At 60.3% G+C, this 54377-nt stretch carries 60 protein-coding genes, 1 pseudogene and 1 riboswitch (1 of these 62 running past the window's edge); of the genes and pseudogenes, 18 read left to right on the forward strand and 43 right to left on the reverse strand.

The genetic code is table 11. From position 1 onward, the window contains the following. Nucleotides 1-40 precede the first annotated feature (40 nt). From MMS95_RS09250 to mntP, 5 genes and pseudogenes are all read left to right on the forward strand, one after another. A pseudogene (locus MMS95_RS09250) lies at nt 41-415 on the forward strand (PTS sugar transporter subunit IIB); the annotation flags it as partial. A gap of 56 nt (nt 416-471) precedes the next feature. After that, nucleotides 472-1272, forward strand: a complete 801-nt coding sequence (locus MMS95_RS09255) for a PTS mannose/fructose/sorbose transporter subunit IIC (protein WP_015378156.1) — start codon at nt 472-474, stop codon at nt 1270-1272. A gap of 15 nt (nt 1273-1287) precedes the next feature. Beyond that, nucleotides 1288-2130 (forward strand): PTS mannose transporter subunit IID, encoded by an 843-nt coding sequence (locus tag MMS95_RS09260; protein ID WP_015378157.1) that lies wholly within the window; start codon nt 1288-1290, stop codon nt 2128-2130. Nucleotides 2131-2184: 54 nt separating this feature from the next. Further along, nucleotides 2185-2643, forward strand: a complete 459-nt coding sequence (locus tag MMS95_RS09265; RefSeq protein WP_004927610.1) for a DUF986 family protein — start codon at nt 2185-2187, stop codon at nt 2641-2643. Between the two features lie 218 nt (nt 2644-2861). Further along, a riboswitch (yybP-ykoY riboswitch) is annotated at nt 2862-3049 on the forward strand. Nucleotides 3050-3056: 7 nt separating this feature from the next. Next, nucleotides 3057-3626, forward strand: a complete 570-nt coding sequence (mntP, locus tag MMS95_RS09270) for a manganese efflux pump MntP (RefSeq protein ID WP_004927615.1) — start codon at nt 3057-3059, stop codon at nt 3624-3626. A 63-nt stretch (nt 3627-3689) separates the two neighbouring features. On the opposite strand, the gene rlmA is transcribed toward mntP, so the two are convergent. Beyond that, the gene (gene rlmA, locus MMS95_RS09275) at nt 3690-4508 is read right to left on the reverse strand and encodes a 23S rRNA (guanine(745)-N(1))-methyltransferase (RefSeq protein WP_242141595.1); all 819 of its coding nucleotides are present in this window, start codon (nt 4506-4508) and stop codon (nt 3690-3692) included. A gap of 161 nt (nt 4509-4669) precedes the next feature. Between rlmA and pgeF the strand changes: the two genes are divergently transcribed. Then, on the forward strand, nt 4670-5386 hold the full coding sequence (pgeF, locus tag MMS95_RS09280) for a peptidoglycan editing factor PgeF (protein ID WP_004927619.1): 717 nt from the start codon (nt 4670-4672) through the stop codon (nt 5384-5386). A 52-nt stretch (nt 5387-5438) separates the two neighbouring features. Here the strand turns inward: pgeF and cspE are convergent, their stop codons facing one another. Next, nucleotides 5439-5648, reverse strand: coding sequence for a transcription antiterminator/RNA stability regulator CspE (gene cspE, locus MMS95_RS09285; RefSeq protein WP_002221949.1), 210 nt, complete (start codon nt 5646-5648; stop codon nt 5439-5441). A gap of 41 nt (nt 5649-5689) precedes the next feature. Then, nucleotides 5690-5806 (reverse strand): DUF2627 domain-containing protein, encoded by a 117-nt coding sequence (locus MMS95_RS09290; protein WP_002211058.1) that lies wholly within the window; start codon nt 5804-5806, stop codon nt 5690-5692. Between the two features lie 306 nt (nt 5807-6112). Between MMS95_RS09290 and MMS95_RS09295 the strand changes: the two genes are divergently transcribed. Beyond that, nucleotides 6113-6403, forward strand: coding sequence for a hypothetical protein (locus MMS95_RS09295; RefSeq protein WP_130054767.1), 291 nt, complete (start codon nt 6113-6115; stop codon nt 6401-6403). An 84-nt stretch (nt 6404-6487) separates the two neighbouring features. Here the strand turns inward: MMS95_RS09295 and MMS95_RS09300 are convergent, their stop codons facing one another. Further along, nucleotides 6488-7522 carry an MBL fold metallo-hydrolase gene (locus tag MMS95_RS09300; RefSeq protein WP_242141596.1) on the reverse strand — a complete coding sequence of 345 codons (1035 nt, stop codon included), beginning with the start codon at nt 7520-7522 and terminating at the stop codon, nt 6488-6490. Nucleotides 7523-7741: 219 nt separating this feature from the next. On the opposite strand from MMS95_RS09300, the gene MMS95_RS09305 reads away from it, so the two are divergent. After that, nucleotides 7742-8032, forward strand: a complete 291-nt coding sequence (locus MMS95_RS09305; RefSeq protein WP_015378162.1) for a hypothetical protein — start codon at nt 7742-7744, stop codon at nt 8030-8032. Nucleotides 8033-8072: 40 nt separating this feature from the next. Here MMS95_RS09305 and MMS95_RS09310 read toward each other — a convergent pair whose 3' ends face one another. From MMS95_RS09310 to MMS95_RS09320, 3 genes are all read right to left on the reverse strand, one after another. Next, nucleotides 8073-9434, reverse strand: a complete 1362-nt coding sequence (locus MMS95_RS09310; RefSeq protein ID WP_015378163.1) for an amino acid permease — start codon at nt 9432-9434, stop codon at nt 8073-8075. Between the two features lie 175 nt (nt 9435-9609). After that, a complete protein-coding gene (locus tag MMS95_RS09315; protein ID WP_004927680.1) occupies nt 9610-9846 on the reverse strand; it encodes a DUF4060 family protein in 237 nt (78 codons plus the stop codon). Nucleotides 9847-9920: 74 nt separating this feature from the next. Beyond that, on the reverse strand, nt 9921-10223 hold the full coding sequence (locus MMS95_RS09320) for a phage protein NinX family protein (RefSeq protein ID WP_004927682.1): 303 nt from the start codon (nt 10221-10223) through the stop codon (nt 9921-9923). 170 nt (nt 10224-10393) lie between these two features. Here MMS95_RS09320 and fos point away from each other — a divergent pair, with 170 nt between their 5' ends. Beyond that, complete coding sequence (fos, locus tag MMS95_RS09325; protein WP_015378164.1) at nt 10394-10801, forward strand: fosfomycin resistance glutathione transferase; 408 nt, start codon at nt 10394-10396, stop codon at nt 10799-10801. A 39-nt stretch (nt 10802-10840) separates the two neighbouring features. Here the strand turns inward: fos and MMS95_RS09330 are convergent, their stop codons facing one another. Both MMS95_RS09330 and mgrB read right to left on the reverse strand, forming a co-directional pair. Then, nucleotides 10841-11116 (reverse strand): YebO family protein, encoded by a 276-nt coding sequence (locus MMS95_RS09330; protein ID WP_033640075.1) that lies wholly within the window; start codon nt 11114-11116, stop codon nt 10841-10843. A gap of 81 nt (nt 11117-11197) precedes the next feature. Next, a complete protein-coding gene (gene mgrB, locus MMS95_RS09335) occupies nt 11198-11314 on the reverse strand; it encodes a PhoP/PhoQ regulator MgrB (protein ID WP_019452853.1) in 117 nt (38 codons plus the stop codon). A 203-nt stretch (nt 11315-11517) separates the two neighbouring features. Between mgrB and MMS95_RS09340 the strand changes: the two genes are divergently transcribed. Continuing rightward, entirely contained in the window at nt 11518-11751 is a 234-nt protein-coding gene (locus tag MMS95_RS09340) for a YobH family protein (protein ID WP_242141597.1), read from the forward strand. A gap of 40 nt (nt 11752-11791) precedes the next feature. Here the strand turns inward: MMS95_RS09340 and MMS95_RS09345 are convergent, their stop codons facing one another. Beyond that, entirely contained in the window at nt 11792-12031 is a 240-nt protein-coding gene (locus MMS95_RS09345) for a DUF2766 family protein (protein ID WP_004927692.1), read from the reverse strand. Between the two features lie 184 nt (nt 12032-12215). Here MMS95_RS09345 and MMS95_RS09350 point away from each other — a divergent pair, with 184 nt between their 5' ends. Together MMS95_RS09350 and MMS95_RS09355 are read left to right on the forward strand one after the other, a co-directional pair. Further along, nucleotides 12216-12428: a YccJ family protein gene (locus tag MMS95_RS09350; RefSeq protein WP_004927694.1), complete on the forward strand. Its 213-nt coding sequence runs from the start codon at nt 12216-12218 to the stop codon at nt 12426-12428. 446 nt (nt 12429-12874) lie between these two features. Continuing rightward, the gene (locus MMS95_RS09355; RefSeq protein ID WP_004927697.1) at nt 12875-13261 is read left to right on the forward strand and encodes a helix-turn-helix domain-containing protein; all 387 of its coding nucleotides are present in this window, start codon (nt 12875-12877) and stop codon (nt 13259-13261) included. Between the two features lie 21 nt (nt 13262-13282). On the opposite strand, the gene MMS95_RS09360 is transcribed toward MMS95_RS09355, so the two are convergent. From MMS95_RS09360 to lysM, 5 genes are all read right to left on the reverse strand, one after another. Then, nucleotides 13283-13636: a DUF1304 domain-containing protein gene (locus MMS95_RS09360; protein ID WP_015378167.1), complete on the reverse strand. Its 354-nt coding sequence runs from the start codon at nt 13634-13636 to the stop codon at nt 13283-13285. 427 nt (nt 13637-14063) lie between these two features. Further along, entirely contained in the window at nt 14064-15005 is a 942-nt protein-coding gene (locus MMS95_RS09365) for a pirin family protein (protein WP_015378168.1), read from the reverse strand. 105 nt (nt 15006-15110) lie between these two features. Continuing rightward, nucleotides 15111-15275, reverse strand: a complete 165-nt coding sequence (locus MMS95_RS09370; protein ID WP_004934557.1) for a hypothetical protein — start codon at nt 15273-15275, stop codon at nt 15111-15113. A 23-nt stretch (nt 15276-15298) separates the two neighbouring features. Next, complete coding sequence (locus MMS95_RS09375) at nt 15299-15454, reverse strand: hypothetical protein (RefSeq protein WP_004934560.1); 156 nt, start codon at nt 15452-15454, stop codon at nt 15299-15301. Between the two features lie 266 nt (nt 15455-15720). After that, entirely contained in the window at nt 15721-16167 is a 447-nt protein-coding gene (gene lysM / locus MMS95_RS09380) for a peptidoglycan-binding protein LysM (RefSeq protein ID WP_015378169.1), read from the reverse strand. A gap of 228 nt (nt 16168-16395) precedes the next feature. On the opposite strand from lysM, the gene MMS95_RS09385 reads away from it, so the two are divergent. Together MMS95_RS09385 and MMS95_RS09390 are read left to right on the forward strand one after the other, a co-directional pair. Continuing rightward, nucleotides 16396-16587 (forward strand): YebW family protein, encoded by a 192-nt coding sequence (locus MMS95_RS09385; RefSeq protein WP_004934567.1) that lies wholly within the window; start codon nt 16396-16398, stop codon nt 16585-16587. Between the two features lie 123 nt (nt 16588-16710). Beyond that, nucleotides 16711-16935: a biofilm development regulator YmgB/AriR family protein gene (locus MMS95_RS09390; RefSeq protein ID WP_004934572.1), complete on the forward strand. Its 225-nt coding sequence runs from the start codon at nt 16711-16713 to the stop codon at nt 16933-16935. An 81-nt stretch (nt 16936-17016) separates the two neighbouring features. Here MMS95_RS09390 and MMS95_RS09395 read toward each other — a convergent pair whose 3' ends face one another. The 6 genes from MMS95_RS09395 to MMS95_RS09420 all read right to left on the reverse strand — a co-directional run bounded on the left by MMS95_RS09395 (nt 17017) and on the right by MMS95_RS09420 (nt 24828). Next, nucleotides 17017-18099 (reverse strand): porin, encoded by a 1083-nt coding sequence (locus tag MMS95_RS09395; protein ID WP_021503904.1) that lies wholly within the window; start codon nt 18097-18099, stop codon nt 17017-17019. A gap of 568 nt (nt 18100-18667) precedes the next feature. Beyond that, nucleotides 18668-19651 carry a succinylglutamate desuccinylase gene (gene astE / locus MMS95_RS09400; protein WP_075684709.1) on the reverse strand — a complete coding sequence of 328 codons (984 nt, stop codon included), beginning with the start codon at nt 19649-19651 and terminating at the stop codon, nt 18668-18670. Nucleotides 19652-19661: 10 nt separating this feature from the next. Beyond that, nucleotides 19662-21002, reverse strand: coding sequence for an N-succinylarginine dihydrolase (gene astB, locus MMS95_RS09405; protein WP_015378173.1), 1341 nt, complete (start codon nt 21000-21002; stop codon nt 19662-19664). A 52-nt stretch (nt 21003-21054) separates the two neighbouring features. Then, entirely contained in the window at nt 21055-22527 is a 1473-nt protein-coding gene (astD, locus tag MMS95_RS09410) for a succinylglutamate-semialdehyde dehydrogenase (protein ID WP_242141607.1), read from the reverse strand. Continuing rightward, nucleotides 22527-23561, reverse strand: a complete 1035-nt coding sequence (gene astA, locus MMS95_RS09415; RefSeq protein WP_004934585.1) for an arginine N-succinyltransferase — start codon at nt 23559-23561, stop codon at nt 22527-22529. Before astA ends, astD begins: the two co-directional genes overlap by 1 nt. Nucleotides 23562-23613: 52 nt before the next feature. Further along, entirely contained in the window at nt 23614-24828 is a 1215-nt protein-coding gene (locus MMS95_RS09420; RefSeq protein ID WP_015378175.1) for an aspartate aminotransferase family protein, read from the reverse strand. A 666-nt stretch (nt 24829-25494) separates the two neighbouring features. Here MMS95_RS09420 and MMS95_RS09425 point away from each other — a divergent pair. Further along, entirely contained in the window at nt 25495-26469 is a 975-nt protein-coding gene (locus MMS95_RS09425) for an alpha/beta hydrolase (protein ID WP_021503907.1), read from the forward strand. 2 nt (nt 26470-26471) lie between these two features. On the opposite strand, the gene MMS95_RS09430 is transcribed toward MMS95_RS09425, so the two are convergent. The 6 genes from MMS95_RS09430 to MMS95_RS09455 form a co-directional block, all read right to left on the reverse strand. After that, complete coding sequence (locus MMS95_RS09430) at nt 26472-27440, reverse strand: oligopeptide/dipeptide ABC transporter ATP-binding protein (protein ID WP_015378177.1); 969 nt, start codon at nt 27438-27440, stop codon at nt 26472-26474. Further along, nucleotides 27430-28416 (reverse strand): ABC transporter ATP-binding protein, encoded by a 987-nt coding sequence (locus MMS95_RS09435; RefSeq protein ID WP_033632808.1) that lies wholly within the window; start codon nt 28414-28416, stop codon nt 27430-27432. The genes MMS95_RS09430 and MMS95_RS09435 overlap by 11 nt, the downstream gene beginning before the upstream one ends. After that, a complete protein-coding gene (gene opp4C / locus MMS95_RS09440) occupies nt 28413-29363 on the reverse strand; it encodes an oligopeptide ABC transporter permease (protein ID WP_004934600.1) in 951 nt (316 codons plus the stop codon). The genes MMS95_RS09435 and opp4C overlap by 4 nt, the downstream gene beginning before the upstream one ends. 4 nt (nt 29364-29367) lie before the next feature. Further along, on the reverse strand, nt 29368-30324 hold the full coding sequence (locus MMS95_RS09445) for an ABC transporter permease (RefSeq protein WP_004934604.1): 957 nt from the start codon (nt 30322-30324) through the stop codon (nt 29368-29370). A gap of 48 nt (nt 30325-30372) precedes the next feature. Next, nucleotides 30373-32061 carry an ABC transporter substrate-binding protein gene (locus tag MMS95_RS09450; RefSeq protein WP_242141598.1) on the reverse strand — a complete coding sequence of 563 codons (1689 nt, stop codon included), beginning with the start codon at nt 32059-32061 and terminating at the stop codon, nt 30373-30375. 154 nt (nt 32062-32215) lie between these two features. Further along, nucleotides 32216-33634, reverse strand: coding sequence for a PLP-dependent aminotransferase family protein (locus MMS95_RS09455; RefSeq protein ID WP_242141599.1), 1419 nt, complete (start codon nt 33632-33634; stop codon nt 32216-32218). 144 nt (nt 33635-33778) lie between these two features. On the opposite strand from MMS95_RS09455, the gene MMS95_RS09460 reads away from it, so the two are divergent. Genes MMS95_RS09460 through MMS95_RS09470 form a run of 3 tightly spaced genes read left to right on the forward strand, consistent with a single transcriptional unit; the run spans nt 33779 to nt 36356 of the window. Continuing rightward, nucleotides 33779-35179 (forward strand): cytochrome ubiquinol oxidase subunit I, encoded by a 1401-nt coding sequence (locus MMS95_RS09460; RefSeq protein ID WP_004934615.1) that lies wholly within the window; start codon nt 33779-33781, stop codon nt 35177-35179. A 2-nt stretch (nt 35180-35181) separates the two neighbouring features. Beyond that, entirely contained in the window at nt 35182-36189 is a 1008-nt protein-coding gene (gene cydB, locus MMS95_RS09465; protein ID WP_004934617.1) for a cytochrome d ubiquinol oxidase subunit II, read from the forward strand. A 14-nt stretch (nt 36190-36203) separates the two neighbouring features. Then, nucleotides 36204-36356, forward strand: coding sequence for a DUF2474 domain-containing protein (locus tag MMS95_RS09470; RefSeq protein ID WP_015378180.1), 153 nt, complete (start codon nt 36204-36206; stop codon nt 36354-36356). Between the two features lie 9 nt (nt 36357-36365). Here the strand turns inward: MMS95_RS09470 and MMS95_RS09475 are convergent, their stop codons facing one another. From MMS95_RS09475 to MMS95_RS09550, 16 genes are all read right to left on the reverse strand, one after another. Next, the gene (locus tag MMS95_RS09475; RefSeq protein WP_033632804.1) at nt 36366-36632 is read right to left on the reverse strand and encodes a hypothetical protein; all 267 of its coding nucleotides are present in this window, start codon (nt 36630-36632) and stop codon (nt 36366-36368) included. Further along, nucleotides 36629-36853 carry a hypothetical protein gene (locus tag MMS95_RS09480; protein WP_004934623.1) on the reverse strand — a complete coding sequence of 75 codons (225 nt, stop codon included), beginning with the start codon at nt 36851-36853 and terminating at the stop codon, nt 36629-36631. The genes MMS95_RS09475 and MMS95_RS09480 overlap by 4 nt, the downstream gene beginning before the upstream one ends. 106 nt (nt 36854-36959) lie before the next feature. Continuing rightward, nucleotides 36960-38045, reverse strand: a complete 1086-nt coding sequence (locus MMS95_RS09485) for an acyl-CoA desaturase (protein ID WP_166445191.1) — start codon at nt 38043-38045, stop codon at nt 36960-36962. Next, on the reverse strand, nt 38042-39124 hold the full coding sequence (locus tag MMS95_RS09490) for an acyl-CoA desaturase (protein WP_242141600.1): 1083 nt from the start codon (nt 39122-39124) through the stop codon (nt 38042-38044). Before MMS95_RS09490 ends, MMS95_RS09485 begins: the two co-directional genes overlap by 4 nt. Then, a complete protein-coding gene (locus MMS95_RS09495; RefSeq protein ID WP_166445192.1) occupies nt 39117-40250 on the reverse strand; it encodes a sterol desaturase family protein in 1134 nt (377 codons plus the stop codon). Before MMS95_RS09495 ends, MMS95_RS09490 begins: the two co-directional genes overlap by 8 nt. Further along, nucleotides 40247-40864, reverse strand: coding sequence for a phosphatase PAP2 family protein (locus tag MMS95_RS09500; protein WP_048323926.1), 618 nt, complete (start codon nt 40862-40864; stop codon nt 40247-40249). The genes MMS95_RS09495 and MMS95_RS09500 overlap by 4 nt, the downstream gene beginning before the upstream one ends. Further along, nucleotides 40861-42147: a F390 synthetase-related protein gene (locus MMS95_RS09505; RefSeq protein WP_166445193.1), complete on the reverse strand. Its 1287-nt coding sequence runs from the start codon at nt 42145-42147 to the stop codon at nt 40861-40863. Before MMS95_RS09505 ends, MMS95_RS09500 begins: the two co-directional genes overlap by 4 nt. Then, the gene (locus tag MMS95_RS09510; protein ID WP_048323931.1) at nt 42144-42950 is read right to left on the reverse strand and encodes an MBL fold metallo-hydrolase; all 807 of its coding nucleotides are present in this window, start codon (nt 42948-42950) and stop codon (nt 42144-42146) included. The genes MMS95_RS09505 and MMS95_RS09510 overlap by 4 nt, the downstream gene beginning before the upstream one ends. Next, on the reverse strand, nt 42943-43959 hold the full coding sequence (locus MMS95_RS09515; protein WP_049277985.1) for an NAD(P)-dependent oxidoreductase: 1017 nt from the start codon (nt 43957-43959) through the stop codon (nt 42943-42945). The genes MMS95_RS09510 and MMS95_RS09515 overlap by 8 nt, the downstream gene beginning before the upstream one ends. Next, nucleotides 43956-44963 (reverse strand): 3-oxoacyl-[acyl-carrier-protein] synthase III C-terminal domain-containing protein, encoded by a 1008-nt coding sequence (locus tag MMS95_RS09520; protein WP_033632796.1) that lies wholly within the window; start codon nt 44961-44963, stop codon nt 43956-43958. Before MMS95_RS09520 ends, MMS95_RS09515 begins: the two co-directional genes overlap by 4 nt. Before the next feature lie 273 nt (nt 44964-45236). Further along, nucleotides 45237-45914: a respiratory nitrate reductase subunit gamma gene (narI, locus tag MMS95_RS09525; RefSeq protein WP_015378190.1), complete on the reverse strand. Its 678-nt coding sequence runs from the start codon at nt 45912-45914 to the stop codon at nt 45237-45239. Nucleotides 45915-45916: 2 nt separating this feature from the next. Next, nucleotides 45917-46639: a nitrate reductase molybdenum cofactor assembly chaperone gene (narJ, locus tag MMS95_RS09530; RefSeq protein WP_015378191.1), complete on the reverse strand. Its 723-nt coding sequence runs from the start codon at nt 46637-46639 to the stop codon at nt 45917-45919. Further along, nucleotides 46636-48180, reverse strand: coding sequence for a nitrate reductase subunit beta (gene narH / locus MMS95_RS09535; protein WP_242141601.1), 1545 nt, complete (start codon nt 48178-48180; stop codon nt 46636-46638). Before narH ends, narJ begins: the two co-directional genes overlap by 4 nt. Further along, nucleotides 48177-51938, reverse strand: coding sequence for a nitrate reductase subunit alpha (locus MMS95_RS09540; protein WP_160125570.1), 3762 nt, complete (start codon nt 51936-51938; stop codon nt 48177-48179). Before MMS95_RS09540 ends, narH begins: the two co-directional genes overlap by 4 nt. A 455-nt stretch (nt 51939-52393) precedes the next feature. Next, complete coding sequence (locus MMS95_RS09545) at nt 52394-54262, reverse strand: carbohydrate-binding protein CenC (protein WP_228392523.1); 1869 nt, start codon at nt 54260-54262, stop codon at nt 52394-52396. Nucleotides 54263-54264: 2 nt separating this feature from the next. After that, a protein-coding gene (locus MMS95_RS09550) for a glycosyltransferase family 2 protein (RefSeq protein ID WP_015378195.1) crosses the window boundary here: on the reverse strand, nt 54265-54377 show its 3' end. The gene runs 631 nt beyond the window's last position; 113 of the gene's 744 nt are visible here — the last part of the coding sequence; its start codon lies off the right edge, out of view; its stop codon occupies nt 54265-54267.

Genomic DNA, 54377 nt, shown 5'->3' on the forward strand with positions numbered 1-54377 from the left:
GATACAAGTCTCGTGGGCTCGGAGATGTGTATAAGAGACAGCTGCCGACCATGTGCGCAAAACCCTGCTGACCCAGGTCGCCCCGCCGGGCGTCACCGCCCACGTGGTGGACGTGGCGAAGGCTATCCGCGTCTGGAACAACCCGAAATACGCCAACGACCGCGTGATGCTGCTGTTTACCAATCCGACCGACGTCTGGCGTCTGGTGGAGGGCGGCGTGGATATTCAATCCGTCAATATCGGCGGCATGGCGTTCCGCCAGGGGAAAACCCAGGTGAACAACGCCGTTTCCGTCGATGAAAAAGATATCGAAGCGTTTAAGAAACTGAACGATCGCGGTATCGAGCTGGAGGTGCGTAAGGTCTCGTCCGACAGCCGGCTAAAAATGATGGACCTGATTAACAAACTCAATTAGTGGCGCCTGCCGCTGATTATTTTACTCAGAGCTTTTTTGGTCATAGGAGAAGTGCAATGGAGATCACCACTCTTCAGATTGTGCTGATATTTATCGTTGCCTGTATCGCCGGGATGGGTTCCGTCCTCGACGAGTTCCAGTTCCACCGTCCGCTGGTCGCCTGTACCCTGATCGGCTTCATCCTCGGCGATATGAAAACCGGCATCATTATCGGCGGTACGCTGGAAATGATCGCCCTCGGCTGGATGAACATCGGTGCGGCGGTCGCGCCGGATGCCGCCCTGGCGTCCATCATCTCGACCATCCTGGTCATCGCCGGCGGGCAAAGCGTCGGCGCCGGTATCGCCCTGGCCATTCCGCTGGCGGCGGCCGGCCAGGTGTTAACCATCATCGTGCGAACCCTCACCGTGGCCTTCCAGCACGCAGCGGACAGCGCGGCGGAGCGCGGCAGCCTGCGCGCCATCAGCTGGATCCATGTCGGCGCCCTGCTGCTGCAGGCGATGCGTATCGCCATCCCGGCGGTCATCGTCGCCATCTCGGTAGGCACCGCCGGGGTGCACGCCCTGCTCAACTCGATCCCGGAAGTGGTCACCAGCGGCCTGAACATCGCCGGCGGCATGATCGTGGTGGTCGGTTACGCGATGGTGATTAACATGATGCGCGCCGGCTACCTGATGCCGTTCTTCTATCTCGGTTTCGTTACCGCCGCCTTCACCAACTTCAACCTGGTGGCGCTCGGCGTCATCGGCGTGGTGATGGCCGTGCTGTATATCCAGCTCAGCCCGAAATACAACAAGTCTCAGGTTGTCCAGGCCGGCCCGGCTAACGCGAACGATCTCGATAACGAACTCGACTAGGAATAGGTGAGAGAAATGGTTGATACAACTGCTCAAAAGAAACTCACGCCGGCCGATATTCGCGGCGTATTCCTGCGTTCGAACCTGTTCCAGGGTTCATGGAACTTCGAACGCATGCAGGCGCTGGGTTTTTGCTTCTCGATGGTGCCGGTGATCCGTCGCCTGTATCCGGAAAACAATGACGATCGCAAACAGGCGATCAAGCGCCACCTTGAGTTCTTCAACACCCACCCTTATGTGGCGGCGCCGGTACTCGGCGTGACCATGGCGATGGAAGAGCAACGCGCCAACGGCGCACCGATCGACGACGCCGCAATCAACGGCATCAAGGTTGGTTTGATGGGGCCGCTGGCGGGCGTCGGTGACCCGATCTTCTGGGGCACCGTGCGGCCGGTATTCGCCGCGCTTGGGGCGGGCATCGCCATGAGCGGCAGCCTGCTCGGACCGATCCTGTTCTTCGTGCTGTTCAACCTGGTGCGCCTGCTGACCCGCTATTACGGCGTGGCCTACGGTTACCGTAAAGGGGTGGACATCGTCAACGACATGGGCGGCGGCTTCCTGCAGAAACTGACGGAAGGGGCGTCCATTCTCGGCCTGTTTGTCATGGGCGCGTTGGTCAACAAGTGGACGCACGTGAATATCCCGCTGGTGGTGTCCAAGATCACCGACCAGACCGGACATACCAACGTCACCACGGTGCAGACCATCCTCGACCAGCTGATGCCGGGCCTGGTGCCGCTGCTGTTGACCTTCGCCTGTATGTGGCTGCTGCGTAAAAAAGTCAATGCGCTGTGGATCATCATCGGCTTCTTCGTCATCGGTATCTTTGGCTATTGGATTGGCCTGCTGGGCCTGTAATCGTTCGAAACGGCCGGGGGGCAACCCCCGGCTTTTTTATGTGTGGAGCAAGAGATGTCACTGACCGACGCCGTACTGATGCTGTTTATCGCCCTGCTGTTGCTGTATTCGCTGTACGACGAATTCGGCATGGATCTGCTGAAAGGCAAAACGCGGCTCAAAGTGCCGCTCAAACGCCGCAACCGCCTCGACAGCCTGATTTTCGTCGGCCTGATCGCCATTCTGATTTACCGTAACGTCACCGCCAACGGCGCGCTATTAACCACTTATCTGCTTATTTCTTTGGCGCTGCTCGCCATCTATATTGCTTATATCCGCTCGCCCAAAATGGTGTTTAAAGCGCACGGTTTTTTCTTCGCCAATGTTTTTGTCGAATATAACCGCATTAAAGCCATGAATTTATCGGAGGACGGCATTCTGGCCATCGACCTGGAGCAGCGCCGGCTGTTGGTTCAGGTGACGCACCTGGATGACCTGGAGAAGATATACAATTTTTTCGTTGATAATCAATAAATAAGGGAAAATTAATTTTATTCTCGCTCAAACCTTGCGCTGCCTGTGGATAATTAATCGGCAGCGCCATTTCATTTCTGACTATTATTTCTGCAACATTGTTACCCGCGTCTACATTATATTCCCACATGAAATCAGATTAATGAAAACGAGTCTCAATTAAGAACAAAAATCGCGCCAGAATAAAGTTGTCGGTACCGGAAATAATATGGTATGGTTGCGCCGTCATTGGGGAGTAGCCGGTTTCTGGAGAATAAAACGCCAGAAACGCCCGTATCAACATACTCGTTTCGCCGTATGAAACGTGGTGCGGGCAGCCAGGTAAGGTTGGCGAGACCATAGACACGTAACTCCGTCGTTTGGTTGGGGGTGGGTTACGTGTATATGGAGCCACCCGGCCGAGGCTATTTCACATGAACCTTTCAGCAACGCTTATTCTCGCTTTCGGCATGTCCATGGATGCGTTCGCCGCTTCTATCGGCAAAGGCGCCAGTCTGCATCAGCCCCGTTTCCGCGAAGCGATCCGCACCGGCCTAATCTTCGGCGTGGTCGAAGCAATCACCCCGCTCATCGGTTGGGCCATCGGCCTGTTCGCCAGCCAATACATCATGGAATGGGATCACTGGGTCGCCTTCTCGCTGCTGTTCATTCTCGGCATGCGCATGATTGTCGAAGGGGTGCGCAACAGGCCCGACGAAGAAGAGAAGGTCAAACGCCACGGCTTCTGGATATTGGTGGCCACCGCTATCGCGACCAGCCTGGACGCCATGGCGATCGGCGTCGGTCTGGCCTTCCTGCAGGTGAACATCGTGCACACCGCAATGGCCATCGGCTGCGCCACCATGATCATGGCAACGTTGGGCATGATGATCGGCCGCTTTATCGGCCCGCTGCTGGGCAAACGCGCCGAAATCCTCGGCGGCGTGGTGTTGATCGGCATCGGCGTCAACATCCTGCTGGAGCACCTCGGCTACCTGGCCTGAGGCGACCGAACTGCAAAAAAAACCTGCCGCGGCAGGTTTTTTTGTTTCTGAGTTCAAGGCCCCTTAAGCGCGACGTCGGTACAACGCCAACACGAAATCCGTCTCGCACACAAACTCGCCGCCCTCGGCCAACCGCTGTTGCACCTCCGGCGTAGCGCGCCAGGCGAACGGCGTCATCTGCAGCAGATTGGCGGCCTGCGCGCCCGGTAGGGTCATCGTATAGGCCAGCGCCTCTTTGCGCTCGCAGTCGAATCCGTCGAACTGTTCATCCTGTTCGGCATGCAGCTGCACCTGCTGGTACACCTGCTCTTTCAGCTGGTACAGATGACGCGGGCCCGGCGACACCGTCAGCACCACGCCGCCCGGCTTCACTACCCGCGCCAGCTCCTCCGCCTTGCAGGGCGCATAAATGCGCAAGACCGCATCCAGCGCCCCGTCGGCGAACGGCAAACGGTGACTGGAGGCGACGCAGAACGAGACCGCCGGATAACGTTTGGCAGCGTAGCGGATCGCCACCTTGGCGACGTCCAGCCCATAGACCGTCATATTGCGCTTCTGTGCCAGCCGTGCGGCCACGGCGGCGGTGTAATACCCTTCCCCGCAGCCTATGTCCAATAACGCGCCTGCATCGGCCGCCAGCGCCGAATCCAGCCACTCGGCTACCTGCGCTTGCAACGGCTGATAATATCCACCGTCGAGAAACGCGCGCCGTGCCTGCATCATTTCCGCGCTGTCTCCCGGCTGCTTCGATCGTTTGTGCTGCACCGGCAGCAGATTCACGTAGCCTTCTTTGGCTTGATCGAACTGATGATTGCCGTCACAACGCCAGTGTTGTGATGAAAAATGCAGCGGTTGATGACACAGGGGGCAGTGATAAGACATGAATGGGCTTCCAGAAAGACAGGGCGCGGCTAGTCTAAAGAAGGCGTCGGCTTGATGCAAGGCGCATCCCCGCTCGCTTTCGCCGCCAACAACATCTGGTCAAGCGGGGAAAAAGCTGGCTACACTGAGAGTCTGTTTTCTCATGCAGGTGAACATAACTTATGAGCGATCGTTCCGCGCTGCTCGATGCGGTGCCCCACATTCAGCACGGCTTCGGCAGCAAACTCGCGCTGCTGCCCGGGCATCTGCTGCCCTACAGCGCCACGCTGCCGGAAAAAAAACAGGTGCACGGCACCCGTATCGTCGATGTGCTGCAGCCGGCGCAGGCATGCGGCGAGGCCGATGGTTTCTATACTCGCCAGCCCGGCATTCTGCTCAGCGTACTGACGGCGGACTGTTTGCCGGTGCTGTTCAGCCGCCGTGACGGCGGCGCCATCGCTGCGGTGCACGCCGGCTGGCGCGGGCTGCTGGACGGTATTCTGGAACAGATGGCAGCACGCATTCGCCAGGACGGCGACACCGCCGATTGGGTCGTCTCCATCGGCCCTGCCGCCGGCCCGTGCTGCTACGAAGTCGATGAAGCGCTGGTGGAGAGTTTTAAACAGCGCCTGCCGCTGCCCGCCACGCTGATCAGCCCGCATTACCGGCATCTCGATTTGGCCGCAATTGCCGAATACAAGCTGGCGGCGCTCGGCTTCGCCGCCGTTGACCGCGCCGGCAGTTGCACCATCTGCACGCCGGACGTCGACCCACAGCGGCCGCAGCGCTTCAAATACACCAGCTATCGCCGCAACAGCCACCGGCGCGCGCAGGATCCGACGCATCCGGGGATCAAAGGCCGCAACCAGTACGCCGGCATCATCATCGCCGCCGGATGACGGAAACGAAAAAGCCCGCGCGAAGGCGGGCTTTTTGTACAGCTGACGCTGATTAGATAGCAGTAACGTTTACTGCAGATGGGCCTTTCTGGCCATCTTGGATTTCGAACTCAACGTTCTGGCCTTCAGCCAGGGTTTTGAAGCCGTTACCCTGGATTGCAGAGAAGTGTACGAACACGTCTTTGCTGCCGTCAGCCGGGGTGATGAAACCGAAACCTTTAGACTCGTTGAACCACTTAACTTGACCTTTGATCTTTGCCATCTTGAGTATTTCCTTTGGATTGTTTAAACCGCCCGAGGGCGTTACATAGACAAACTAGAGTCGTTACTGCTTGAGGCACTAAGATAAGGATCGGCAGAGAAGCGGTATTCAACGCTAACGTCTTTACTCAGAACTTCTTTACTGAAAATGCCACACATATACAGAACTGTACCTCGTTTTACCCAGATGCGTTATCACATACTCTGTATGCGATGGCAAGCCATTTTTAATCACTGAACGACATGTCGCACATATTTGAAACGGTCGAGCGCAACATTTGCTTAAATAGGCCAAAAGATGTTGAAGCATCGGCTATTTTCTGCTTGCCAAAATCACTGCGCCAGACCCCGCATTCTGCTGGAGTTTTAACAAAACTTTCATCGTATTGACGCCTTTGCGTCTCATCATTTCCGCTTTTTTGCCGCTTATAGCGTTAAAAAATTTGAATCTTTATGGAATTTGATATGCAACATCTGAATATCGATGAACGGGGGCCAATTTATTCATCGCTCCTCCGACCATTTACCGCCGGAAAGCCCATTCCTCATCGGCTTTCCGCCCTGCCGCCAAACGGCGCGGGCGAGAACGGCGCACGGGTCGGCGGCAACGTCTCCACCCTGCACAACGGATGCATAAGCATGCAAAGCGCCGGCACATCTTCCGCTGCCTGTGGTTTCATCATAAATAATCCGAATGTCATTAACCTCAATAGCCGGAATAATCTTATCAATAACGAAAGTTCAACGTTGAATTAAATCCTGAAAATACGGGGGTTATTTGAATCACCACCCGCACTTATCAATTCTGCTAATTACAGCTGCGCTTTCAAACCATTGACTTTATTCATCCCGCTGCGCCGCCGGGTGATTAGGTAACGCAGGCGATGAGCCCTGCAACGCGATGCGCTCGCCAATCTTCAGCGGGAGGAATTGATGCTGCTCCAACCCCGCCTCGCTCAGGGCCAGGTTCAGCTGCTGCGGCGGTTCGTCCAGCGATTCATCCGCCAGTTCGAATACTCCCCAATGGATAGGAATGGCTCGCGGCTGATTCAGTTCGCGATACAGCGCCACCGACTGCTGCGGATCCATATGCTGCTCCTGCATAAACCAGCGCGGCGCATAGGCGCCGATCGGCAACGCAGCCACGTCGAACGGCCCCAGCCGTTGACCGATCTCCGCCAGCCGTTCCGAATAACCGCTGTCGCCGGAAAAATAAAACCGTAGCGCCGGATGGTGGATCACCCACCCGCACCACAGCGAGCGATTGCGATCCCACAGCGTGCGCATGCTCCAGTGCCGCGCCGGCGTGGCGTAGACCGTCAGCTCGCCCAGTGACAGGCTCTGCCACCAGTCCAGTTCATGCACCTTCAGCCGGTAGCGGCGAAACCAGCGCTTCACCCCCAACGGCACGATGAACTCGGCCTGTGGGAAACGCCGCGCCAATTGCCGCACCGTGCGCCTGTCGAGGTGGTCATAATGGTTATGGGAGATCAGCACCACATCCACCGCCGGCAGTTGCCCCACCGTCAACGGCGGCGGCGTTCTGCGCTTTGGGCCGTAAAAGCTCAGCGGCGATGCACGTTCGGACAATACCGGATCGATCAGGATATAGCGGCCACTCAATCGCAATAGCATCGAGGCATGCCCCAACCACCAGACGCTGTCGTCGCTGCCACTGAGATCGGCAGGTTGCCACCAGCGCTGGGTAAATTGCGCATAACCCTGCTGCGGCGGCCTGGGCAGCCCCTGTCGCTTGCGTTCATCTTGCCAACGCCGAAGATCGCCCTCCTGACGCCGCGAAGGTTCCAGGTTGCGAAATCCCTCCGGCGTATGATGCGCCTTGGCCGCGTCGTAATAACGGTTGATTCTTTTCATCCTGCCTTTTCTCCCGACCACAGCGCCCTGCACGGGCATGACTTTCAGTGTAACAAACCCGATGAAGCTCGCACTTTGTCAGCCGTGCGCTGCATCTCGGGACCTTTTGCCGTATGCTGTTGTCTCACTCCAGTGGAAAGCCAGGGCCGCCAAGAGCCCGTTAAGACTCTCTTAAGATCTTTGTGATTGACTTGTAGGGCATACAGAAAAGGAGAAGTTATGAGTCGTTCTACATCCCGCAAATCAGGCATCGGCCTGGGGCGTCGTATTCGCAGCGCGCTGCTCGCGCAGAAGCAATACTGGAAAATGTATTTCGCCATGAAGCTGCGCCGGCTGCGCGTGCCTGCACCGTTGGTGCTGCTGGGCGGTTCGCTGCTTGGGTTCTTCATGCTGACTCTGCTGATGCTCAGCGTAGTCGCCATCGACGTCATCAGCACCCTGCTGCTGCTGTGCCGGAAACTGCTGGGACGGGGTGACGGTGAGGGGCGCGCCTTTATGCCGCGCGGCTGACGAGAAGAGCGCGGAGGCGCAATACGCCTCCGCGCGCAGATTAACGCTTGGCGCCTTTGCGGCGCGTCAGCATGAACCCGCCCCACAGCACCGCAACCCATACCGGCATCAGCAACACCGAAATGCGGATCCCTTCGCTGAAATACATGATCACCAGAATCAGGCCGAGGAACGCCAGACACAGGTAGTTGCCGAAAGGATACCACAGCGCCTTAAAGCTGGGGATGACGCCCTGGCGGTTCTTGGCGGCACGGAACTTCAGGTGCGCCAGGCAGATCATCACCCAGTTGATCACCAATGTTGACACCACCAGCGCCATCAGCAGCTCAAACGCCTTGCCGGGCATCAGGTAGTTGATCAGCACGCCGATCGAAGTAATCAACGCCGACAGCGCGATGGACAGCACCGGCACGCCGCGTTTATTCACGCGCGTCAGCACCTGCGGCGCATTGCCCTGGCTGGCCAGCCCGAACAGCATGCGGCTGTTGGCATAAACGCCGCTGTTGTAAACCGACAGCGCGGCGGTCAAGACCACTACGTTGAGCACCGTTGCCACCAGATTGCTGTTCAGCGCATGGAAGATCAGCACGAACGGGCTGCCGCCCTCCACCACTTGCCCCCACGGATAGAGCGAAAGCAGCACGGTCAGCGAGCCGATATAGAAGATCAGGATGCGGTACACCACCTGATTGGTGGCTTTGGGAATGCTGCGGCGCGGATCGGCGGCTTCCGCCGCGGTGATGCCGACCATCTCCAGCCCGCCGAACGAGAACATGATCACCGCCATCGCCATCACCAGCCCGGAGAAGCCGTGCGGCATAAAGCCGCCCTGCTGCCAGAGGTTGGTGATGCTGGCCTGCGGCCCGCCGTTACCGCTGGCCAACAGCCAGGCGCCGAAGACGATCATGCCGACAATCGCCACTACCTTGATGATGGCGAACCAGAACTCGGTTTCGCCGTACAGGCGCACGTTCACCAGGTTAATCAGGTTGATCAGCACGAAAAACAGCGCGGCGGAGGCCCAGGTGGGGATCTCCGGCCACCAGTACTGAATGTAGATGCCGACGGCGGTCAATTCCGCCATGCCGACCAGAATGAACATTGCCCAGTAGTTCCAGCCGGAAAGGAAGCCGGCGAAATCGCCCCAGTATTTATAGGCAAAGTGACTGAAAGAGCCGGCGACCGGCTCCTCCACCACCATTTCACCCAGCTGGCGCATGATTAAAAACGCGATAAAACCGCCGATGGCGTAGCCCAGCAGCACGGCGGGGCCGGCCATTTTAATGGTTTGCGCAATGCCGAGAAATAAACCGGTACCGATGGCGCCCCCGAGGGCAATAAGCTGTATGTGTCTGTTTTTTAAACCGCGTTTTAGCGGAGTATCCTGATGCTGACCGCCCATCTTATCCTCATATGGCGTATACCCTTGCCGCTATCGGCCAAGATTTCACCAATCAATAAATGTATCTGCGGGCGGCTTTTTAACACTTAACCCCGTGAGCATCAAGGAGAAGCGCCCCGAGACGGCAGGCCGGAGCGCGATTTTTTTACCGCGAGAAAGCGGATAACGGCAGCGTTTAGCCAGGCATACCGCACAGTTTGGTCAGATTGCGCGCGCCGATCATCAGCGTGGCGACATAAGATTGGCTACGCGTGACCACTTCCACCGCCACGCGATCGTTTTGATATTTTATCAGGTAGGTCGAGGGCCAGCCCTGACGGCGCTGGCCGAAGCTTTCGGCATGACGATCGATCGCCGCATGGGCAATCACCAGATGAGACAAGTTTTTATCACCTTTGATAATGCGCTTCATAAACAGCCTCCGCCAACGACAGCTCTGTTATTAGAAAAAGGAGAAACTCTTACCAATCACCGGTATTGTTCGACTCAGTTAGCCTGTCGGCTCATCAGGAAGCAGATCATCGCCGCGCGCAGCGGACTGGCGCTGTCCGCCTGCCATTCACCGCCCTGAGTGCTCATGCGCGCCTGCCACTGCGGGCTGTCGCTTTGGTTATCGGGGTTCAGACTGATTTTGTTGGCGCAAATGATCGGCCAGGCATCGGAGGGATTCTTGCAGTAATCTTTACCTTTCACACCACCGTAGGGATACCACTTGTCCGGGTTCTCTCCGGTCAGCAGCGCAATGCTGCGGTTCACTTCGGCATCGCTTTCTTCGTACCATTTAATCATCGGCTTCATCCATCTTTCGTAAGGTTCGCGCTACATTACGATGTCTGTACGACAGTTTTATGACAGCGCTGCCGGTTTTCACATTATCTCTACTAATGCTTTGTGCCCTTTATCTTTCCTTAGCGCCTGCGTAAACTTTTCTCCCTGTTCAGCGCCCGGAGTACGCATGCATGTTGACCGGCCTTAACCATCTGACGCTCGCCGTCAGCAATCTCGATCGCAGCTTCGATTTTTATCGTCATCTGTTGGGATTTATCCCGCACGCCCGCTGGCAAGGCGGCGCCTATTTGTCGTTAGGGCCGTTGTGGCTATGCCTGTCGCTGGATGAAACGCGCATGCAACAACGCGAGCGCGATTACACCCATTACGCCTTCAGCGTCGCGCCGGAACACATTGAGCAGGTCAGCGAGCGGTTGCGCCAGGCCGGCGTCGAAGAGTGGAAAAGCAATCGCAGCGAAGGCGAATCACTCTATTTTCTCGATCCCGATGGGCATCAATTGGAGATCCATGCCGGCGATTTGGCCAGCCGCCTGGCGGCATGCCGGGAAAAGCCGTATCAGGGCATGGTGTTTTACTGAGGCGCCCCGGCGACGCTGCCGTCGGCCGGGGCATCATGCTCAACGTTCGGGGATGAAACCTTTGAAATCCAGCGCGGGGTTGAGATCGTCGTCAGCAGCAGCGGCGCCGTCTGCGCCGGCGCGGTGCGCCATACGCTTCAACAGCGCCGTTTGCTGGCGTTGTTGCTCGGCAATCTCCTGCAGCAGGCGAATCTGCTCATTGGCGCGCACGCTGGCGCGGTTCACCAGGAACCAGACCCACAGCCCGGCCAGCAACGCCACGGCGGCGAGGGCCAGCGACAATAGGCCGTTCTGGCCAAAACCTAAATCGTACATGGACAACCCTATCTACTGCGAAATTCAGGCCGCCATCTTAACACTCGCGGCGGCCGTGCGAACATCCCTGCCAAAAATTGCTTACCAGGGCACGAAGCGGGTCACCGAACAGATGCCCAACGCAAAATTTCCACCATCGTCGCAATAGCTGTCCAGCGCCAGCAGGTAGAAAAACAGGCAGGCAGCGACGGCCGTCATTATCACGAGGATTTTTTTTCGCAACAAATTTAGCAGCCTCATTGTTATCTTGGTAATCTATCGCGCATGTTATCACAGCGAAGTTAAACGAAGTTTAACTTTCCGTTTAGATTTCTGGCTATCGCCCGGTTTTCAGACTGTTACCCTTGCCCTCGCATAGGCGCCGTGGCTAGATGAACCCTCAGGGATAACGAGGAAATACGATGAGCAAATTGATTAAGTGGGTATTGGTGTTGGCGGTCATTTACGGCGGCTTTTTGATCTCGGGCTACGGCGTGCTGATCGGCAGCAACAAAAACGTTGGCGGGTTAGGGTTGCAGTGCAAATACCTGACGGCGCGCAACGTGGCGATCGCCCAGTACGTGAATGGCGACAACGGTTTCATCGGCGTAGCCGACTGCCCGCTGTTCAAGAAAATCGTAACGGTGGTGGATTAACCGCCACCGCCCGACGCCGCCGCTTTGCGGCGGCCCCGCCTCAGTTGCGGGTAAACTTCATCTCGATCAGCGCAATCGCCTTGTCAATCGCTCGGCGGGTCACCGGATCGGCGCCGGCAGGATGCGTGGAGAAATCGATGCTTTTGAGCTGACCCGCCATCTTGTCGCGCACTTCGGTCGGCGCAATCACGTCGATAACGTCCAGAATCTGTTTGATGACCAGTTGGCAAGCGACCAGATCGGAAGCCAGTTCCTGCTCGTTGCTCAGCATGTCAGACATAATAAATTTCCTTCTTGATTCAAACGCCGCACAGAATAGCATGGCGTCCGCGCCATTGCCCGCACTCCCCGTCTTTTTCCCCATTCTGCGCACCGGCGGGCAAAAGCCTGCGGCGGATTGGCCTATACTTGCTGCATGGCGGTGGTAAAAACCACCCGCAAGCCACAACCAACAGGAGAAAGTTATGGCGAATCACAATGTGAAATCCTGGGCGACAGTGCGTGAAACTTCGGTGGAAATCGCCGAAGCCATTTTTGAGCTGGCAGGGAACGATGAAGTGTTGGCGCAGAAAATCTGGGAAGAAGGCAGTGATGAGGCACTGGAAAAGGCCTTTGCCAAAACCACCGCCGACCAGCTTTATTGGGGAGAGGAAACCGTCGAGCGGAAAAACGTTTGAGCGGTTACGCAACAAAAAGCCCGGGTTTCTGACCCAGGCTTTCCCGATTAGCGCTCGCCCCGCTTAGCGGCGTGCATATCTTCTTGCTCTCACGGTTCTTCACCTCCCACACCTTCCGCATTCTTCATGCTCATCACCGGCGTCGCCATAAAAGCGCCGACGCCCACGATTACAACCAGAGTAATAATCACTGTCATTAACATGCGATCACCCCATCAACGTTGAGTTGTTACGGCTGACTCTGTTTTGGCGGTTCTTGCTGCGGCTTTCTTTGCGTCCCCCACCGCGGCGGCGACAGTCTCAGATTAGCCGTTTTTCCTTTCGGCTGACAAGCGGCGGTCAAACGGTTTTTCCGAATAATTGCCCCCCGTCACCGGCGGCATTTTTGTCGACGGCGGCAAGTTGTGTATACTTCACCGCTATGTAGGTCTCACACTGACGCACTGATGATACAAGAACACCACCTCTCGTTGGTCTGCGCCCTCAGCAAATGGGTCGAAACTCACCTCGGACGAGTGATCCATCTCGAAGAGCTGGCCGAGTACTCCGGCTACTCGCTGTGGCACATGCAGAAGCTGTTCAAAGAAGCGACAGGGATTTCGCTCGGTAAATACATTCGCGAACGCCGTCTGGCCGGCGCGGTCTATCAACTGCGCAGCAGTGAAGCGTCGATCTTCGACATCGCCCTGGACTTTGGCTTCGGTTCACAGTCCCACTTCACCTACATGTTCAGAAAGCGTTTTAATATCACACCCTATGATTTCCGCCAGGATTTGAGCGTTGATCTGCACATCGATCCGCCGTTGCACGTCATTCACCAAAAATCCGCCTGAAGCCCGCCGCAAGTCGGCGGGTTAACGCGCCCCCCAGACCGCCAGCATCGCGATCGCGGCCGGCAGCGCCTGCACCCACAGAATTTTGCGGCTGGCGCTCAACCCGCCGAACACCCCGGCCGCCAGCACGCACCCGAGCAAGAACAGCTGCAGTGCCATATCCCCACGCCAGTAGCTCCATACCAACCCCAACGCCAGAAAGCCGTTGTACAACCCCTGATTGGCGGCCAACACCCGCGTGGCTGCGGCGAACTCCGCCGTTGTGCCAAATGCGCGCCTGCCGAGGGGCGTACGCCACAGGAACATTTCCAGCACCAGGATATAAAGATGGAGCGCTGCGATGAGCAGCAGCAAAATATCGGCAAAGAACTTCATGATGGTTCCAGTCGTTTATTGAAGATGCCATCAATTATAAACGCCTTCGCTCACCTCCCCATCGGCGGAGATAAAAAAACCCGCCGAAGCGGGTTTATGCAGGAGTCATTTTTTGAGGTTAGTTTAATACGGCGACCAACAATGCCGCGACAGAGACCCAAAACAGCGCCGTGGCAACCACGACATGGGACAATCTTGCACGATAAAGTACCTGGCTCATAATGACCTCACTGACATCTGACTAACGGGAGACAACCTGACTTCCTGAGGATTATCCTAAACTTCTTCTCACTGTCGTTATATGCGCCAGATCACTTTTCCGCCGAGAAACCTTATATTGTCGTAAAGCTGGAGCCGCGATCACATTAATTACGCCTTATTAGAGCGAAATAAGCCGAATAATCGCGGCGATTATATCCTAACGCTATCAAACATCGTTCCAGGGCAGGCGCGGTGCGGTCATGCGCTCACCAGAATAACCGCTAACCGGCGGGAAACGCGGCGCGCCTTGTTCCCAATCATGCTGAGCCCGAGTAATTTCAGCCTTGGTATGGCCAACGAAATTCCACCAGATAAGGATCTCTTCGTTTAATGGTGCCCCACCGATGAGTAATCCCCGGCTCCCCTTCCGTGCATTTAACCCAATAGAGTTATTCTTTATGCCCAAATAGGCGAATTCATCAGGTGAAAAGGTTTCACCATTAAGTTCAAATGCACCAATAAGGGGCAAAAAGCCGATTTCATAATCATCGCGCAACGGCAATTCGATTCTTGCCGCTTCTTCCCATTCCAGATCAATGGCGATTAATGGCGAAAGAGTGAACACCGGTGAACAATAAGCGCCAAATTCCCCAACCAACAAACGATGATTCACGCCATTATTCTGCCACTGCGGCAAATCAGGATAATGATCGAAGCGTGGTGCCATGTCGGCATGTTCGGCCGGCAGCGCGATCCATAATTGCGCAGCATGCAATCGCCGTTGCTCACCCACCGACTGTTCCGTATGCGCAATGCCGTGCCCTGCGGTCATCAGGTTAACCTGACCCGGACGAATCACCTGCTCACTGCCGAGGCTGTCTCGGTGCAGCACCTCACCTTCTATCATCCAGGTGAACGTTTGCAGCCCGGTGTGCGGATGCGGCCCCACATCCATGCCGGGCGAAGTGCCGTTGAATACCGTCGGCCCGGCGTGATCGAGAAAACACCAGGCGCCGACGGTGCGCCGCTCCCGGGTTGGCAACGCACGGTTGATCGGAATGCCCCCCACTTCGGCGTTACGCACGGCAATACGTTGTATCTGGCGCACGCCGTCAACGACGGGGCACTCGCGTGAAGGTGAAGAGAGCGTAGGACGTGGCTGACTCATCGCAAAGACCTCCTGAATGGCGCCGATTCGCCAAGGGTAACCGCCCAAGCTTAACACAGGACAGCTCCTCCGCAGAGCGGCGACGTGCAGGCACGTTCGCGCGGTTCAGGGGGCTTTGATATAGCAGCTCTTGATGTCTATATCGTCATGCGCGTGCCTGAGATCGGAGAAATAGGTCACGCCAAAGAGAATTGATACCACCAGCAGCACGGACACCAACAGGCCGATGATCGCCAGCAGTTTGGTTTCATCATGGAGATTAGGCTCCATTTTATCTCCCCTAGTTAATCGCGTCAGGTCACCCACAGCGTGACCGCCAGCGTAAAGATAATCAGTGAGCAGGACGCCACCGCCAATACGACGATCGCAAATTGCGCATCACCCAAGGTTTCTCGATAGTTTTTATCCGTTGAGGCGTTACGCTCTTGTTTCACTAAATCGGTTTTCACTCGTTCAACTGCTGCATTGCTGTTTGACGGGGCAAAACATCCCCTCAGAATAAGGCGCCAACGTCGCTGACTTGGTCGCTCCGGCCTCAACCGGGGGATGACGCTATCAATTTTCCCCATCAGGGTCAACACCGCGCCTGCCGGCGAGCGAGCAAGTACACAGGGGAGATGTAACTGGCATGGAGAGCGCAAGGAAATAAGAGACGCCGATTGCAGAGGGCAAAAAAAAAGCCCGGTACGTGACCGGGCCAGGGTAGACCGACGCGTTATTGCGGGATACGCAACACCTGCCCCGGATAAATCTTGTCCGGGCTCGACAGCATCGGCTTGTTGGCTTCGAAAATCTTGTTGTACAGATTGGCGTTGCCGTACATCTCTTTAGAGATCGCGCTCAGCGTATCGCCCTTCTTCACGGTATAGAAGCGGCTCTCGGCGTCGGATTGCGCTACCGCCACCTTGTCTTCCACACCGCTGATACCCGCCACGTTGCCGATAGCCACCAGGATCTTCTCTTTTAACTCCTGGCTGACGGCGTCGCCGGTCACTACGGCTTTACCATCGACCACCTGCACATTCACTTTGTCGGTGCCCGGCAGGCCGCTCTTATCGAGATGCTCCTTGAGTTTGGCGCTTTGATCTTCGGCGGAGGCATTGCCGGTGACTGTATCCCACAGTTTTTCGCCCGCTTCTTTGACGAAGTTAAACAAGCCCATATTCACTCCTTTTGATGGTTGCAGTAATGCGTTTAAGTAAGGCTTGTTAAGCTTAGCATCGACAAAAGGATATGCCATCCGCTCACGGCGTCAGAAACGGGTAGAGTATTCCGAAAGTGTCGTCAGCGGCGTTTCCATGGCGATTAATCGTGCAATGATGCTGAAAAATCGCGCTTTTCTACCTACACTGTTGCAGACAAGGCAACTCGACGAAGGAGGCGTGCGACGATGTACGCATTGGTGATGTTTGTCTGTTATCTGGATGGCGGCTGCAGTGAAATGGTGGTCGATATATTGCGCGACGAGCCGCAATGCCTGGTCGCGATGAAGGAACAGAACTTGCGACACGCCGGCTGTTATCCCATGGAAGAGTTTATCGACGGCTTCTGGTTGCCAGCCAGCGAATATTCGGATTTTTAACCTGCTCCCCGCGCAATGCTGAGGAATTTCTGATTTCATCGGAAACTTCGTCTTCCTCTGAGGCATAAGGCCGCTGTTTTGCTAAATTGCGGCTCCCGAAGAAGAGAGAGACAGAGAAAGGTCATGCCAGCATCGGCTCATTCCAACGAGCAATATGAAACTCTGCTGCGCGACGTCAGCCTGGCGTTAGGCGACGCAGTGTTGCAGTTAATCCAAAAACATAAAAAGGTATCCGGCGGCAATATTCTTTCACAGCTGGTGGACGAAATAGAGCGTGAGCAGGATCAGCAACGTTTCGTCGCACTGCGTTCCGCCATTGAACTGGTCGGGCTGGCGCCCAAAGGCTGAAATCCCGATAAAACAAAGGCAGGGCTTGCGCCCTGCCTGATTACCAATCCCGACACAGGATGAAGGTAATGAAATTGCAGATTAGAAACGATACGTCAGGCTGACGGCAACGATATCATCGTTGGCCAGTTTCAGTTTGTTATCGTCGCTCAGCTGGTTGATTTGATAATCGACGTAGGTGTACATATTTTTGTTGAAGTAGTAAGTCGCCCCCACTTCCACGTATTTCACCAGGTCGGCATCACCGATCCCTTCGATATCCTTGCCTTTGGACTGCACGTAGGCCACGGAAGGACGCAGGCCGTTCTCGAATTGATACTGAGCCACCACTTCGAAGTTTTGCGTTTTATTGGCGAAGCCGGAAGTGCCGTTGACGCTGATCGGCGTCATGTTACGGGTTTCGGCATACATCGCAGCCAAGTAAACCTGGTTGGCGTCGTATTTCACCGCGGTGGTCCAGGCGGTAGCGCTGTCACCCTTGCCATACTGCAGCGCTTTCTGAGCGCTGGTGCGGTTGGAATCGGAGAACGCCGCCGCTAAGCCGATGCCGGAACCGCCGATATCCTGGTAGTCCAGAGACAGGCCGTAACCGTCGCCGTTTTGCTTGGTCACGCTGCGGCCGTCACCGTCGTTTTTACCCTGATACTGCACCGCCAGGTTCAGGCCTTCCACCAAACCGAAGAAATCACGGTTGCGGTAGGTGGCCAAACCGTTGGAACGAGCGGTCATAAAGTTATCGGTATAGCTGTAGGAGTCGCCGCCGAATTCCGGCAGCATGTCGGTGTAAGCCTCGGCGTCATACACCACGCCGTAGTTACGGCCGTAGTCGAAAGAACCGTAGTTGCCGAATTTCAGCCCCGCGAAGCCCAGACGCGTTTTGGTACCGGCGGTGCCCTGCGCTTCGTCGTGATTGGCCTGGACGTTGTATTCCCACTGGCCGTAGCCGGTCAACTGGTCATTGATTTGCGTTTCGCCTTTGAAGCCCAGACGAACATAGGTCATATCACCGTCGTTGGACTTACTGTCGCTGAAATAATGCTTGGCGTTAACGCGGCCGTACAGGTCGAGTTTATTGCCATCCTTATTGTAGATTTCAGCCGCGTTGGCGAAGGAGGTGATCGCCCCGAGGGCGACAGCTAAGGCTAATACACTGCGTTTCATCATTTATTTTCCTAGATATTATAATTAGAACCCTGCCCGTCACGCCCAATTTATAATTTGGGCTGTGATTTTATCTTTTGGTATTTTATGAGCTCCCCTAATGCCGGGGTGATGTGACATTAGCATCATGAATCAAAACTTAAAATCAAAAAGTTCATGAAACAACGAGGAGAAAGCATGTTTATGTGTAACTAAATATTACAAAAAAGAAATCACTCAACCCATTGAATATAAGAATTTTTTATCACATAAGTTATAACCAAAACGGTGCAATGCACCATTATAGTGCAATTTAGTTTCGTTTTGCGTGCTTTCTGCGCGATTCAAAAGTAACAACAAGATTAGCATGGTTATTAAAAACGTTACTTATTTCACATTTTTATCTTAACAAACTCACCAGGCAATTAAGGCTTTCAGATAACGACCTGACACTGCCTTCTATTCATTCGTATAAAGACGCGGATTAGTAACGAATAAAATTCGCCTTACGGGAATAAAAATAGCGGGAAATAGCAGATTAAAATAATGAAAGGAATAACGGCGGCGCGCTGACGGCGCCACCGTGGATAAATCAATACAGCGTAGAGCGGGAAACTTCGCTCAACAACATGCCGGCACGCAGGCCCAACGCCACGCTGGGGTTAGGGAACAGTATCCACGCCCCCTCCTGGCCCACGCGATAGTCCTCCTGCGGTTGCTCGCACAGCAACATACCCGGTTGCAGTTCGGTGAAGTTGGCCGTGTCATCGTCCAGATGCAGTTTGAAATCTTCGCTGTGCTTGATCAACGAGTGCATCACACGAAAAACCCGAATCTCGGCGCCCGCACGCGCCGGCAGCGCCCCTTCGCTGACCGCCGCCCGCAGAGCGCGATCGATGGCGGCAAACTGCTGCAGATCGTTGCTGCCGAACGGCCGCGCCTTGCCCAGCTCGAGCGTACAGCTCGCCGCATTGAGATGTTCGCTGGAGTAATGGCTAAAAGTCCCGCCCGGCGCACTGTGTACCACCAACGCATCCAGATCGGCGGCATCCAGCAGCTTCAACATCGGCTCACTGTACGGGCGTTTCTGAAAGGGCAGAATGCCGAAACGTGGCAAACGCGATTCACGGATGGCGGTGTGCAAATCGTAATGGAAACGCGCCGCCTGCTCCCCATCGAAAAAGGCGGCGAGCGCACGCTCCAACTGCTGCGCGCGCACGGTTTCGCCACTGGCGGCGAAGTTGCGGTAGCGGCCGCCGAACATGCGGTTCATGTCGCTGTGCAGATAACGCTTGCCGGCTCGCATCGCCGCCGGGTTGCCCAGCACTACCAACAGTCGCACCGTCAGCGGCAACCGGCCGGCAAGGAGATCGCCGACCAGCTGATTGAGCAGTTCAATCGGCGCGGTTTCATTGCCGTGCACGCCCGCCGACATCACCATCGCCTGGCGGTAAGGCTGTCGTGGCGTAAGCTCCAGTACCCCTTCCCCCTGCCAGCGCCACCGCAGCTGCGGTGTTTCACCTTGCCATTCGACGGGTTCGTTCCCTTCCAGCGTCAGGGGCAGTAGATCGATCATGCTGCCTCCCTTAGCGTTGGAACGGATAAATGGCGCCGAGACCGAGGATCGACGTCAGCGCATCCAGCGCCTCGCGCCCTTCGCGCAGCAGCAGCGGATCGGCCAGGTCATCCTGCGTCAGGCGGTCGCGGTAATGACGATCGACCCACTCGTTCAACGTTGCGAACAGCCGATCGTTCATCATCACGCGCGGATTGACCGCTCTCAACTCTTGTTCGTTGAGCGCCACCCGCAACCGCAGGCAGGCAGGGCCGCCGCCGTTGCGCATGCTTTCACGCAGGTCGAACACGCGGATTTCATCGATAGGGCCGCCGCTGCCGACCATGTCGTTGAGGTAACGCCACACGCCGGCGTGCTGACGCGACTCCTCCGGCACGACGATCATCATCTTGCCGTTCGGTTTGGTAAGAATTTGGCTGTTGAACAGATAGGTCGCCACCGCGTCCGCTACCGAGACGCGCTCTGTCGGCACTTCGATCGCCACCAGCTCGCTGTCCAGCGTCGCCATCTTGCGGCGCACTTCATCCAGCGCCTGTTGCTGGCGGTAAAACGCCTGCTGATGATGGAACAGCACGTTCTGGTTGCTGACCGCAATCACGTCGTTATGAAACACGCCCTGATCGATCACCGCCGGGTTTTGCTGCACGAAGACCGTATGCTGTTCATCCAACTGGTGCAGGCGAGCGATCGCCTCGCCGGCTTCGCGCGTCTGGCGCGCCGGATAACGCGCCGGCGCCGTTTCGCCGCCGAACTCCTGACGACCATAGACGAACACCTGCACGCTGCGCCTGGCGTAGTCGCCGCCCAAACGGTTATGGTTGGCCGCCCCTTCGTCGCCGAACAACGCCACCTGCGGCAGCGCCTCGTGGTGGGCGAAATGCCGATCGTCGCTGAACATCGCCCGCAATACGGCGGTGGTGGTTTCCGCTTCGATGGCGCGGTGGAATTTGTTGTTCAGGTTGGCGGCGGTGAAGTGCACCTTGCCGTCGGCGCTGTCCGCCGAAGGCGAGACGGTGGCCGCATTGGCGGTCCACATGCACGACGCCGAGCTGAGCGCCGACAGCAAGCGCGGCGACTGACGCATCGCCTGCGCCAGCACCGCCTCATCGCTGCCGCTGAAACCCAGGCGACGCAGCATCGGCAAATGCGGCCGCTCCTGCGGCGGCAAGACCCCTTGCTGGAAACCGAGATCGGCCAGCGCCTTCATTTTCAGCAGCCCCTGCTTCGCCGCCAGCTTCGGGTTCGATACGCTGTTTTGATGCTGCGTCGACGCCTCGTTGCCGAACGACAGCCCGGCATAGTGGTGCGTCGGCCCCACCAAACCGTCGAAATTGACTTCATATCCTGACATGTTTATCCCCTGGGGATAGCGTACGGCAGCGCCATCGCGCCGCCGCAGACGATTAACGGAACGACAAGCCCGGCGAGAGCGTGGCCGGCAGCGACAGGCTTTCGCTTTCCAGCGAAGCCATCGGCCAGGCGCAATAGTCCGCCGCATAGAAGGCGCTTGGGCGATGGTTGCCGGAGGCCCCCACGCCGCCGAACGGCGCCGCGCTGGACGCCCCGGTCAGCGGCTTGTTCCAGTTGACGATGCCGGCGCGCGCTTCCAGCAACAGCCGCTCGAACAGCTCGCGCTGCGGCGAGACCAATCCCACCGACAGGCCGTAGCGCGTCTGGTTGGCGAGCCGCAGAGCCTCGTCGAAATCGCGGTAACGCACGATGGTGGTCAACGGCCCGAAGTACTCTTCGTCCGGCACGCCGGCCACGCCGGTCAGCTCGATGATGCCCGGGCTGAGCAGCGAACTGCCCGGCTCCAGCAGACGCATGGCCAGCAGCGATTTGCCGCCCAACGCCAGCAAGCGCTGCTGTGCTTTCAGCATGTTTTCCGCCGCGGCAGCCGACACTACCCCGCCCATGAACGGCTGCGGTTCGTCATCCCAACGGCCGACGCGCAGTTCGCCCGCCACCTGAACCAAACGCGCGATAAAGGCATCGCCTTCCGCCCCTTGCTTCACCAGAATGCGACGCGAACAGGTGCAACGTTGGCCGGCGGAGATAAATGCCGACTGGATAGCCAGGTTGACCGCCGCGTCGCGATCCTCGAAACCGTCGACGATCAGCGCATTGTTGCCACCCATCTCCAGCGCCAGGATCTTCTCCGGCTGCCCCGCCAATTGGCGATGCAGGTGATAGCCGGTGCCGGCGCTGCCGGTAAACAGCAGACCGTCGATATCCGCACTGGCCGCCAAGGCTTCGCCGGTTTCGCGGCCGCCCTGCACCAGATTGATCACCCCGTCCGGCAGACCGGCCTGCAGCCAAAGTTTCAGGGTCTCCTCGGCGGTCAACGGCGTCAGCTCGCTCGGTTTGAATACCACGCAGTTACCGGCCAACAGCGCCGGCACGATATGGCCGTTCGGCAGATGGCCGGGGAAGTTGTAAGGCCCGAATACCGCCAGCACGCCGTGCGGACGATGGCGCAGCACCGAAGCGCCGTCGGCCATCGCCGTCTGGCTAAAACCGGTGCGCGCCTGATAGGCCTGCAGCGAAATGCCCACCTTGCCGATCATCGCCTGAATTTCGGTCAGCGTTTCCCAACGCGGCTTGCCGGTCTCGCGGCTGATGGTTTCCGCCAGCGACTGCTTGTGTTCCTCCAGCAAGGCGGCGAAGCGTTTCACCAGCTGTTCGCGCTGCTCGAACGGCGTGCGCGCCCAGGCGGGGAACGCGGCGCGCGCGGCTTCGCAGGCAGCGGCGACGTCATCGGCGTCGGCGGCGTTAGCGCGCCACAGCGGCTGGTTGCCGACCGGATCGGCCTTGCCGAACTCGGCGCCGCGGCCCTGCCGCCAGACGCCGTTAATCAACAGTGCAGGATGGGACATCATGCTTTCTCCTGTGCAATAAGGGGGAGCACCCGCACCGGGCTGCCCTGTTCGACGCCCAGCGCCGCGGCGGTGGCGGCGTTGATATGCAGGCGGTCGTCATACAGATCGGCATTGACCAACAGTGCGCGGTAATTCTGATAGTTGTCGTTGGCCACCAGATGCACCGGCGCATCGGCGCGCATCGGCGTGTCATCCAGCACCACTTTCACCAGGCGGCTCTGCTTCACCGCGCGGATATGGTCGATCTCCGCTTCCAGCGTCGGGCCGCCGTCGAAGATATCGACGTAGCCCTGATAACTCAGGCCTTCCGCCTCCAGTAGGCGGCGCGCCGGCAGGGTTTGCGGGTGCACTTCGCCAATCACTTTCTGCGCATCTTCGGCCAGGAAATCGACATACAACGGGTGTTTCGGCATCAGCTCGGCGATAAACGCCTTTTGCCCGGTGCCGCTCAGGTAGTCCGCCTTGGCGAACTCGATGGAGAAGAAACGGTGACCGACGCTCTCCCAGAACGGCGAACGGCCGTTTTCATCGGAGAAACCGCGCATCTCGGCGATCAGACGCCGGGAGAAGCGTTCACGGAACGCGGCGATAAACAGGAAACGCACCTTCGACAGCAGCTTGCCGTTCTCGCCGTGGCGATAATCCGGATCGAGGAACAACGTACACAGCTCCGAATGGCCGGTATGGTCGTTGCTGAGGAACAGCGTCGGCACCGATTTATAGACGTTCAGCTGTTTGGAGGCGTGCACCTGCGTGCCAACGCGGAAGCTGTACCAGGGTTCCGCCAGGCCGACGGCCACTTCAATTGCGCAGACCCCCACCGCCTGCCGGCGCTCGCTGTCTTCCAACACGAACAAATAACACTGGTCACTTTGCGGAAGTTCGCCTTGCCAGGTTTTTAACGCCCGCTCAATGCGCGCCGACAAGGTATCTTCATTCTGCGGCAGTGAAGTGAGACCGATGCCGGATTTACCGGCAAGCGTCAGTAAATCCGCCAGATCGCGACGCTCTATAGGGCGAATAATCATCATAATGCGAACCTCTTCTGAATCAGGCTGCGCCGGTGAAGGCGCAGCCCGCTGATTAGCTGCAAATGCGCGCCACGGCGCGCGCGAATCGCGCCAGCCCCTCTTTCACATCCTGCTCAGGGATGATCAGCGACGGCGTGAAACGCACCACGTCCGGACCGGCGATCAGCGCGATAACGCCTTCTTCGTTGGCCAGTTGGGTGATCTGCTTCGCTTTGCCGGCATAGTCTTTCTTCAATTGGCAGCCGATCAGCAAACCGCCGCCGCGGATCTCGGCGAAGATCGGGTACTGACGGTTGATATCGTTCAACCCGTCGATGAACCACTGGTGACGTTGTTTGACGCCTTCCAGCACTTCCGGCGTGTTGATGATGGAGAACACTTCCCCCGCCACCGCCGTCGCCAGCGGGTTGCCGCCGTAGGTGGTGCCGTGGGTGCCGACGCCCAGCGTTTTCGCCAGCGCATCGGTGGTCAGCATCGCGCCGATCGGGAAGCCGCCGCCCAGCGCTTTGGCGGTGGTCAGCACGTCCGGCACCACGCCGTACTGCATGTAGGCATACAGATGGCCGGTGCGGCCGACGCCGGTCTGCACTTCGTCGAAGATCAGCAGCGCGTTATGACGATCGCACAGTTCACGCAGCCCCTGCAGGAAACTGGCCTCCGCCGGCAGCACGCCGCCCTCGCCCTGAATAGGCTCGACGATCACCGCGCAGGTGCGATCGTTGATAAGCTCGGCCGCTGCGGCCAGATCGTTATACGGCGTATGGGTGATGCCGCCCGGCAGCGGCGCAAAATCCTGCGAATATTTCGGCTGGCCGCCGGCGGAGACGGTGAACAGCGTGCGGCCGTGGAACGCGTTGTTGAACGCCACAATCTGATCTTTACCGGCGCCGTGCTGGTCGTGCGCGTGTTTACGCGCCAGTTTCAGCGCCGCCTCGTTAGCTTCTGCACCCGAATTACAGAAGAACACCTTGTCGGCGAACGTGGCGTCTATCAGTTTTTTGGCCAGACGCAGTACCGGTTCGTTGGTATAGCCATTGCCCAGATGCCACAGTTTGCCCGCCTGTTCCACCAGCGCCGCCTTGACCGCCGGGTGCGCATGGCCCAGCGCGTTAACCGCGATGCCGCCGGCGAAATCGATGTAAGACTTACCCTGCTGATCCCACACCTGCGATCCTTCGCCACGCACCAGAATAAAATCGGCAGGGGCATAAACCGGGACCATCCAGTCATCGAAAGACTGGCGGGTAACTGCGATTGGCTGTTCCATAGTGACCTCATAATCTCAGCAAAGGCTGAATTTTGACTGTAAGGGCCGCTCAAGCCCGGTTAGACCGCCACAATGCAAAAAAACCGTTGTTCAAAACCGACTTTCGCGGCGGAGAAAATGCTGTCCCTTACCGCTGATTTAGAAACAAATCTGTTACATAAAATCGGTTTTTCACTATTTATGGCGTATATCCGGTCCCTGAGCGGGGAGTAAATGTTAACGAGCAGTTAAAATACATGTCGTTTGATAAAGAGTGTAGAGCAGCTATCGTGCCAAAACGGGATTTTTGCCGGATTTGGCTATTTTTTACGTTAAAACAACGGCTTATAATGAATATTTATTCATTTTCTATGCATTGGTAATGCATAAATTAAAAAATAAGGCCTAAAATCATCATTGCGTGCGAAATCCTATTCAATTACGAAAAACTTCAGGATTTCTGATCGGGCTCGCAAAAATAATTTCCCCCAATTTGCTCGCTATCACACTTTTTGCCCCCATCGGGTGCAGCGGCGCGCCAGCATGGTGCAACGCGGCAGCGACGCAGAGGCGCCACCCGCCATACTCGCGAAAAAGGAGCCGCGCTGACCGCGGTTCCTGCTTTGTACGCCAGCGACTACACTGTGATCCTGACCGCCCCTTCTCTTCTGCGCACAAGGAGCCACCATGCCCAAGAAAACCGTCGATCTCAGCCAGCCGCACGCCCAACACGACATCCGCGCGTTTCTCGACGCGCTGAATGCCGGTGGCGGTAAACCCATGGAGCAGATGAAGCCCAAAGAGGCGCGCAGAGTTTTGGAAGCGGCGCAGCGCAGCGTAGACGTGCCGCTGCGCGAGGTGGAGATCAGCGAGAAAACCATCCACGTTGAGGGCCAGGATATTCTGCTGCAGTTGGTGCGGCCGGCCAGGGTCAAGGAGGCGTTGCCGGTATTCATGTTCTTTCACGGCGGCGGCTGGGTGCTGGGCGATTTCCCCACTCATGAACGACTGGTACGCGATCTGGTTTACAGCTCCGGCGCGGCGGCGGTATTCGTCAACTACCCACGCTCCCCGGAAGCGCATTATCCTCAGGCGATCAATCTGGCCTACGCCGCCACGGAATGGGTGGCCGAGTACGGCGAAAAAATCAATGTCGATGGGTCACGGCTGGCGGTGGTCGGCAACAGCGTCGGCGGCAATATGGCGGCGGTGGTCAGCCTGATGGCCAAAGAGAAAGGCATACCGGCGCTGCGTTGCCAGATCCTGCTGTGGCCCGTCACGCACGCCCACTTTGATACCGATTCCTATCATCAGTTCGCCGAAGGCCATTTCCTGACCCGCAATATGATGAAGTGGTTTTGGGACAGCTATGCGCCCGATAAGGCGCAGCGCAAAGAGATCTACGCCTCGCCGCTCAACGCCACGCCGGAACAGCTGCGGGGCTTGCCGCCGGCGCTGGTGCAGACCGCCGAGCTGGACGTGTTGCGCGATGAGGGGGAAGCTTACGCGCGTCTGCTTGACGCCGCCGGCGTCGAGGTCACCGCCACCCGCTACAACGGCCTGATCCACGATTACGGCCTGTTGAATCCGCTCGCCCACGTCCCGGCGGTGCATTCGGCGATCCACCAGGCCGGGCGCGCGTTGAAGCACTACCTGTCCTGACGCTAGCCAACCACGTGGCAAGCCACCTGATGGCCGGGTGCCACGCTGCGCAGATGCGGCGCCTGTTCACGGCATTGCGCCGTGGCCAGCGGACAGCGGGGATGGAAACGGCAGCCGCGCGGCGGGTTGGCGGGATTGGGCGCTTCGCCCCCGGCCACCCACGCCGGCGAACGGTGCGCATCCAGCGTCGGCACCGCCGCCAACAAGGCCTGCGTGTAGGGATGCAGCGGTTGGCGAAACAGCGAATCGCGGTCGGCGCTCTCGACGATCTGCCCCAGATACATCACCGCCACGTCCTGGCACAGATGCTCCACCACGCCGAGATCGTGCGAAATAAACAGCAGCGTCACCCCCTGCCTTTCCTGCAAATCGGAAAACAGATTGATGATCTGCGCCTGAATCGACACGTCGAGCGCCGATATCGGTTCATCGGCGACGATAAATTCCGGTTGCAGGATCAGCGCGCGCGCGATGCCGACGCGCTGCCGCTGGCCGCCGGAAAACTCATGGGGAAACCGCCCGTAATGCTGCGGCGACAGCCCGCAGATCGCCAGGGTATCGAGCACCCGTTCGCGCAGTTCCGCCTTGCTTGCCAGGCCATGCTGCAACAGCGCTTCGCCGATGGCGTCGCCCACGCGCAGACGCGGATTCAGCGAGCTGTACGGATCCTGAAACACCAGCTGCATTTTCGGCCGCAGGGCGCGCAGCGCGTCTTTGCTGAGGCTATCCAGCGCCTGCCCTTTGAACATCACCTCACCGGCGGTTTTATCGTGCAGGCCGAGCAGCGTGCGGCCGACGGTGGTTTTGCCACTGCCGGACTCGCCCACCAGCCCGAAAACGCGGCCCTTGCGAATGCTGAAGCTGACGTCGTCCACCGCCTTCAGTTGGCCGGTGGTTCGCCCGAACAGCCCGTCGCGCAGCGGGAAATATTTCTTTAATCCTTTCACTTCCACCAAGGGTTCAGTCGACATGCAGGCGCCCTCCGGCGTTGAGGAAGCAGGCGGATTGGCGCTGCTGAGTCCCGTACAACGGCGGGATGCCGTCGCGGCAGCGCGCGGTGGCCTGCGCGCAGCGCTCGGCAAACGCACAGTGTTCAGGCAGCCGCGCCAGATCCGGCACCTGGCCGGGAATGGAGTACAAACGGCGACGCCGCTGCCCCGGCACCGGCCGCGAGGCGATCAGCCCCTGAGTATAAGGGTGCCGCGGTTCGGCCAGCACTTCCCGCGTCGTTCCCTGCTCGACGACACGCCCGGCGTACATCACCGCCAGCCGATCCGCCATTTGTGCGATCACCCCAAGATCGTGGGTGATTAAGATCATCGCCATATTGTGTCGCCGGCTCTGCTCGCGCAGCAACGCCAGGATTTGCGCCTGTACCGTGACGTCGAGCGCCGTGGTCGGTTCATCGGCGATCAGCAGCGCCGGCCGGCACCCTATCGCCATGGCGATCATCACGCGCTGCAGCATGCCGCCGGAAAGCTGGTGCGGGTAGCAGCGCATCAGCGCCTCCGCGCGCGCCAACCCCACTTCCTCCAGCAGTTGCACCGCCTGACGCCAGGCCGCTTTCGGCGACAGGGCCAGATGACGAATCAGCGGCTCCAGCAGCTGTTCGCCGAGCGTCAGCACCGGATTGAGCGCGCTCATCGGCTCCTGAAAGATCATCGCCAGCCGGTTGCCGCGCAAATCAGCCATCTGCGCCGCCCGCAGCGACAGCAGGTTTTGTCCTTCAAAACGAATCTCGCCGCCGTCTACCTGCGCCAGCGGCTGCGGCAACAGCCCCATCAGCGCCATGGCGGTCACGCTTTTGCCGCAGCCCGATTCGCCAACGATCCCCAGCGTTTGCCCGGCCTGCAGTTCCAGGCTGACCTGCTGCACCGCCCGCACCGGCCCCTGCTCGCCCTGAAACGACACCGACAGTCGGTCGAACGCCACCAGCGGTTGACTCATCGTGTTACTCCATTCATTTTCGGATCGAGCGCGTCCCGCAGGCCGTCGCCCAGGATATTGATCGCCACCACGGTGACGAAGATCGCCAGCCCGGGCGGCATCCACAGCCAGGGCCGGCGCTGAAAGTCGATCAGGCTGTTGGCGGCGTCCATCATGTTGCCCCACGACGGCGTCGGCGGCACCACGCCCAGCCCGAGGTAACTCAGCGCCGATTCGCTGAGAATGGCGTTGGCCACCGCCATGGTGGCCACCACCACCAGAATCGGTACGGTGTTGGGCAGCAGATGGCCGAAGAGGCGTCGCCGGGTGGAGAGACCCAGCACCTCGGTGGCCAGCATGAAATCCCGCTCGCGCAGCGACAGGATCTGGCCGCGCACCAGCCGCGCCAATGACGGCCAGCCCAGCAGGCTCAGCATGATCATCACCATGTAGATGCGGTAGTCCGGCGACACGTCGAGTTCGGTCAGCATCGCGCCCATGATGATCAACAGCGGCAGGCCGGGAATGGTCATCAGCAGATCGGCGAAGCGCATGATCAGCCGGTCCGCCACGCCGCCCAGATAACCGGAAAGCGCCCCCAGCACGTAGCCCAGCGTCACCGACAGCAACATCGACACCAGGCCGATGGTCAGCGATATCCGCCCCGCCAGCAGCAGCCGGGTGCAGATATCGCGGCCGAGAAAGTCGGTGCCCAACCAGTGCGCGCCGCTCGGCGCCTGATTGATATTCAGCACATCGCCGGCATCGTCGCGCCACGGCGACAACGACGGCCCAATCAGGCACAGCAACGCCAACAGCACCAGCAACGCCAGCGAAATCATCGCAGGCCGGTGGCGACGCAGCCGTCGCCAGGCCTGCGCCGCGGGCGGTGGCGACAGTTGCGCCAGCGCCGGCAGTTGCGCCTGGCGCCAGCGGCGACGGCGGCCGAAAAACAACGTAGCCAACATCGTGTTACCTCAAGCGAATGCGTGGATCGGCGTAGGCGTACAGAATGTCCGCCAGCAGATTGCCGAGAATGGTCAAGGCGGCCAGAAACAGCGTGAACCCCATCAATACCGGGTAATCACGCGCCGCCAGCGAATCGATATGGATGTGTCCGGCGCCCGGCCAGTTGAAGATTTTTTCGGTGATCAGCGCGCCGGAGAACAATCCCGGCAGCTCGAACCCCAGCAGGGTGATGATCGGCAATAGCGCATTGCGCAGCGCGTGTTTGAGGATCACCGTTTTCTCCCTGAGCCCTTTGGCGCGCGCGGTGCGAATATAGTCCATGCGGATCACCTCCAGCATGCTGGCGCGGAAATAGCGCGTCAGGCTGCCGGCCTGCAGCATCACCAGCGCCAGCACCGGCAACAGCAGGTGCGCCGCCACCTCCAGCGCCCAGGCCAGCCCGCTCGCCTCGCTGCCGGTGCGCAGCATGCCGCCCGCCGGCAGCCAGTGCAGATCGACGGCGAACCATTTGATCAGCAACAGGCACAGGAAGAACGTCGGAAACGACATGGCGGCGAACACCGCCACGGTGATCAGATGATCGAACAGCGAATAGGGTTTCATCGCCGAGATCACTCCCACCGCCAGCGCGATGCCCCAATACAACACCATCGCCACCGCCGCCAGCAGGAACGAATTCCAGATGTATTGGTTCAGCAGCGTGCTGACCGGGATCTGGTACTGCAGTGAAAAGCCGAGGTCGCCCTGCAGCAGCCGGCCAAGCCAGTGCAGATAGCGGCTGAACAACGGCTGATCCAGCCCGTACAGCGCCCGCAGCTCGGCGGCGCGTTGCGCGGTCAGATTGATGTTGCCGTCGATAAAATCGCCGGGCGCCAGGGCGAAAATGCAAAAAATCAGCAAGGAAGCCAACAGCAGCATCGGGATCGTCTGCAGCAGACGGCGCAGGATAAAATTTCTCATCGCGGGTTCCATCGCCGCCGCCCGGAATGGCGCGGCGGCGTCAGGGCGTTACGGCGCCGGTTTGACGTTCGGCAGGCTGCCGACCAATCCGTTGTAGATATCCGGTTTAAAGCCGGTGACGCGCGCGCTGCTGGCGCTCAAAATCTCGCGGTTGCCGAGCAGGATCACCGGCGGATCGTCGGACAGCGCCTGATACAGCTGGTGGTACAGCGGCTTGCGCTGTGCGATATCCAGCGTGGCGTTGGCCCTGGCGATCAGCGCATCCACCTGCGGGTTGTGGTAGCCGGTCTCGCTCTCGCGGCTGATGAAATCGCGCACGCCGTCGTGCGGATCGTTCAGCGTGCTGGTGCTGAGGGACGCCAGGTCGTAATTGCCCGCCTTGCGCTGCGCCAGCAGCGCGTTGAAATCCAATACCTGCGGTTTCAGCACCACACCGAGCCGGCGGTAGTTATCCTTGGCGATCGGCACCAGCGCGTCGTTGATCAGCTTTTTGGTCACCAGCAGCGTCAGCTCCAGCTTTTTACCGTCTTTCTGCCGGATGCCGTCAGCGCCCACCTGCCAGCCCGCCTCGTCCAACAGCTTTTTGGCCTTATCGAGATCGTAAGCGTAAGGATTGATGCCATTCGCGTCATAGGCCCAGGAGATCGGCGAAATCGGCTGGTTGGCGACCTTGCCGTACCCCTGATACACCACGGCGATCAGCTTTTGCCGATCCAGGCCGTAAATCAACGCCTGGCGCACCCGCTTGTCCTGCAGCGCCGGACGCTTGAGGTTGAAGTCGATGCGGCTGTAATCGCTTGAGCTATAAAGGTTGATATTGGCGAAGCCGAGCAGCTTGAGCTGTTCGATATCGTCCGGCTTGGCGGTAAAGGCGTCGTAGTCGGTCTCACCGGTCTGGAACAGCTGGAAGTTGGTGGCCGGGTTGGTGACGCGATAGATAAAGCGCGCCATCGGCGGCGGGCCGAGGTAGAAGTTCGGGTTGGCGTGGAAGCGGATCTCCTGCCCCGGCACGTACTTGTCGTAAATATAGGGGCCGTTGCCGAGCGGTTTGCCGTTCAAGGCGCGCACGCCGTCGAGCTTGCCCCGCTGATAGTTTTTGCCGTAGTAAGCCCGCGACAGCACCGGGCCGCCGATCAGTTGCAGCGTGGTAGCGCCCGGTTGCGTGGTGACGATCTGAATGGTGCGATCGTCGATCACCTTCAGGCCGCTGATGCCGGCGGCGGTGCCGTTTTTATACTCGGCGCCGCCCTGAATGTGCGCCGGCGTGATGTCAGTGTCGCCGTCATAGGCCGGATCGTGCAACAACGTCAGGGTAAAGGCGATATCGTCGGCCTTCAGCGGCGAGCCGTCGCTGTAGACCAGATTCGGCCGCAGCTTGATGGTGTAGGTCAGATTATCGGGACTGACCTGCCAGGACTCCGCCAGGCGTCCTTCCGGCTTGCCCTGGCTGTCCAGGCCGATCAGGCGGCTGAAGATCACGTCGGTGACGTTCTCGTCCCAGCCGTTGGTGAACAGATACGGGTTGAAAATCCCCTGCGGTTCCGAGATGCCCGCCACCACGGTGTCTTTGCGCAGCTTGGCGGCGGCCGGCACCCGGCTGACGTCGCTGGCCGGCGTGATGCCTTCGGCCAGCGTTTCCGCCTGCGCGCCGGCGCTCAATCCCAGCGCGCAGATCAACGCCAGCGGCGTCAACCGATAACGCAACAGTTTGTTTAGCTTGTTTTTTATTCTACTCACCCACTGCCCCTCGTCTACCCGTTGATAAAAATGTGACAAAATTTATCGCAGAGTAATGGGCGGCTGGAGGGCTGTCTAACAACGAAACCGGCATTCCATTGCCGAAAAAAGCATTATGAATTTTTCTGGGGCGAAGCGGCGTGAAAAACGCGGCTCAACCGGCCGCCGCCAGCCCCCAGATAAGTTTGGCTAAGGTTTTGATCGCCTCTTCAAAGCGGTCATTCCATTCAAAAGAGGCGTTGAGACGGAAGCAGTGGTTGAAATGGTCGCCGGTGGTGAACATGCGCCCCGGCGCGATGCTGATACCCCGGGAAAGGGCCCGCCGGTACAACTCCATCGACGACAGCGCCGGATCCAGCTCCAGCCACAGGAAGTAACCGCCGTCGGGCTGGCTGACCTTTACCGTCGGCGGGAAATGGTGGGCAATCGCCTGACGCATCGCGCTTTGGCGCTGGGCCAGCAGGCGGCGCAACCGCCGCAGGTGGGTGTCGTAGCCGCCGTGCAGCAGATAATCCGCCAGCGCCATCTGGGTCGGCACGCTGGTGGAAACGGTGCTCATCAGCTGCAAACGCTGGATCTGCTGCGCATAACGCCCCGCCGCCACCCAGCCGACGCGAAAGCCCGGTGCCAGGCATTTGGAAAACGACGAGCAGTGCAGGATCTGGCCGCCGCTGTCGAGCGCCTTGGCCGGCAGCGGCCGTTCGGCGCTGAAGTACAGCTCGCCGTAGACATCGTCTTCGATCAGCGAGATCTGCCGCTCGCGCAGCAGCGCCACCAGACGCTGTTTGTTGGCCTCCGGCAGGGTGGCGCCCTGCGGGTTCTGGAAGTGGGTCATCAGCCAGCAGGCTTTGATCGGATACTGCTCCACCGCCTGCTGCAACGCGTCCAGATCGATGCCGTCCTGCGGATGGGTGGCGATCGCCACCGCCTTCAGCCGCAGCCGTTCCAGCGCCTGCAGCGCGCCGTAAAACGCCGGCGACTCGATCGCCACATAGTCGCCCGGTTGGGTCACCGCCTGCAGGCTGAGGCTGAGCGACTCCATCGCCCCGGCGGTGATAACGATTTCGTCCGGCGCGACCTGCATGCCGCTCAGCGCATAACGTTGGGCAATGTGCCGCCGCAGCGCGTCGTTGCCCGGCGGCAGGTTAGCCAGCGAACTGTGCGGCGTGAATTTGCGCGCTACGCTGCTCAGCGCCCGCGCCAGCTTCGGCTGGGCGAACAGCGTGGCGTCGGGAAAGGCCGAACCGAAAGGCACGATGTCCGGATCCTTGCAGGCCTGCAGCACGTCAAAAATAAAGGCGTTGATGTCCACCTGCTCGCTCAGCAACAGTTTCTCGCCGCGCGAAGGCTGAGGCAGCGGCTGCGGACGCGCCGCCACGTAGTAACCCGACTGCGGCCGGGCGACGATCCACCCCTGGCTCTCCAACAGTTGGTAAGACTGCACCACCGTCATCAGGCTTAATCCGGCGCGTTTGCCGCTCTCGCGCAGCGAAGGCAGCTTGTCGCCCGCCCGCCACACCCGGTTCTGGATCTGTTCTCTAATCTGTTGCGCAAGCTGCTCGTATCGGGTCATAACCATTAACTGTTATATGAAAAAGTAAAATAACTGTCACTATTATAGTCACTGTACTTCGTGATTAACTTCACGCCAAGCTTTTCACATAAAAATGACAGCTATACTCAAGAGGTTAATTTATGTTCAACCCTAGGAGGCGCCATGCTGGGTCTTGATGCACTGGAACTCGCCAGAATACAGTTCGCCTTCACCGTGTCTTTCCATATCATCTTCCCCGCCATCACCATCGGCTTAGCCAGCTATCTGGCGGTGCTGGAGGGATTATGGTTGAAAACGCACAATGAAGCCTATCGTGAGCTTTACCATTTCTGGTCAAAGATTTTCGCCGTTAACTTCGGCATGGGCGTGGTTTCCGGGTTGGTGATGGCCTACCAGTTCGGCACCAACTGGAGCTTTTTCTCCGAGTTCGCCGGCAGCATTACCGGGCCGCTGCTGACTTATGAAGTGCTGACCGCCTTCTTCCTCGAAGCCGGTTTCCTCGGCGTGATGCTGTTCGGCTGGAACCGCGTCGGCCCAGGGCTGCACTTCTTCGCCACCTGCATGGTGGCGCTCGGCACGCTGATCTCCACCTTCTGGATCCTGGCCTCCAACAGCTGGATGCAGACCCCGCAGGGACACGAAATCATCAACGGCCAGGTGGTGCCGGTCGACTGGCTGAAGGTGATCTTCAACCCGTCCTTCCCGTATCGCCTGCTGCACATGTCCACCGCAGCCTTCCTCTCCTCGGCGTTCTTCGTCGGCGCTTCCGCCGCCTGGCACCTGCTGCGCGGCCGCGATACGCCGGCGATGCGCAAGATGCTGTCGATGGCGATGTGGATGGCGCTGATCGTCGCGCCGGTGCAGGCGCTGATCGGCGATGCGCACGGCCTGAATACGCTGAAACACCAGCCGGCGAAGATCGCCGCCATCGAAGGCCACTGGGAAAACCCGCCGGGCGAAGCCACGCCGCTGATCCTGGTCGGTTGGCCGGACATGCAGCGTGAAGAGACCCGCTTCAAGCTGGAGGTGCCCTATCTCGGCAGCCTGATCCTGACGCACAGCCTGACCGAGCAGGTGCCGGCGCTCAAATCCTTCCCGCCGGAAGATCGCCCCAACTCCACCGTGGTGTTCTGGTCGTTCCGCATCATGGTCGGGCTGGGCATGCTGATGATCCTGGCCGGGGTGTGGAGCCTGTGGCTGCGCTGGCGCGGCGGGCTCTATCAGTCGCGTCCGTTCCTGTACTTCATTCTGTGGATGGGCCCATCCGGACTGCTGGCGCTGCTGGCGGGCTGGTTCACCACCGAGATCGGCCGCCAGCCGTGGGTGGTGTATGGCCTGCTGCGCACCAAGGATGCGGTCTCCGCGCACGGCGATCTGCACATGAGCATCAGCCTGCTGGCGTTTATCATCGTCTATTGCTCGGTATTCGGCGTGGGCTACTCCTACATGATGCGTCTGATCCGCAAAGGGCCGCAGCCGCATGAGCACCAAGAAGACAATACCGAGGGCCGCCCAGCGCGTCCGCTGTCCGCGGTCAACGACACTCTGGACGACAGGAGCTGAACATGGGTATCGATCTTCCGCTGATTTGGTTTGTGATCATCGTGTTCAGCACTATGATGTATGTGGTGATGGACGGTTTCGATTTGGGCATCGGCATCCTGTTTCCGTGGGTGAAAGAGAGCGGCGATCGCGATCTGATGATGAACACCGTCGCCCCAGTGTGGGACGGCAATGAGACCTGGCTGGTGCTGGGCGGTGCGGCGCTGTTCGGCGCCTTCCCGCTGGCCTACTCGGTGATCCTCGACGCGCTGGCGATCCCGCTGACGCTGATGCTGATCGGGCTGATTTTCCGCGGCGTGGCCTTCGAGTTTCGCTTCAAGGCGACGCCGCAGAAGCGCCATATCTGGGACAAGGCGTTCATCTGGGGCTCTCTCTTCGCCACCTTCAGCCAGGGGGTAGTGGTGGGTGCCGTGATCAACGGTTTCCCGGTCGAAGGCCGCACCTACGCCGGCGGCGCGCTGGACTGGCTGACGCCGTTCGCGCTGTTCTGCGGGCTGGGGCTGGTGGTAACCTACGCCCTGCTCGGTTGCACCTGGTTGGTGATGAAAACCGCCGGCGATCTGCAGGCGCGCATGTATTACCTGGCGACGCCGCTGCTGGCGATCCTGTTGCTGGTGCTGGCCGCAGTCAGTATCTGGACGCCGATCGCGCATCCGGAAATCGCCGCCCGCTGGTTTACGCTGCCGAACCTGTTCTGGCTGCTGCCGGTGCCGCTGCTGGTGCTGCTCAGCGCCTGGGGCATTCAGCGCGGGGTGAAACGCGGCGCGCACTACTCGCCGTTCATGCTGACGCTGTTGCTGGTGTTCCTCGGCCTGAGCGGGCTTGGCATCAGCATCTGGCCGCACCTGATCCCGCCGGCCATCAGCCTGTGGGACGCCGCCGCGCCGCCGCAGAGCCTCGGCTTTATGCTGGTGGGCGCGCTGTTCATCATCCCGATCATCCTGGTCTACACCTTCTGGAGCTACTACGTGTTCCGCGGCAAGATCAGCCATGAGCACGGCTATCACTGAGGAGGGAGGACGCTATGCAAGATAAAACGGCAGCCGTCGCTCCGGCGCCCTGGTGGAAACGCATCGGTTGGCTGGTGATCATCTGGAGCGCCAGCGTGCTGGGGCTGTTCGTGGTCGCCTCGCTGTTCCGCCTGCTGATGACCGCGGCGGGCATGAAGTCGCATTAACGCGGCGCCTTATCTGGACGCGCTGTTGGGAAAGTAAAAAGAGACCACCAGCGTGACCAGCGGCAAGGCGCCGATCTTCACCAGCTCGAACACTTGACCGAGCGCTTCGTTTTTGTCCCAATATGCGTGGGCGGCGAATACGCCCACGCTGACCGCAAATATCCCGCACAATACCTGGCGCGCCAGGCGCAGCCGCTCCATTTCGTCGAAGACCAGCGAAGGATCCAAATACAACCTTTCAGCATCGAGCTGCGGGCGCTCATGTTGCGGCTTCATGGAAAAATCCCCACCACCACGGCGACTGCCTCCAGCCCCTCGTCGCTTTCACGCACGATACCGAGGCGGGAACCATCCTGTTTCATCCACTCACGGTCGGCAATCGTCATCAAAGCAAACGCCAGGCGTATGACGTCGGTTTTGGCCATCCCGTGACGCCGGGCAATATCGTTCAAACTGTCGTCGATTTCATTGGATAACCGAATCGGTAAACTCCGCATACTCCACCTCCTGTGGCCATTGATTCACCGGGAGAAAGTCTACTGGAAGGGTAAATATCGTTCAATTAGTGAACTGCGTAACGCCTCGCATAACCCGCATGCAACGCTAGTGCGGCTTGCGCCCCATCGCGCTGAGGAAGCGCTGCTGCAGGCGCAACAGCTCCTCTAGCTCAAGCAGCCGGTAGTCGATGCCGAAACGCGGCGCCACCTCGCCGATAATGCGGCTCAGCGCCGGGTAATGGCGGTGGCTCCAGTGCGGGAACAGATGATGCGTCAAATGCAGGTTCGCCCCGCCGAGCCAGTACCCCAGCCAGCGCGGCCGGGTCAGCCAGTCGAAGGTAGTGGCGAACACATGATGATACCAGCCGTGCGGCATTGCGCCTTGTTCTGGCGCCTGGTAGAAGTTGGCCTTGGCCCAGTGGGTGCCGATGATGAGCATCACGAACAGCAGTGAAGAAAGCATCTGGCTCAGCAAATAGACCAGCAGGATTTGCCCGATGCCGATAGCCGGCGGCAGCAGCCAGAACGGGATCGCCAGCGCCAGCAGCAGGTGCGCCGCCTTCCCCGCCAGAAACCCGATCCAGCCGCGCACGCCCTGCTGCGCCATGCGCGCCGCCACGCGGGTGCGGCCCGCCCTGTCCAACCAATCGAACAGCCAGATGTAGTACGGAAAAGTCAGCGCCGCCACCAGCGGCCAATAGTAACGCTGCGCGCGCATAAAGGGCCGCCAGCGCTGGAACGGCGTTTGCCGCAGCACGCCGTTGGCGTCGATGTCGGGATCGTAATGTTCGATATTGTTATGGGCATGATGGAACAGCACGTGCCGCACGCGCCAGCAGTCGGGATCCAACCCCAGCGGCACGCTCACCAGGGCGTTCAACCCGCGGTTGGCCCAGGGGCGACGGAAAAATGCGTTGTGCGAGGCGTCGTGCACCACGTTCACCGTCAGGAACATGCCGATAAAGATAAAACCGAAATAGCAGGCGAAAAACGCCCAGCCGTTCTGCTGTTGCAGGCTCAGCCCGTAACACAGGCCGCACAGCGCCAGCAGCAGCGCGACCTTCGCCAGCATGCCGCCGTCGGCGAAACGGTGATCGCCGTTGGCCGCCAGATAATGCTGGGCGGCCTGCATCAGCGCGCGGTGCAACCCGCTGTCGTCGCGCCGATAGGCTAACGGACGCAGCGGTTTCACGGCTGCCCCATAAGGCGCAAGAAGCGCTGTTGCTGCGCCAGCAATTCGCGATAGCCGATGCAGCGGTACGCCATGCCGTGCCGCTGCGCCACCTCTGCCAGCGCCGCGGCCAACGCCGGGTAGTGGCGATGATTCCAGCCGGGGAACAGGTGATGCGTCAGGTGATAGTTCAGCCCGCCGGTCAGGTGCTCCAGCCAGCGCGGCTCAGGTTGCCAGTCGCAGGCGGTGGCGAAATTGTGCCGGTACCAGCCTTGCGGCATGCTGTCACCTGCCGGCGCCGGGTAAAACTCGGCCTGCGCCCAGTGGGTGCCCAGCAGCAGGAACACCACCAGCAGCGAGGCGCACATCTGACCGACCGCATAAGCCAGCAATACCCAGCCCCAGCCGATGCCGTGCAGGTGGCCCACGACCAGCGGCGCCACCAGCACCAGCGCCAGATGCGCGAGCTTGCTCAGCACGAACAGCGCCCAACCGCCGCATCCCGCCAGCACGCATTTTTCCCGCAGCGGCGTTTTATCGAGCCGATCGGACCAATCGAAAATCCACGCGATGTAGGGCAAGGAGAGCGCGGCGATCAGCGGCCAGTACAGATGCTGATAACGCATATGCGGTCGCCAGCGCTGGAACGGCGTCTGGCGGAAAAAACCGTTCTCTTCGGTGTCCAGATCGTAGTGTTCGACGTTGGCGTAAACGTGGTGGTAATCCACATGCCGCGTGCGCCAGTAGTCCGGATCGACGCCCAGCGGCAGCGTCACCAGTCGCCCCACCAGGCGATTCGCCCAGGGCGCGCGCAAGAAGGCGTTATGCGAAGCATCATGGCTGACGTTGACGTTAAGCAGCATGCCCATGGCCACGAACAGGAAATAGCAGAGGAAAAACGCCCAGGGCTGGTGCTGCAGCAGACTCAGCGCGTAAAACCCGGCGCACAGCGCCAGCAACAGCGCAGCCTTGGCCAATCGCGCAGCATCGGCATAGCGATGATCGCCCGCCAGGCAGGCGTGCGCCGCGCGCTTAAGATCGCGGTGGAATGCCTGTTCGCCATCGGCGGGAAAACGCAGCGGCGGCAATGATTCAGCCATGCGTTTCCTCCACGGCGGCCGGTGCGGCTACTCTTCCCCAGCCCAATGCGACGCACAGGGCATGCAACGCCACGGCGGCCATGGCGATATGCCAATAGCGCTGCGGCCAACCTAGATAGCCGATAAACAGCAGCGGCATGCCCAGCGCGACCAGCAACCAGACGGCGCTCGCCCAAGGTCGCCCTTCCGTCATGCCGCCCAGCGCCACCGAGCCCAACGCCAGCAGCGCCAGCAGCGCCATTTGCGGCCAGCTGATGTCGCCGTAGCCGTAACCGTATTGGTAGACGTAACCGACCACCAGCGAGAACAACAGCATGGCGCCGCTGAAAACGCTGAGCGCCGAACGGCGGTCGCGCGGCCGGCCCGGCGCCGGGCGCCAGGCCAAACGGAAATAGCGCAGGAACGGCAGATTGCTCGCCCAGAACGGGTTGGCGGACGGCCTGTCGCCGCTGACGCCGTAGCTGAACGGCGTGGTCGGCAATGCCGGGCAGAAGGTGCCGAACAGTTTGTCCCAGAAGATAAAGCTGCCGCCGAAGTTCTTATTGGAATAGGCCATGTCCTTGACGTGATGCACCCGGTGATGCGCCGGCGTGACCAGGATTTTTTCCAGCACGCCAAGCTTCGGCGTCAGCGCATTGTGGTTAAACAGTTGAATGCTGTAGTGAAAAATCGAGACCGCGACGAACACCGACAATGGCACGCCCGCCAGCGCCAGCAGCAAAAAGAACGGGATCGACGTCAGCGACGAATACCAGGAGTTGCGCACCCCCAGCGACAGATTGAAATGCTCGCCCTGATGGTGCACCACATGCACCGCCCACAGCAGGCGGAAACGATGATGCAGACGGTGCAGCCAGTAGAAACCGAAGTCCCACGCCAGCAAAGCGAACAGCCACATCAACAACGGCGGCCAGGCGTCCACCAGCCCCAGGCTGAAATGCGCGGCCACGTAGCCGTAACAGGTGATCTCCAACCCACGGAACAGCCACAACATGATATGGCCGGAGTTCAGGTTGAACACCAGATCGTGCCAGTTGACCGGCTCGCGACGCCCCCACTGCAGCGCCACCGCCTCGGCCACCACGATGAACAGCATGAACACTATCGGCAACGCCAGATCGCTCATCCCATTTCTCCTTTAACCACGCGCCGGCGCAGGGTGTTCATACGCAGGGCCAGCCAGCCGGCGAACAGCGCCAGCAGCGCGCCGCCGGCCAAATCGACAAACAAATGGCGGCGCAGTTGCAGAATCGAGAACGCGATCGCCGTGCCCCACAGCATCCACAACGCCGTGCGCACTTTGCGCTCGCCGTCGCTCAGCGCCCACACCGCCAGCACCGTCAGCGCCATATGCAACGAAGGCAGGCAGTTCTGCGGCGAATCCACCTGGGTTAACGCCGCCAGCAGCTGCGCGCTGATCCCGACGCCATCGTTCTGCGGATAGGCCATGGTGGTCGGCCACAGCAGGTAAACCGCCCCGGCGCCCAGCGCGGTGAGCTGCATCGCCCGCGTCAGCCATGTGATCCGCTGCAGCGGCGCCAGCAGATAGCCCGCCGGGACGATGAGGAAGAACGACAGGTAGAGCCATATGGCCGCCGGGTTGAACGGGATCGCCCGGTCAAGCGCCGACGGCGGCAACAGGGTTCCCGCCCCCTGCAGGCGATCGGTCAGACTATACACCACCCCGACCGTCCCCCAGCCGAGCAACATGTGCCCTAGTCTGAACAGCGTATTTTTCATGCCTCCTCCGCCTGGCGCACGATGCGCCGCCGCTTGCGATCGAACTGCGGCAGCACCGCCTGCGCCGTCAACCGCCATTCGAGGCGCTCGGTGGCGATGCCCTGGCGAGCGAACAGCGCCATCAGCTGCGCCTGGCAGTGCGCCAATTCAGACTGGCTGCAATCGGCAATCAATTCCAACCGCCGTTCACCGCGCTGGATCAGGCGATAATCGCTGCTCAGCGGCAACGCATTGGCGATCGTTCGGCTGCAGGCATCGGCGAACACCGCCTGCGGTTGCCGCCGCGCATCGGGCAGCATCAGTTGATCGTCGCGCCGCCCCTCGATACGGGCGATCGCCCGCGTCGGCTGCCCGCACGGGCAGGGTTCCTTGCGCAACACCAGTACATCGTCCAGCCGATAACGCACGATCGGCTGCGTACTGCGGGTAAAGTCGGTGATCAACGGCGTAAAACGCAGTTCGTCGATCCACTGCGGTTCGATATGCAAAAACTCTTCGTTCAGATGCAGCGTACCGTGCGCGCAGGTCGCGGCAAGAAATCCTTCGGTGGCCTGATACACTTCGCCGACCGCCGGAAATACCTGCAGCAGCAGGCGGCGGTCCTGCTCTTCCAGCACCTCGGCCACCGAGATCGCTTTTTTGACCGGCAACTTCACCTGTCCGGCCAGCACCGCCAGCGCCAAGGCGCGCAGCACCTGCGCCGGGGCCACGATGATGCTGGGCGCCTGCCGTTCCAATGCGGGCAAATGCTCGCTGAACGGTGCAAGCAGATCGTAAAACGCCAGGCTCAGCCAACGGTTGTTCACGCTGTGATAGAGATTATTGTCCGCCCGCAGAAACAGCGCAACGCGCTCGCCGGCCAACAGACCGTCCGGCAGCATCTTCGCCAGCATGCCGCCGGCCCACACCTGCTGTTCGCGCGGGCTGACGACAAACACGCCGCGCTGCCCGGAGGTGCCGGACGACAATCCGACGCTGTAGCGCCCGATCTTCGGCGTGAAATCGCGATCCGCCTCGCTGCGCTGCGCGCAGGCCAGCACCGCATCGCGCTGCAGCCCGGCGGTGTTCATCCGGTCGAACTGCGCCATCATCAGCGCCTTGTTCATCTGCGGCCATTCGGCGAACGGCCGGCGACTGAAGCGTTGAAAATAGGGGCTCTTGCTCAGCACCCGACGGGCGAAGCCCGCGAGCTGCCGGGCCTGATGCGCCTCCAGCGCCGCACGATCGCCAAAGCGCAGGCGCCGGGCGCGGAAATAGTGCCAAAGGGTCATGAACGGGATCACAGGTCCCCCTCGTGGCACAGCAAAATGTTGACCTGGCCGCCCGCCCACAGCTGGTTGAGCCGCTCCAGCGTGCGGATGTACGCCGCCGCGTCGTCCATCACCAGATTGGCCAGGCGCGAAGGCCCGCGCAGCGTCTGGTAACTCTGCGGAGACCAGGCGGCGTCGCTGGCCAACAGCGTCCAGCCGGCGTCGGTGAGAATAAAGGCGCCGATATGGCCGGCCGCATGCCCCGGCAGCGGCACCAGCACGATCTGCCCTTCGCTGCCCGGCAGCGCATAGCCGCGCTCGAACGGCGCCAGCAGCGCAGGCAACGCCACCGAGGGAAAAGCTTCCATAAACTGCAGGTTGCTCTCGAAATCCGCCGGGATCAGGCCGGGAATAAAGGCGCGCTTCAGCGCCGCGAAACCGCGCAGCCCGCGGGTTTGCTGCCAGCCTTCGCCGGAGCAAATAAAGTCGAGTTGGCTGAAATCCTGCAGCCCGGCGATGTGATCGGCGTGAAAATGCGAGACGATGAGCGCCTGAATATCCCCTTTGGCGTAACCGGCTTCGCGCAGCTGATGCGCCAACGACTCGGCGGGATCGAAATAGACCGGCGTCATCCGGCGATACAGGCTGAACACCCCCGACTGCGTGTGCTGCTGAAAATAACGCGCGTAGCCGGTATCCCACAGCCAGCGGCGCTCCCCCACCTCCAGCAGATAGGCGCGCGCCGGGAATTTGCACACCCGGAACCCGGCGCCGCGCAGCGCCATGCAGCCGATATGCGTGCAATAGCCCACTTCAAAAACGGTAACCTTAGCCATGCTGTATGCCTCCTTGCCGCCGCAGCCACTCGCCGGTCAGACGAATGCCCTCTTCCATCGAATAACGCGGCTGATAGCCCAGCTCTTCGATCGCACGGGTCTGGCTCAGCGTCATGTCAAAATGCACCGCCGCCACGCTGTAGCGCGTCAGCAGCGGTTCCTTGCCGCTCAGCGTCGCCCACAGCTCCATGCCGCCGGCCAGCGTATGCAGCAACGGATAGGGCACGGCCTGCAGCCGGTAGTGCAGCCCCAGTTCCTGACGCAGCAGCGCATCCAGCATCTCCGCCAGCCGCTGCGGCTGGTGGTTGGTGATGTTGTAAACGGCGCCGGACGGCAACCCGCGCTGCCGACTGGCCAACTCCATGGCGTGCACCACGTTGGGGGCGAAGGTCAGGTCCAGCAGCGCTTGCCCACCGCCGGGCAGCCGCAGCACGCCGCGATCGCGTTCGAGCTGCTGCAACAGCCGCGGCACGATCACCCGATCGTGCGGGCCAAACAGGCCGCGCGGCCGCAGCATAATGTAGGTGGTTTGCGGGTAGATCTTCGCCTGCGCCAACAGGCGTTGTTCGGCCGCATACTTGCTGGCGGCATAGTGATTGGCGAAGCGACGGGCACGATAACCTTCGTCAAGATCGTAATGCGGCTGAAAATCGAAGTAGATTGCCGGCGTGGAGATATGCACAAAGCGCCGCACGCCGCAGCGCCCCGCCGCCTCCGCCAGCCTCTCCGTCGCCGCGGCGTTGATGCGGTGAAACTCCGCTTTGCCGCCCCAGGGTGAAGACTTGGCCGCACAGTGCCACACCCACTCGCAGTCGGTGACGAGCTGCCGACACTGCTGCGGCGTGGCCTGCGCCAGATCGAGCGCGCAAAACTCGGCGCCCAGCTGACGCAACGCTGCGCCGGCCCGTTCATCGCGGCCGGTGGCGCGCACCTGATGTCCGGCCTCCAGCAGCCACTGCGCCGCGTTGCGCCCCAGCCCGCTGGTCGCCCCGGTCACCAGCACCCTCATGGCAACAACACCATGCCAGCCAGCGCCAGCCCGGCGGCGGTGCCGATCAGCATCACCGGCTGGCCGGGGTTGAAGCGCCCGGTGGTCACGGCGGCATGCAGCGCCGTCGGGATGGACGCCGCCACCTGGTTGCCGTGGTGGCGATAGATATCCACCAGCGCCTCGCTGGAAACATGCAGCCGCTTGCGCATATGTTCGAGCGACAAATGGCTGGCCTGATGCGGCACCACGGTGGCGATCTGCGCCAGGGTCAGGCCGCTGGCGCTCAACAGCCGATCGAGGTAACCCTCAATCAGCGCCGACGCCTGGCGGAACAGCGGCTTGCCCTGCATATGAAACAGGAAGTCTTGCTCGCACATGCCGGCGCGCGGGTTGCGCCGCGTGCCGCCGGCGCGGATTTCGCACAGTTCGCTGCCGGCGGGATAGGTCTCCACCAGGCTGGCGAGGATGCCGCTGGCGCCGTCGCCGCGCTCCACGATGGCGCAGGCGGCGCCGTCGCCGAAGATCAGCGACGACTCTTCGTGCTGCCAGTCGATGCCGCGTGAAGCGAGATCGGCCGAGACGATGGCGATGCGTCGGTACGTCCCGGCGTTCAGCAGCCCCGCCGCCACCTGCAGCGCAGAGATAAAGCTGACGCAGCTGCTGTTGATGTCGAAGCCCGGCGTGCCCGGCGCCAGCCCCGCCACCTTGAGAATGTGCGCGGCGGTGCACGGCAGCGCCTGCACCGAAATCGCCGAGGCAGAGATCAGCAGATCGATAGAGGCTGCCGGAAGGGCGCTGCGAGCCAGCGCGTCTTGCAGCGCGGCGGCGGCGAGTTCGGCCTGGCTGGCATCGTCGGCGGCGTGATAGCGGTAAACGATGCCCGAGCGTTTTTCAACGTAGCCGGCCGGTTTCCCCAGCCGAGCGTCGAGCGCAGAGGACGCCACGCGGTTAGACGGCAACGCGGCCCCGGTGGCGATGATTTTCAGAGGCAGCAGCTCGGGTGAGCGTAATTGTGTGGTCATTATTGTTATTGATTAACCTGACTATCCATAAAGCGATTCTCCCGTACGGCGCGAAGGCCACACGGATCATCCCCGGTTTTTATGTCCCAAAATGCCTTTCATCAAGGCGGTATCTCTTGTTATCGGCTACCACAGGCCGACGTCCGTCGGCGGAAGCATAAACGTAACATAACTGAGATAGTGAGTTTACGACAAGGTGACGAGAATGGGCAGACGGCGGGGGAATTATCGGAATAGCGCCGCCGCTGGCGATCGGCGGCGGCGGGGTCAGGCTCAGCGGCGGTTGCGCACCAGCTGGTAACGGCGGGTCAGGTACTCTACCGGCGCACTCCAGATATGCACCAGGCGGCAGAACGGGAACAGCACGAACAGCGTCATGCCCAGCACCATGTGCAGCTTGAAGATAAGCGCCACCCCTTCCAGGTGCGCAGAAGCGCCGGCGTGGAAGGTCACCACCGCCTGCGCCCAGGCCACCAGCTTCATCATTTCGCTGCCGTCCATATGCTGGGCGGAGAACGGAATGGTCAGCAGGCCGAGACACACCTGCACCACCAGCAACGTCAGGATCAGGATGTCGGCGAAGCTGCTGGTGGCGCGCACCCGCGGGTTGGCCAACCGGCGTTTGAGCAACAGCGCGCCGCCGATCAGCGTCATCAGGCCGCAGGCGCCGCCGGCGATCATCGCCAGCTTCTGCTTCACGTCGATCGGCAGAAAGGCCTCATACATCCAGTGCGGCGTCAGCATGCCGAGGAAATGGCCCGCGAAGATGCCGATAATGCCGATGTGGAACAGGTTGGACGCCAGCCGCATGCCTTTTTTATCCAGCATCTGGCTGGAGCCGGCGCGCCAGCTGTATTGCCCGTAGTCGTAGCGCAGCCAGCTGCCGATCAGGAACACCGCGCCGGCCAGATAAGGGTAGATGTCGAAGAAGAACTGATTCAAAAATTGCATGATTAGCGTCCTTTGGTTCCGGTTAACGCATCCGTCAGGTCCAGATACTGTGGCGCCACCGCGCCGGCGAAGCGCCGCTGGTGCACCGTCTGCTGGGCGGAGGCGCAGCCCTGCTCGCCGAGAAATTTGACCTGCTCCTCTTCCCATACCGCATCCAGCGCCTGCGGCGTATCGTCGCGCGCCTCTTGCGCCACCTGCGTCTTCAGCGCCTGCGCCTGCGCATCGCTGCCGGACAGCGCCAACAGCAGATCGAACAGCACCGCATACGGGCTTTCGCGCTGCTGCAAGCGCGCGCCCAACAGCGCCAGGATCGGCGCAATGTCCTGCAGCCCTTCCCGCGCCTGCGCCGCGCTGCGGCTGGCCAGATACTCCAGATACAGTGGCAGGAAATCCGGCAGCTCGCGGCTGTCGATCTCCAGCCCGGCGGCGCGGTACTGCGCCATCAGGTCAACCATCGCCTGGCCGCGATCGCGCGATTCGCCGTGCACGTGTTCAAACAGCAGCAGCGAAGTGGCGCGGCCGCGATCGAACAGTTCGCAATAATCGGCCTGCGCGTCCAGCAACGGGCGCGCACACAGGCGGCGGATAAACAGAATCAGCTGCGCGCTGTGGCGCAGATCCAGCTCGCTGGCCGGCTCCAATGCTTCGATCAGCGCCTGCTGATGGTCAAACAGCGCCTGCTCCGGGTAATCCAGCAGGCGGGCGATCACTTTCAGGCTGATCATGAGGCATCCTCCGGCCGCGCGGTTTTCGCGGTCACGTCAATGGCGTCGATACGGCGGCTGTTGAACAGATTGAACTTGCCGTCGCTGCCGTGGCAGCCGTCGCCGAAGCTGAAACCGCAGCCTTTGCTTTCGGGGAAGGCTTCGCGCGCCAGTTCGCGGTGGCTCGACGGCACCACAAAGCGATCTTCATAGTTGGCGATCGCCAGGTAGCGATACATCTCCTGTGCCTGCGCTTCGCTCAGACCGACCTGCTCCAGCGCGCTGGTGTCCACCACGCCGTCGATGGTTTCCGCCCGTTTGTAGTGGCGCATCGCCAGCATGCGCTTCAGCGCCAACAGTACCGGTTCGGTATCGCCGGCGGTCAGCAGATTCGCCAGATACTGCACCGGGATGCGCAGGCTCTCGACGTCCGGCAATACGCCGCTGTGCGCCAGTTCGCCGGCGTCGGCGGCGGACTGAATCGGCGACAATGGCGGCACGTACCACACCATCGGCAGCGTGCGGTATTCCGGATGCAGCGGCAGCGCCAGCTTCCAGTCCATCGCCATTTTGTACACCGGCGACTGCTGAGCGGCTTCAATGACGCCCTGCGGCACGCCGTCCGCCAGCGCCTGGGCAATCACCTTCGGATCATGCGGATCGAGGAAGATATCGAGCTGGCTCTGGTACAGATCCTTGTCGCTCTCCACCGCCGCCGCCTGCTCGATGCGATCGGCGTCGTACAGCAGCACGCCGAGGTAACGAATGCGGCCGACGCAGGTCTCCGAACACACCGTCGGCTGCCCGGCTTCGATGCGCGGGTAGCAGAAGATGCACTTCTCGGACTTGCCGCTCTTCCAGTTGAAGTAGATTTTCTTGTACGGGCAGCCGGTCAGGCACATGCGCCAGCCGCGGCACTTGTCCTGGTCGATCAGAACAATGCCGTCTTCGCCGCGCTTGTAGATCGCCCCGCTCGGGCAGGTGGCGACGCAGGCCGGGTTGAGGCAGTGCTCGCACAGGCGCGGCAGGTACATCATGAAGGTGTTTTCGAACTGGCCGTACATCGCCTTCTGCAGGTTGTCGAAATTTTTATCCTGCGAGCGTTTTTCGAATTCCCCGCCGAGGATCTCCTCCCAGTTCGGGCCGCTTTCGATCTTGTTCATGCGCTGGCCGGTGATCAGCGAGCGCGGGCGCGCCACCGGCTGGTGCTTGCCCTGTTTGGCGGTGTGCAGATGCTGATAGTCGTAATCGAACGGCTCGTAGTAGTCGTCCAGCGCCGGCACGTCCGGGTTGGCGAAGATTTTCGCCAGCACGCCGACGCGGCTGCCCATGCGCGGCTCCAGCTTGCCGTTGATTTTACGGATCCAACCGCCCTTCCACTTCTCCTGATCTTCCCAGGCGTGCGGATAGCCGACGCCGGGTTTGCTTTCCACGTTGTTGAACCAGGCGTATTCCATGCCTTCGCGGCTGGTCCAGACGTTCTTGCAGGTGACCGAACAGGTGTGGCAACCGATGCACTTGTCCAGATTCAGCACCATGCCGACTTGCGAACGAATTTTCATTTGTGGTTCTCCTGCTGACTGCCCTGCGCGTAGTCGTTGCCTTCATCGTCCAACCAATCAATACGGTTCATCTTGCGCACCACCACGAACTCGTCGCGGTTGGAGCCGACGGTGCCGTAGTAGTTGAAGCCGTAGGCCAACTGCGCATAGCCGCCGATCATGTGGGTCGGCTTCGGACAGGCGCGGGTCACCGAGTTGTGGATGCCGCCGCGTTGGCTGGTGATCTCCGAGCCCGGCAGATTCACGATGCGCTCCTGTGCGTGGTACATCATGGTCATGCCGGCCGGGATACGCTGGCTGACCACCGCGCGCGCCGTCAGCGCGCCGTTGGCGTTGAAGGCCTCGATCCAGTCGTTGTCCGCGATGCCCAGATCTTTGGCGTCGTCTTCGCTCAGCCAGACGATCGGCCCGCCGCGCGACAGCGTCAGCATCAGCAGGTTGTCGCTGTAGGTGGAGTGGATACCCCACTTCTGGTGCGGCGTCAGGAAGTTCAGCGCCTTCTCCTTGTTGCCGTTCGGCTTGCTGTTGAGCAGCGGCCGCGCGGCGCGGGTATCGATCGGTGGCCTGTACGCCAGCAGGCTTTCGCCGAAGGCGCGCATCCACTCGTGGTCCTGATACAGCTGCTGGCGGCCGCTGAGGGTGCGCCACGGGATCAGCTCGTGCACGTTGGTGTAGCAGGCGTTATAAGAGACGTGCTCGTCTTCCAGGCCGGACCAGGTTGGGCTGGAGATGATTTTGCGCGGCTGCGCCTGAATGTCGCGGAAGCGAATTTTCTCGTCTTCCTTGTTCAGCGCCAGATGCCGGTGATCGCGGCCGGTAACGTTGCTCAGCGCTTCCCAGGCTTTCACCGCCACCTGGCCGTTGGTTTCCGGCGCCAGCGACAGGATCACTTCCGCCGCGTCTATCGCGCTCTCGATCTTCGGCCGCCCCGCCGCCGGGCCGTCGGCCTTGACGTAGTTCAGCTGCTTGAGGAAATCGACCTCGGTCTGGGTGTTCCAGCTGATGCCCTTGCCGCCGTTGCCCAGTTTGTCCATCAACGGCCCCAGGGAGGTAAAACGCTCGTAGGTGGCCGGGTAATCGCGCTCCACCGCGATGATGTGCGGCGCGGTTTTGCCGGGGATCAGTTCGCATTCGCCTTTCTTCCAGTCCTGCACGCCGTAAGGCTGCGCCAGTTCGGCGGCGGAGTCGTGCTGGATAGGCAAGGTCACCACGTCGGTTTCCTGGCCCAGATGGCCGACGCACACCTCGGAGAAGGCTTTGGCGATGCCCTTGTAGATTTCCCAGTCGCTCTTCGAATCCCAGGCCGGATCGACCGCCGCCGACAGCGGATGAATGAACGGGTGCATGTCGGAGGTGTTCATGTCGTCTTTTTCGTACCAGGTGGCGGTCGGCAGCACCACGTCGGAATACAGGCAGGTGCTCGACATGCGGAAATCGAGCGTCACCACCAGATCCAGCTTGCCTTCGCCGCCCTGCTCGCGCCATTCCACTTCCTGCGGCTTCACGCCGCCCTGCTGGCCGAGATCTTTCCCCTGGATGCCGTTCTCGGTGCCCAACAGGTATTTGAGCATGTATTCATGACCCTTGCCGGAAGAGCCCAGCAGGTTGGAGCGCCAGACGAACAGGTTGCGCGGGAAGTTCTGCGGATTGTCCGGCTGCTCGGCGGCAAAGCCCAGCGCGCCGCTCTTCAGGCTGTCGACGGTAAATTCGACCGGCGACTGGCCGACGGCGCGGGCCTGCTCCGCCAGGCGCAGCGGGTTAGCGCCCAGCTGCGGCGCCGACGGCAGCCAGCCCATGCGCTCGGCGCGCACGTTGAAGTCGATCAGGCTGCCGCCGAAGCGCGATTTGTCCGCCAGCGGCGACAGCAGCTCATCGGCGCCGACGGTTTCATAGCGCCATTGGCTGGAATGGTTGTAGAAGAACGAGGTGCTGTTCATGTGGCGCGGCGGGCGTTGCCAGTCGAGGCCGAACGCCAGCGGCAGCCAGCCGGTTTGCGGCCGCAGTTTTTCCTGGCCGACGTAGTGCGCCCAGCCGCCGCCGCTCTGGCCGACGCAACCGCAGAAGATCAGCATATTGATCAGGCCGCGGTAGGTCATGTCCATGTGATACCAGTGGTTGACGCCGGCGCCGACGATGATCATCGAACGGCCGTGGGTCTTCTCGGCGTTTTGCGCGAATTCGCGGGCAATGCGGATGATGTTGTGGCGCGATACGCCGGTGATCTGCTCAGCCCAGGCCGGGCTGTAAGCCTTGACCTCGTCATAGTCGGCGGCGCAGTTGGCGTCGCCCAGTCCGCGCTCCAGGCCGTAGTTTGCCAACGTCAGATCGTACACGCTGGTCACCAGCGCTTCGCTGCCGTCCGCCAACTGCAGGCGTTTCACCGGCAGCTTGTGCAGCAGGATCTCGTCCAGCGCCACGCTGTTGAAATGCTCGCTGTCGGCGCCGCCGAAGTACGGGAAACCCACCTCGGCGACGTCGTCATGCCTGCCCAACAGGCTGAGCTGCAGCTCGACTTCCTGTTGCGCCTTGCCTTCGCGCTGTTCCAGGTTCCACTTGCCCTTCTCGCCCCAGCGGAAACCGATGGAGCCCTGCGGCGCCACCAGCTCGCCGCTGCGGCTGTCGATAGCGACGGTTTTCCATTCGGGATTGTTTTCCTGGCCCAATCCGTCCACCAGATCGGCGGCGCGCAGCAGGCGGCCGGCGGCGTAGTGGCCGCCTTCACGCGGCTCCAGCAGCACCAGCATCGGCATGTCGGTATAACGACGCACATAGTCGCGGAAGTAGCCGACTTCGCGATCGAGATGGAACTCTTTCAGCATCACGTGGCCCATCGCCAGCGCCATCGCGCTGTCGGTGCCCTGCTTCGGATTCAGCCAGTGGTCGCACAGCTTGGCGACTTCGGCATAGTCCGGCGTCACCGCCACGGTTTTGGTGCCCTTGTAACGCACTTCGGTAAAGAAGTGGGCGTCCGGGGTACGCGTTTGCGGCACGTTGGAGCCCCAGGCGATAATGTAAGAAGAGTTATACCAGTCGGCAGACTCCGGCACGTCGGTCTGCTCGCCCCAGGTCATCGGCGAAGCCGGCGGCAGATCGCAATACCAGTCGTAGAAGCTCAGGCAGGCGCCGCCGATCAGCGACAGGTAGCGGGCGCCGGCGGCGTAGGACACCATCGACATCGCCGGGATCGGCGAGAAGCCGATAATGCGGTCCGGGCCGAAGGTTTTGGCGGTATAGACGTTGGCGGCGGCGATCAGTTCATTGACCTCCTGCCAGCTGGAGCGGACGAAACCGCCGCGGCCGCGCGCCACCTTGTAGCTTTTGGCTTTTTCCGCATCGCCGACGATAGAGCCCCAGGCTTCGACCGGATCGCTGTGCTGCGCTTTCGCTTCGCGCCACAGCTTGAGCAGGCGCTTGCGCATCAGCGGGTATTTCAGCCGGTTGGCGCTGTAAAGGTACCAGGAGTAGCTGGCGCCGCGCGGGCAGCCGCGCGGTTCATGGTTGGGCAGATCGGGCCGGGTGCGCGGATAGTCGGTTTGCTGGGTTTCCCAGGTCACCAGACCATTCTTCACGTAAATCTTCCAACTGCAGGAACCGGTGCAGTTCACGCCGTGGGTGGAACGCACCACTTTGTCGTGCTGCCAACGGCTGCGGTAGCCGTCTTCCCAGTCGCGGTTGGTGTTCAAGGTCTGGCCGTGATCGCCAGAAAAAGGCTCCGCCAACTGCTTGAAATAGCGGAAACGGTCTAAAAATTTGCTCATCCGGAATGCTCCTGAAGGCTCTTGTCGTTATAAGAAGACATGCTCAATCTGCCGCCAGCCTACTGACGGCCAACCGGCGGCAAATTGATTGCGATCAAGAGAAAGCGGGAGGCGCCGCGCGCGTCGGCTGAGAAATACCACCAAAGTATAGGTGTGAAAGATTAAGTTAATTGATTGAATTAAAACGAGTAAAACAGAATATAGAAATAAAGGTGGGCAGGCGGGAGGCAAGGCGAGGTATTTGGGGGTAGGACGCGGGAGAAACCTCCCGCGTCAGACTGTTGACAAAGGGGGAAAAAGCGTGGTTTTTCCCCCTTTGTGGTGAGCGGCCGAAAATCAATAAATTGATTTTCCTTGTTTTTTATTTGGTGCTCTCTGCCAACCCGGCAAGGGTATAAGGTTTGTCATCAATCTCACGCGGGAGAAACCTCCCGCGTGATGCTGACTCGTCGCTTTCAGCGTTGAAGCCACAGCGTCGCGGTACCCACGGCGGGCAACGTCAGCTTGACCTCCGTGCCCTCTCCCTGCTGCCGCCAGCCCGCCGGAAGGCGCAAGCGGGTGCTTCCCTCCCGATAGTAAGGATTGGCTACCAGCAGCAAGGCGCGATCGCCCAGAATAAACATCCGCGCCGGCATTTGCGGGTCGCTTCCCGCCAGCGGCGTTGATTTTCCCGTCAGCAGATAAGGGGTGAAGGCGGCGATTTGCTGCGACACGGCAGCCACGCCACGCCAGGTGGCGTCAAACTCCCGTTGGTCGAAGCGGCCGGTTTTACGCTTATAAAACAGATCGGTATAAGAATAAAACAACAGCCCCTTGGCGCCGCCGATCAGCGCCTGCCAGGCCTGATTGCGAATTTCCGCCTCTGACGGCGGATGTGGCTTGCGGCGGGCGTCATAAGCGGCGTGATCCATGATTTGCATCACCACCCAGGCCCCGCGTGCCTGGCGGGCGGCCTGCACCGTCAGTGCGGTATAACGCGTGGTGCGCGTCAGATCGCTATCGTTCCCCACCGGATAAGGGTCGGTCGCCAAAATGTCGCTGCTGTTGAAGTGAGCGTCCAACTCCCCGGTTTTGTTCAGCACCTGGAAAGTCGGATGATCGCCGTCAAGTCGCTTTATTTGCAGGTTTTTTTCCTCGATTTTATCGAGATATTCCGGCCCCAGCTCATCGTTGATGTACCAGGCAAGCAGGTTGGGCTGAGAGCGCAAACGCTGCACGTACCAGGCAGTCAGCGCCGCGTAGTCGCCACCGCGGACGGCCGGCGCGAAGCGGCTGCCGCGGTACTGATCTTTGACGGAGTAAATGACCAACAGCCCGCGCTTGCGTGCGTTGCGGAAAAAGGCGTATGGATCTTTCTTTTCCCCGTAATCATAGTTCAGCACCGTGTTGAATCCCGCCGAGGCGATGCGCGCCAAATGCTCATCGGTAGCCACGTTGGCGTAAATGCCCAACGGGAAAAGCCGTTGACCGTCGCGCAGGGTAAAACCTTCGCTGTCGATCGCCACTTTGGCCGCAGGCTGCCCGACGCGAAAAGACAGCTCGCTGCCCTGAGCCTGGCGGGATTGTGGACCGGTAACCTGCTGACGCAGGCGGTATTCACCCTGGGCCAGGCCGGCCGGCGGTTGGTATTCGATACGGCGTTGTCCTTCAACCTGATAACGGTCGCGGCTACTGTGAACAACCTGCCCCTCGGCATTGAGCAATTCGCTGTCGACCTGCAAATGCTGCGGTTGCGAAGTGACGACCAGCGTGTCAACTTTCCCCTGCGCCGACGCGCCGAGCTGATACAACGCCGGCATAGACGCTCGAGCACAGGCATAGGCGTCGTCAAACCAGGCGGTACCGGTGCTCCCCTTACGCAGATAAACGCCAAAAGTGATTCGCGCCGCCTGCGGCGGCACGGTATAGCTGGCGTTCACCTGCCGCCAGCCGCTGTCGCCGGTTACCCCAGCCGGATAGCTGCCTTCCAGAAAGCGCCCCTGCGCATCAAAGCTCTGCAGATAAACCCCAGCGCCGCCGTCGCGGCTTTGCCCGCGTACGCCGCGAGTCTTGAGCCAGACGCCGAAATCTATCGTCTGTCCGGGCACAACCTGCAGCGCCTGGTTGAAGGTACGGTATTGCGCTACATCTGCATTGTCATAACGCAGACTCCCCCTGCCACTGTGCGTATCGCCGTCGGCCTGCGCGCCCTGCGCTCGCCAGCCGCTGAGCCCCTGCTCAAAGCCGGGGTTGGTCAACAGATTGGGTTGGCAGTTCTGCGCCAGAGCCGCTGCGCCCCACAAGGCGCAACAGCCCAGAGCCGCCCGCCGATACATCCCCCTCATGGTCATTTCCTTTTCACCACGGCATTGAACAGATAGGTGGCGAACAAATAGCAGGATTTCTGGTACGACAGCCCCAAATGCTGACGGTAAATCCGCCATTGCCAGTCCGCAGCGC

Source organism: Serratia sp. PGPR-27 (assembly GCF_022678525.1).
GTDB lineage: Bacteria > Pseudomonadota > Gammaproteobacteria > Enterobacterales > Enterobacteriaceae > Serratia > Serratia nematodiphila.

Bases quoted from the DNA above. Each gene is read 5' to 3' on its own strand.
- MMS95_RS09520 (WP_033632796.1), bottom strand. From the start codon at position 44,963: ATGACCACACAATTACGCTCACCCGAGCTGCTGCCTCTGAAAATCATC.
- MMS95_RS09300 (WP_242141596.1), bottom strand. From the start codon at position 7,522: ATGAAAAGAATCAACCGTTATTACGACGCGGCCAAGGCGCATCATACG.
- MMS95_RS09430 (WP_015378177.1), bottom strand. From the start codon at position 27,440: ATGTCGACTGAACCCTTGGTGGAAGTGAAAGGATTAAAGAAATATTTC.
- MMS95_RS09445 (WP_004934604.1), bottom strand. From the start codon at position 30,324: ATGAGAAATTTTATCCTGCGCCGTCTGCTGCAGACGATCCCGATGCTG.
- MMS95_RS09315 (WP_004927680.1), bottom strand. From the start codon at position 9,846: ATGAAGCGCATTATCAAAGGTGATAAAAACTTGTCTCATCTGGTGATT.
- MMS95_RS09365 (WP_015378168.1), bottom strand. From the start codon at position 15,005: ATGAGTCAGCCACGTCCTACGCTCTCTTCACCTTCACGCGAGTGCCCC.
- MMS95_RS09435 (WP_033632808.1), bottom strand. From the start codon at position 28,416: ATGAGTCAACCGCTGGTGGCGTTCGACCGACTGTCGGTGTCGTTTCAG.
- MMS95_RS09495 (WP_166445192.1), bottom strand. From the start codon at position 40,250: ATGAGCGATCTGGCGTTGCCGATAGTGTTCATGCTGTTCATCGTGGTG.
- MMS95_RS09355 (WP_004927697.1), top strand. From the start codon at position 12,875: ATGATACAAGAACACCACCTCTCGTTGGTCTGCGCCCTCAGCAAATGG.
- rlmA (WP_242141595.1), bottom strand. From the start codon at position 4,508: ATGTCTTATCACTGCCCCCTGTGTCATCAACCGCTGCATTTTTCATCA.
- MMS95_RS09455 (WP_242141599.1), bottom strand. From the start codon at position 33,634: ATGACCCGATACGAGCAGCTTGCGCAACAGATTAGAGAACAGATCCAG.
- narI (WP_015378190.1), bottom strand. From the start codon at position 45,914: ATGCAATTTTTGAATCAGTTCTTCTTCGACATCTACCCTTATCTGGCC.
- mgrB (WP_019452853.1), bottom strand. From the start codon at position 11,314: ATGACGGCCGTCGCTGCCTGCCTGTTTTTCTACCTGCTGGCGCTGGAC.
- MMS95_RS09395 (WP_021503904.1), bottom strand. From the start codon at position 18,099: ATGATGAAACGCAGTGTATTAGCCTTAGCTGTCGCCCTCGGGGCGATC.
- MMS95_RS09310 (WP_015378163.1), bottom strand. From the start codon at position 9,434: ATGGGCGGTCAGCATCAGGATACTCCGCTAAAACGCGGTTTAAAAAAC.
- narJ (WP_015378191.1), bottom strand. From the start codon at position 46,639: ATGATCAGCCTGAAAGTGATCGCCCGCCTGCTGGATTACCCGGAGCAG.
- cspE (WP_002221949.1), bottom strand. From the start codon at position 5,648: ATGGCAAAGATCAAAGGTCAAGTTAAGTGGTTCAACGAGTCTAAAGGT.
- MMS95_RS09480 (WP_004934623.1), bottom strand. From the start codon at position 36,853: ATGCGGAGTTTACCGATTCGGTTATCCAATGAAATCGACGACAGTTTG.
- opp4C (WP_004934600.1), bottom strand. From the start codon at position 29,363: ATGTTGGCTACGTTGTTTTTCGGCCGCCGTCGCCGCTGGCGCCAGGCG.
- MMS95_RS09320 (WP_004927682.1), bottom strand. From the start codon at position 10,223: ATGATTAAATGGTACGAAGAAAGCGATGCCGAAGTGAACCGCAGCATT.
- MMS95_RS09390 (WP_004934572.1), top strand. From the start codon at position 16,711: ATGCCAGCATCGGCTCATTCCAACGAGCAATATGAAACTCTGCTGCGC.
- lysM (WP_015378169.1), bottom strand. From the start codon at position 16,167: ATGGGCTTGTTTAACTTCGTCAAAGAAGCGGGCGAAAAACTGTGGGAT.
- mntP (WP_004927615.1), top strand. From the start codon at position 3,057: ATGAACCTTTCAGCAACGCTTATTCTCGCTTTCGGCATGTCCATGGAT.
- MMS95_RS09360 (WP_015378167.1), bottom strand. From the start codon at position 13,636: ATGAAGTTCTTTGCCGATATTTTGCTGCTGCTCATCGCAGCGCTCCAT.
- MMS95_RS09265 (WP_004927610.1), top strand. From the start codon at position 2,185: ATGTCACTGACCGACGCCGTACTGATGCTGTTTATCGCCCTGCTGTTG.
- MMS95_RS09510 (WP_048323931.1), bottom strand. From the start codon at position 42,950: ATGGCTAAGGTTACCGTTTTTGAAGTGGGCTATTGCACGCATATCGGC.
- cydB (WP_004934617.1), top strand. From the start codon at position 35,182: ATGGGTATCGATCTTCCGCTGATTTGGTTTGTGATCATCGTGTTCAGC.
- MMS95_RS09545 (WP_228392523.1), bottom strand. From the start codon at position 54,262: ATGAGGGGGATGTATCGGCGGGCGGCTCTGGGCTGTTGCGCCTTGTGG.
- astB (WP_015378173.1), bottom strand. From the start codon at position 21,002: ATGTCAGGATATGAAGTCAATTTCGACGGTTTGGTGGGGCCGACGCAC.
- MMS95_RS09425 (WP_021503907.1), top strand. From the start codon at position 25,495: ATGCCCAAGAAAACCGTCGATCTCAGCCAGCCGCACGCCCAACACGAC.
- MMS95_RS09515 (WP_049277985.1), bottom strand. From the start codon at position 43,959: ATGAGGGTGCTGGTGACCGGGGCGACCAGCGGGCTGGGGCGCAACGCG.
- MMS95_RS09540 (WP_160125570.1), bottom strand. From the start codon at position 51,938: ATGAGCAAATTTTTAGACCGTTTCCGCTATTTCAAGCAGTTGGCGGAG.
- narH (WP_242141601.1), bottom strand. From the start codon at position 48,180: ATGAAAATTCGTTCGCAAGTCGGCATGGTGCTGAATCTGGACAAGTGC.
- MMS95_RS09490 (WP_242141600.1), bottom strand. From the start codon at position 39,124: ATGGCTGAATCATTGCCGCCGCTGCGTTTTCCCGCCGATGGCGAACAG.
- pgeF (WP_004927619.1), top strand. From the start codon at position 4,670: ATGAGCGATCGTTCCGCGCTGCTCGATGCGGTGCCCCACATTCAGCAC.
- MMS95_RS09305 (WP_015378162.1), top strand. From the start codon at position 7,742: ATGAGTCGTTCTACATCCCGCAAATCAGGCATCGGCCTGGGGCGTCGT.
- fos (WP_015378164.1), top strand. From the start codon at position 10,394: ATGTTGACCGGCCTTAACCATCTGACGCTCGCCGTCAGCAATCTCGAT.
- astE (WP_075684709.1), bottom strand. From the start codon at position 19,651: ATGATCGATCTACTGCCCCTGACGCTGGAAGGGAACGAACCCGTCGAA.
- MMS95_RS09330 (WP_033640075.1), bottom strand. From the start codon at position 11,116: ATGTACGATTTAGGTTTTGGCCAGAACGGCCTATTGTCGCTGGCCCTC.
- astD (WP_242141607.1), bottom strand. From the start codon at position 22,527: ATGTCCCATCCTGCACTGTTGATTAACGGCGTCTGGCGGCAGGGCCGC.
- MMS95_RS09420 (WP_015378175.1), bottom strand. From the start codon at position 24,828: ATGGAACAGCCAATCGCAGTTACCCGCCAGTCTTTCGATGACTGGATG.
- MMS95_RS09340 (WP_242141597.1), top strand. From the start codon at position 11,518: ATGAGCAAATTGATTAAGTGGGTATTGGTGTTGGCGGTCATTTACGGC.
- astA (WP_004934585.1), bottom strand. From the start codon at position 23,561: ATGATGATTATTCGCCCTATAGAGCGTCGCGATCTGGCGGATTTACTG.
- MMS95_RS09475 (WP_033632804.1), bottom strand. From the start codon at position 36,632: ATGAAGCCGCAACATGAGCGCCCGCAGCTCGATGCTGAAAGGTTGTAT.
- MMS95_RS09255 (WP_015378156.1), top strand. From the start codon at position 472: ATGGAGATCACCACTCTTCAGATTGTGCTGATATTTATCGTTGCCTGT.
- MMS95_RS09350 (WP_004927694.1), top strand. From the start codon at position 12,216: ATGGCGAATCACAATGTGAAATCCTGGGCGACAGTGCGTGAAACTTCG.
- MMS95_RS09385 (WP_004934567.1), top strand. From the start codon at position 16,396: ATGTACGCATTGGTGATGTTTGTCTGTTATCTGGATGGCGGCTGCAGT.
- MMS95_RS09290 (WP_002211058.1), bottom strand. From the start codon at position 5,806: ATGTGTGGCATTTTCAGTAAAGAAGTTCTGAGTAAAGACGTTAGCGTT.
- MMS95_RS09470 (WP_015378180.1), top strand. From the start codon at position 36,204: ATGCAAGATAAAACGGCAGCCGTCGCTCCGGCGCCCTGGTGGAAACGC.
- MMS95_RS09500 (WP_048323926.1), bottom strand. From the start codon at position 40,864: ATGAAAAATACGCTGTTCAGACTAGGGCACATGTTGCTCGGCTGGGGG.
- MMS95_RS09460 (WP_004934615.1), top strand. From the start codon at position 33,779: ATGCTGGGTCTTGATGCACTGGAACTCGCCAGAATACAGTTCGCCTTC.
- MMS95_RS09345 (WP_004927692.1), bottom strand. From the start codon at position 12,031: ATGTCTGACATGCTGAGCAACGAGCAGGAACTGGCTTCCGATCTGGTC.
- MMS95_RS09370 (WP_004934557.1), bottom strand. From the start codon at position 15,275: ATGGAGCCTAATCTCCATGATGAAACCAAACTGCTGGCGATCATCGGC.
- MMS95_RS09295 (WP_130054767.1), top strand. From the start codon at position 6,113: ATGCAACATCTGAATATCGATGAACGGGGGCCAATTTATTCATCGCTC.
- MMS95_RS09260 (WP_015378157.1), top strand. From the start codon at position 1,288: ATGGTTGATACAACTGCTCAAAAGAAACTCACGCCGGCCGATATTCGC.